Genomic DNA, 57,029 nt, shown 5'->3' on the forward strand with positions numbered 1-57,029 from the left:
GCAGAGCTGGCAGCGCCACCTGGTGGTGTCGGTCGGCAGAGGAACCGTCATCGTGGCTGTTCGCTTTCCTTCGGAATTCCATGGTGCGTGGTGCCCGTAACCCTAAGGCCTGTAAGGGTCTCCATGCGGCGGCCTCCCACCCGGCGGGGCGCTCTGTACGGTTTGCTGCCCTTACGTCATGCTCTGTTCATGATCAAGGCATGGGGTACGACGGCGGGCCGGATGCTCAAGGGGCAGTCCGCCCCGGTGACGTACGGCCTGATCGCCGCCTGTTGTCTGGTCTTCGTGATCTCGCCGGTGTCCGGGCTCAATCCCGCCTACGGCACCGGCGACGAGGTGCTCGCCGCCCAGCAGGCCTACTTCGAGCGCTGGGGCGTGATTCCCTCCGAGCTGTTCAGCGGCGCGGCGCGGCCTCTGCTCGCCCCAGCCACCGCGCTCTTCGTGCACGGGAGCTGGCTGCATCTCCTCGGCAACATGCTCTTCCTCTTCGTCTTCGGGGCGATGGCCGAGGAACGGATGGGGCACGTCCAGTTCGCGCTCTTCTATCTCGGCTGCGGCTATCTCGCCCTGTTCGCCTACGCGGTCGCGCACGCGGGCTCCGACCAGACCCTGGTGGGCGCGTCGGGGGCGATCTCCGCGGTGCTCGGCGCCTTCCTGAGCCTCTTCCCGAAGGCGCGGGTCACCAGTCTCTTCCCGTTCCTCTTCTTCCTGCCGCTGCGGTTTCCGGCGTGGGTGGTGCTGCCGTTCTGGGTGGTGCTGCAGTGGCTCGCGGCCTGGCAGGGCGCGGCGGGGCCGGGGGTGGCGTATCTGGCGCACCTGGTCGGGTTCTCGCTGGGCTTTCTGTACGCGTGGGGGCGCTACAGGTGGACGGCTAGAGTGAAGAAGCAGAAGCCAGCACCGGTTACCGAGGGAGACAGTCAGCCGTGATCACCGCGATCGTGCTCATCAAGACCAGCGTGGACCGGATCCCGGAGATCGCCGAGTCGATCGCCGCCCTCGACTGCGTCAGCGAGGTCTTCTCCGTGACCGGCACGTACGACCTGATCGCCATGGTGCGCGTCTCGCGCCACGACGACCTGGCCGACGTCATCCCCGGCCGGATCAGCAAGATCCCCGGCGTGGAGGGGACGGACACGCACGTCGCGTTCCGCACGTACTCGCAGCACGACCTCGAAGCGGCGTTCGCGATCGGCCTCGACTCCTGAGCTGCCCGTCCCGCGCGCCGGATGAGGGTTTCTTCATCTGCGGCTCATGCTCCTGACGCGATACGCCCCGCACGCTCACCGTCATGGTCTTCTCCCACCGCATGGCCGCTCTGGCCGCCGTCGTGGCGATCCCCCTCGGCATCGCCGCGACCAGCTACGCCCTGACCGACAGCCCCGAACCGCCCAAGGCCCCGCCCAAGGTGGAGCTGGAGAGCGGCTCCCCGTCCGCGTCGCCGTCGTCGTCCTCCTCGTCGTCGCCGTCCGCGAAACCCACCACGCCCCGGCCGACGCCGAGCGACGAGACGGTGTCCCCGCCGCCGGTGAGCGAGAATTCCACGGGCGATGACGACGACGACGGCAACGAAGGCAACGGACAGGGCGACAACGACGACGACGGTCCCGGTGACGACGGCTGAGCGCCCGCACCGCTGGATATCCGCCCGTGTCCGCATCCTGCTCTGGCTGCTCGTGGTGATGGCCGTCGCGCTCACCGCGGTCGCGGCCACCACGCGTTCGGTCCTGCTGCGCGACGTCGACCACCGCATCGACCGGCTGCTCGCCCAGGAGACCGGGGAGTTCACCAACCTCGCCAGGGAGGGCGTCGACCCGCACACGGGCCGGAAGTTCACCGCTCCCGACCCCCTCCTGCGGCTCTTCCTCTCCCGGCAGTACGCCGACCCCGACGAGGAGCTGCTCGGTCTGGTCGGCCGCTCCGGCAGGCCGCCCGCGAAGAAGGAGCAGGCACGCGAGCAGCGGATCGACCACCCGCTGGCCGAGGACCCCACCGCGCTGCGCACGGTGTTCGACTCTCCCGACGCGACCGGCACGCTGCACCGCGACCGGGGCGAGGTCCGCTGGGCCAAGGTGGAGATCGCGGCGAGCGCCGGGCACCCGGCGGCGGCGTTCGTCGTCGCCTTCCACCCGGAGGGCGAACAGGCCAAGGCGGACGACGTGTTCACGATGCTGCTCGCCATCTCCGGGGTCGCCCTCCTGATGACGACCGGCATCGGCTGGGCGGTCGCCGGCCGCATCCTCAAGCCCGTACGCCTGGTGCGTACGACCGCCGCGCAGCTCACCGAACAGGACCTGACCCGGCGTATCCCGGTGCAGGGCAGGGACGACATCGCGGCGCTCGCCGAGACCTTCAACGGCATGCTCGACCGCCTGGAGCGCGCGTTCGCCGCGCAGCGCGAGTTCGTCGACGACGCGGGGCACGAGCTGCGCACGCCCATCACCATCGTGCGCGGCCACCTGGAGCTGATGGGCGACGACCCGGGAGAGCGGGAGGAGACGGTCCGGATCGTCATGGAGGAACTCGACCGGATGAGCCGCATCGTCGAGGACCTCCTCCTGCTCGCCAAGGCCGAGCGGCCCGACTTCGTCACCCCCCGGCCGGTGCAGCTCGCCGAGCTGACCGCGGACGTCTTCGTCAAGGCGCGGGCGCTCGGCGACCGGGACTGGAAGCTGGCCGAAGTGGCCGACGGGGAAACCCATCTCGACCCGCAGCGCATCACCCAGGCGATGGTCCAGCTCGCCCAGAACGCCGTCCAGCACACCGTCCCGGGCCAGCGCATCGGCATCGGCTCACGCAGCACGGCGGGCCGCGTCGAGTTGTACGTCGCCGACAGCGGCCCCGGCGTCCAGGCACAGGACGCCGCGGTGATCTTCGAGCGCTTCCGGCGCGGCACCGCGCGCCGTGGCGCCCGCGCCACCGGCGCCGGACTCGGCCTCGCCATCGTGCGGGCGATCGCCGAAGGGCACGGCGGCCAGGTCGAGCTGCGGCCCACGGAAGGCGGCGGCGCCACCTTCGTACTCGACCTGCGAGAACAGGAAGCGGGACTGCCATGAACCGGATTCTCATCGTCGAGGACGAGGAGCGCATCGCCTCCTTCGTCGAGAAGGGCCTGCGCGCCAACGGCTTCACCACCAGCGTCGTCGGCGACGGCGACGCCGCCTACGACTACGCCCTGACCGGCGGCTTCGACCTGGTCGTCCTGGACATCGGCCTGCCCGGCAAGGACGGCTTCACGGTCCTGCGGCAGCTGCGCGAGGCCCGCGTGACCACCCCGGTCATCGTGCTGACCGCGCGCGACTCGGTCCGCGACACCGTGGCGGGCCTGGAAGGCGGCGCGGACGACTGGATGACCAAGCCGTTCCGCTTCGAGGAACTGCTCGCGCGGGTGCGCCTGAGGCTGCGTACGGCGGCGGGGGCACCGGAGGTGACGGTGCTGCGGGGCGGGGACCTGACGCTGGATCTGCGCACGCGCAGGGCGCGTTCGGGTGAGCGGACGGTGGATCTGACGGCGCGTGAGTTCGTGCTGCTCGAACTCTTCCTGCGCCACCCGGGGCAGGTGCTCTCGCGGGAGCAGATCCTGTCGCACGTGTGGGGGTACGACTTCGACCCCGGGTCCAACATCGTGGACGTGTACGTGCGGGCGCTGCGCAAGAAGCTGGGCGCGCAGCGCGTGGAGACGGTACGCGGGATGGGGTACCGCCTGCCGGGGTGACAAGGCCCCGGCCTCGTGCCCGCCCGGGTGAATTTCCTTTCATCCGCGCCTCATTGAGGGCTCACCGCCGGGCCCGAGGCTCAGTGCGTGACCCTGAATCCCCGCCAAGCCATCACCCTCTGCGCCGCGCTGAGCCTGTGCGCGCTGCTCCTGGTGCCGGGCAACTTCCCCGGCCTGAGCGGCGACGCACGCCTCACCCTCGGTGTGTTCGCCCTGGCGACCTGCGCGTGGATCAGCACCCCGATCGACGACACGTACATCGCGCTGGGCGCCGGGCTCGCGCTCACCGCGACCGGGGTGATCAGCAGCGACACGCTCTTCGGCACCCTCGGTGACGAGACGGTCTGGCTGCTGATCTGCGCCTTCGTGCTGGCGGCCGCGGTCGCCCGCAGCGGTCTCGCGGGCCGGGCCGCGGCCTTCCTCGTCAGCGGGGCGCGCAGCGTACGGCAGCTGACGCATCTGACGACGGCCGCCCTGGTCGTGACGGCCTTCGCGGTGCCCGCCACGTCGGGCCGCGCCGCGCTCGCGCTGCCGGTCTTCCTGGCGCTCGCGAAGGTGCTCGCCGACCGCAGGCGCCTCGTGGTGATGCTCGCGCTGCTGTTCCCGACCGTGATCCTGCTCTCCGCGGTCGCGACCCTGATCGGCGCGGGCGCGCATCTCATCACGGTGTCCGTGCTGTGGGAGGCCACCGGGGAGCGGATCGGCTTCACGCAGTGGATGCTGCTCGGCCTTCCACTCGCCATCGCCTCGTCCCATCTGGCGGCGGAGGCCGTCCTGTTGACGACGACCCGGCGGGAGGACCGCAAGGGCCCGGTGCGCATCACCGTCGAGCAGCTCCAGGAGCACAGCGAGCAGCCGGTCACCGGGGCCTGGGAGCCCGCCGAGACCCGCTGCGCGCTCCTCCTCGCCACGGTCGTCGCCCTGTGGTGCAGCGAACCGCTGCACCAAGTCCCGCCCGCCGTCGTCGCGTTGATCGGCGCGGTCGTCGCCTCGTCCCCCGCCCTGGGCACCGTACGCCTCAAGGACGCGCTGAAGACCGTGCCGTGGGCGCTGCTGCTCTTCATGGCGGCGACCATGGCGATGGGCGTCGCGCTCGCCGAGTCGGGGGCGGCGAAGTGGCTGGTGGGCGGGGTCCCCCTCGATGTGCCGCCCTGGCTCTTCCTGGCCCTCGTGGTGGCGGTCAGCACGGCCGCGCACCTGGTCCTGCAGTCCCGTTCGGCCCGCTCGTCCGTCCTGGTCCCGCTGGTCGTCGCGGCGGCCGTCGGCGCGGGCGTCAACCCGGTCGCCGCCGCGCTCGCCTCCACGGCGGCCGCCGGCTTCTGTCACACCCTGCCCGCCTCCGCGAAGCCCGTCACGCTCTTCGCCGACATCCCCGGCACCCCCACCTACACCCCGCGCGACCTGCTGCGCCTCTCCGCGGTCCTGGCGCCGCTGACCGCCGCCCTGGTCCTGCTCTTCGCCGTGGCGCTCTGGCCGCTGCTCGGCGTACCCGTCCGCTGATCCCGCCCTTGAATCCACTCTGGAGACCCACGTGCTGAACCACTTCGCCATCGCCCCCAGCGGTTTCAAGGAGTCCCTGTCCGCGCAGTCCGCGGCCGAGGCCATCGCCGAAGGAGTACGCCGCGTCGTCCCGCACGCCGTGACCGATCTGATCCCCGTGGTGGACGGCGGCGAGGGCACCGCGCGCGCCCTGGCCACCTCGGGCGGCGGCCGCCTGGTCGCGCTGCCCGCCACCGGTCCCGTGGGCCAGCGGATCGGCACGCACTTCGCGCTGCTGCCGGACGGCACGGCGGTCGTGGAGATGGCGGCCGTGGCCGGGCTCTCGCTCGTCCCCCGCGATCTGCGCGACCCGGGGGCCACGACGACGTACGGCGTCGGGGAACTGATCGGCGCCGCTCTCGACGCGGGCGCCCGCCGCATCCTGGTGGGCTGCGGCGACTCCGGCACGTCGGACGGGGGCGCGGGGGCGCTGCAGGCGCTCGGGGCCCGGCTCCTTGACGCAGACGGGTGGGAACTGCCGCGTGGCGGGCGGGAGTTGATCCGGCTGAGCCGCATCGACCCCGCGGGCCTCGACCCCCGCCTGCGGGACACCGAGATCCGCGTCGCCTGCAACCCCTTCAACGTCCTGACCGGCGAGCGCGGCGTCGCCCGCGTCTTCGGCCCCCAGAAGGGCGCGACGCCCACGCAGGTCGAACAGCTGGCGGCGGGCCTCGAACACTGGGCGCACGTCCTGACCCGCGACCTGCACGCCGCCGGAGACCTCGCCCTCGGCCCCGGAACAGGCGCGTCCGGCGGCCTGGGAGCCGGCCTCGCGGCTCTCGGCGCCCAGCTGCTCCCCCGCTTCGACGTCCTCCTTGACCACCTGGACCTGAACGCGCGCCTGGCCCGCGCCGACCTCGTCGTCACCGCCGAGGGCGCCCTCGACCACCAGACGCCCCGCGGCAAGGTCCCCGCCGAAGTGGCGCGCCGTGCCAAGCGGTTCGGCCGTCCCGTCCTGGTCCTCGCGGGCACGATCGGCCAGGGCGCGCACCACGTACGGGCGGAGGGCGTGGACGCCTACAGCGCGATCCTGCCCGCGCCGGTCTCGCTCACCGAGGCGCTCGGCCGCGGCGGCGAGTTCCTCACCGACGCGACCGAACGCGCCCTGCGGATGATCGTCCTGGGGTCACGCCTGAAGGGACGGGCCAAGGCTCAGGCGACGTTGGTGTCCGGCACGCAACGCCCGTCCTCCGTGCGGTAGTTCCAGCGCGCGCCGTCCGCCACGAGCTCCTTGACGGCGCGCACGAACCGCTCCACGTGCTCGTCCGGGGTGCCCGCGCCGAAGCTGACACGGATCGCGTTCAGCGACTTCTCGCCGGGCGCGGCCTCGGGGGCACCGCACTCCCCCTGGGTCTGCGGGTCGCTGCCGAGGAGGGTGCGCACCAGCGGGTGGGCGCAGAAGAGGCCGTCACGTACGCCGATGCCGTACTCGGCGGAGAGCGCGGCGGCGAAGTGCGAGCTGTTCCAGCCGTCGACGACGAAGGAGATGACGCCGACGCGCGGCGCGTCGTCGCCGAAGAGCGAGAGCACCTTCACCGCGGGCACCTCGGCGAGGCCCTCGCGCACCTTCGCGATCAGGTGGCGCTCACGGGCGACGAGTTCGTCGAAGCCCGCCTCGGTGAGCGCCTTGCAGGCGGCGGCGATGGAGTACACGCCGATGACGTTCGGCGAACCGGCCTCGTGGCGCGCGGCGGTCTCGTGCCACTCGACGTCCACGCCCCCGTCCGTACGCCGCGCGACCTTCCGCGAGGCGCCGCCGCCGGCGAGGTACGGCTCGGCCGCCTTCAGCCAGTCGGAACGGCCGGCGAGGACGCCGGAGCCGAAGGGCGCGTACAGCTTGTGGCCGGAGAAGGCGACCCAGTCGACGTCGAGCTCGCTGATGGAGACCGGGTGGTGCGGCGCGAGCTGCGCGGCGTCCAGGACGATGCGGGCGCCGTGCGCGTGGGCGGCGGCGGCCAGCTCCTTGACCGGCCACAGCTCACCGGTGACGTTCGAGGCGCCGGTCACGCAGACCAGGGCGGGACCGTAGGGGTCGCGGTCGGCGAGGGCGCGCTCCAGGGTGGCGACGGCCTGGTCCGCGGTGCGCGGGGCGTTGAGGTACGTCACGCGGGCGTCGCGCCACGGAAGCAGCGAGGCGTGGTGCTCGGTCTCGAAGACGAAGACCTGGCAGTCGTCCGGAAGGGCGGCGGCGAGCAGGTTCAGCGAGTCGGTGGTCGAACGGGTGAAGACGACCTGGTCGTCCTCGCGGCAGCCGAGGAATTCCGCGACGGTGACCCGGCTGTTCTCGAAGAGGTCGGTGGAGAGCTGCGAGAGGTACCCGGCACCGCGGTGCACGCTGCCGTAGTACGGCGCGTAGGCGGCCACGTCGTCCCACACCCGCTGGAGGGCCGGGGCGCTGGCGGCGTAGTCGAGCGCCGCGTAGGTCACCTCGCCGCCGGTGACGAGCGGCACGGTGACATCGCGGCCGAGCACCGGCAGCGGCGCGGCACAGCAGGGGTCGGCGGACTCGGTGGAGGCGGCTTCGGCGGAGGCGGCTTCGGTGGTGGCGACGATGCGTGCGGACATGGCGAACTCCCGTGGGAAGGCAGGCGAGTTCACTGCGAGAGCGCGCGTACGGCGCCGCAGTGAAGAAGAGAAAAGGGGGTGCGGAAAAGGGGCCGGAAAGCCCTATCGCATTCGCTTGCTCACGAGACTGCTCCCTTGAGGACCAGGACCCCAGGGTTGTTCGCAGGGGTCCGCGCTTGCCATGGACCTTGCTGTCCACGGCCTGGTCTTCACCCGGGGCACCCCGCCACGGACGGAGGGTTGCCGGACAGCGAGCCGGGGCCTAATCGCTGTCACTCATGACCTGCGCAGCATCTTGCCACACGATCTTCTCGGTGCCCACCGCAGTCCGGCATCCGGACCGCGGCGGGCACCGCACTCACCTGTTGCTGGCCGCCACCCACAGCTCAAGAGCCTTCTTCGCCGACCCGGAGTCGATCGACTCCGCCGCCTTCGCGATGCCGTCGCCGATCTGCTCCACCAGGGTCCCCTCGCCCGGCGAGAGAGCCACCAGGGCCGCCGCCGTGTTTAGCAGGACGGCGTCCCGCACAGGGCCCTGCTCGCCGTCCAGGAGGCGCAGCGCCACCTCGGCGTTGTACGAGGCGTCGGCGCCCCGCAGCGCCTCGACGGGGACGAGGTCGATGCCCACGTCCCGCGGGTCGAAGGCCTCCTCGCGCACGGCTCCGTCCCGCACCACCCAGACCCGCGATGTCGACGTGGTCGTCAGCTCGTCGAGGCCGTCGTCGCCGCGGAAGACCAGGGAGGAGTTGCCGCGCTCGGCGAAGACCCCTGCCACGATCGGCGCCATCTTCGGGTCGGCCACGCCGACCGCCTGGGCCCGCACCCTGGCCGGGTTGGTGAGCGGACCGAGGGCGTTGAAGACGGTCCGGATGCCCAGCTGGCTGCGCGCCGCGCCCGCGTGCCGCAGCGCCGGGTGGAACTTCACGGCGAAGCAGAAGGTGATCCCGGCTTCCTCGGCCACCTCGACGACCCGCTTCAGCGGCAGCTCCAGGTTCACCCCGAGCTTCTCCAGGACGTCGGAGGCTCCCGAGGCGCTGGAGGCCGCGCGGTTGCCGTGCTTGACGACCTTGGCGCCCGCGCCGGCGGCCACGATCGCGGACATCGTGGAGATGTTGACGGTCTTGGCGCCGTCACCGCCGGTGCCGACGATGTCGACGGTCCGCCCCGGCACCTCGATCACGTTGGCGTGCTCGTACATCGTGCGGACGAGGCCGGAGATCTCCTCCACGGTCTCGCCCTTGGCCCGCAGGGCGACGACGAAGCCCGCGATCTGCGCGTCGGTCGCCTCGCCGCGCATGATGCGGTCCATGGCCCAGGCCGTGTCCTCGGTGCTCTGGTCACGTCCCTCGAGCAGTCCGTTCAGCACACCCGGCCAGGAACGGGCCGCCGCGGTGTTGCCTCCTGCGGGGGTCACAGCGCTCATCTGCCGCTCCTGGGTTCGTCTAGACACGGGACAGGAACACCTTATCCAGCCCCGGGGACGGCAAAGAGCCCCGTCCATGCAGTGGAACGCATGGACAGGGCTCTCGCCGTGGCGACCTTGTCAGAGTCTCAGGTGATCAGTGGTGGCCGTGGCCGCTGGTGATCTCCTTGTACTCCTCGGTGGTGGGCTTGGGGATCTGGTTGTCCTCCCCGTAGTAGCCCTTGCTGAGCTTGGCCCGGAGCTTCTGCGAACCGGACACCTTGCGCTCGACGCCGTTCTCGTCGACCGAGGGGCCGATCTCGAGCGGCGCGTACTGCTCGTGCGCGGTGAGCGTGTGCAGCTGCTCCTGGTTGAGCGGCTCGTGGACCTCGATGAACTCACCGTGCGGCAGGCGCTTGATGATGCCCGACTCGCGGCCGTGCAGGACCTTCTCCTTGTCACGCCGCTGCAGACCCAGGCAGATCCGCTTGGTGATGATGAAGGCGAGGACCGGTGCCACGAAGAAGGCGATGCGCACGAACCAGGTGATCGCGTTGATCGACAGGTGGAAGTGCGTGGCCCAGAGGTCGTTTCCACCACCGATGAGCAGCACCATGTACCAGGTGATCCACGCGACGCCGAAGCCCGTACGGGTCGGGACGTTGCGCGGGCGGTCCAGGATGTGGTGCTCGCGCTTGTCGCCGGTGACCCAGGACTCGATGAACGGGTAGACCGCGATCGCGACCAGGACCAGCGGGAAGATCACCAGCGGGACGAACACACCCAGGACGAGCGTGTGACCCCAGGCGTTGATCTCCCAGCCCGGCATGACACGGATCAGGCCTTCGGAGAAGCCCATGTACCAGTCGGGCTGCGCTCCGGTGGAGACCTGGTCCGGACGGTAGGGACCGAGCGCCCAGATCGGGTTGATCGTGGCGATCGCCGAGATGGCCGCGATCACACCGAAGACCAGGAAGAAGAAGCCTCCTGCCTTCGCCATGTACACGGGAAGCAGCGGCATGCCGACGACGTTGTTGTTCGTCTTGCCGGGGCCCGCGAACTGGGTGTGCTTGTGGTAGAAGACCAGGATCAGGTGCGCCACCACGAGCCCGAGCATGATGCCCGGCAGCAGCAGGATGTGCACCGAGTAGAACCGGGCCACGAAGTCGCCGCCGGGGAACTCACCGCCGAACAGGAACATCGCCAGGTACGTGCCCACGACCGGCACGGACAGGACGGCGCCCTGCATGAAGCGCACACCGGTACCGGAGAGCAGGTCGTCGGGGAGCGAGTAACCGGTGAAGCCGGTGAACATGCCGAGGACGAACAGCAGGAAGCCGAAGACCCAGTTGACCTCGCGGGGCTTGCGGAAGGCACCCGTGAAGAAGACGCGCATCATGTGCACGAACATCGCCGCGAGGAAGATCAGCGCCGCCCAGTGGTGGATCTGCCGGATCAGCAGACCACCGCGCACATCGAAGCTGATGTGCATGGTCGAGTTGAACGCCTCGGACATCAGCTGGCCCTGCAGCGGGATGTAGCTGCCGTGGTACTCCACCTCGTTCATCGACGGGTGGAAGAACAGGGTCAGGTACACACCCGTGAGGATGATGATGATGAAGCTGTAGAGGCAGATCTCACCGAGCATGAAGGACCAGTGGTCCGGGAAGATCTTGCGCATGTTGGCCTTGGCCAGGGAGTAGATCCCCAGACGTCCGTCGGCCCAGTCGGCCACCCGCTCTCCGGCGGGCGCCTCCTTCTTACGCGTCTCAGTCGTCTTAGTGCTCATCCGCGCTCCCAGAAAGCAGGACCGACGGGCTCAGCGAAGTCGCCGAGCGCCTCGAGGTAGCCCTCTTCGTTCACGCCGATGCGCAGCTGCGGCAGCGCGTGACCGGCCGGGCCGAAGATCACTCGGGCACCGTCGGAGAGGTCGAAGGTGGACTGGTGGCACGGGCAGAGGACGTGGTGCGTCTGCTGCTCGTACAGGGAGATCGGGCAGCCGACGTGGGTGCAGATCTTGGAGTACGCGACGACACCGTCGTGCGACCACTCGAGCTCCTGCTTGTCCTTGATGTTGTCCGGCTGGATCCGGACGATCATCAGGGCCGCCTTGGCGATCTCCTTCTGGAAGTCGTGGTCGTGCTCCTCCAGGCCCTCGGGCTTGGCGAAGGTCAGCGAACCGACCTGGACGTCCGACGGACGCAGCGGCTCGTTCGTGTTCATGTTCACGAGCAGCTTGCCCTTGGCCCACAGGGTGTGCCGCAGCTTGTCCTCCGGCAGCGGACCGAGGTCGCGCAGCAGGACGACGCCGGAGAGCGGCACCATGGCCAGCGCGCCGAACATCGTGTTGCGGATCAGCTTGCGCCGGCCGAACTGCGACTCCGCGGCACCGGCCTTGAAGTCGGCCATGACCTTGGCCTTGACCTCGGGCGCGGCCTCGATCGGGTGCCGCTCGTCGGCGACCTCCACGTCGGACATCAGGGTGCGGGCCCAGTGGACCGCGCCCGCGCCGATGCAGAAGAGCGCGATGCCGAGGGTCATGCCCAGGGAGAAGTTCAGCGCGCTGATGTGGCCGATCGGCCAGATGTAGACGCGCTTGTCGACCGGGAACGCCACGTACGAGGCGATGAAGCCGATCGTGGCGAGCATCGACAACGTGAACAGGAAGGCGACCGCACGCTCGGACCGCTTGGCGGCCCGCTCGTCGATGTCCTGGACACGGTGCTCATGGGGCGGAAGGCCCGGGTCGGCGAACGGGTTGTCGTCCGCGACCGCCACCGAGCCGTGCTCGGTCTCCTGCACGCTGGGCAGGTTCTCTTCTGATTTCTCTTGGCTACTCATGACTTCTTGGCCTTTGCGGTCCGAGCGGCGACCCACACGGCGACCGCGATCAGCGAGCCGAGACCGAAGATCCAGCCGAACAGGCCTTCACTGACCGGACCCAGGCCACCCAGCTTGAGACCGCCAGGGCTCTCGGTCTGTTCGCCGTTGACCGCGTCGAGGTACGCGATGATGTCCTTCTTGTTCTTCTCCGGCATCACGGTGTCGGGGAAGGACGGCATGTTCTGCGGGCCGGTCTGCATGGCCTCGTAGATGTGCTTGGGGGAGACATCCTCCAACGAAGGAGCGAACTTGCCCTTCGTCAACGCGCCGCCCTCACCGGTGAAGTTGTGGCACTGCGCGCAGTTGGTGCGGAACAGCTCGCCACCCTTGGCGATGTCCGCCCCGTCCGGGCTGTACTGCTTCTCGGTGGGAACGGTCGGGCCCGCGCCCAGCGAGGCGATGTACGCCGCGAGCTGGTCGATCTGGGCCTGGTTGTAGATGGCCTTCTTCTTCGGCGCCTGGGCGCCCGGCTGCTGCAGCGGCATACGGCCGGTGCTGACCTGGAAGTCGACGGCGGCTGCGCCGACGCCCACCAGGCTAGGACCGTCGGAGGACCCCTGACCGCCGGTTCCGTGGCAGCTGGAGCAGCCCACGGAGTACAACTTCTTGCCCTCGTCGATGGCGAGGGACTGGGCGGTGTCGTCGGCCTGCGCCTTGTCCGCGGGTGCGAACGCGGCGTACAGCCCCCCGGTGGCCGCCAGCGCGAGGAGTAGGACGACGACCGCCGCCAGCGGGTGGCGTCGTCGTGCGGAGAGCTTTTTCACGGATTACCCCGGTGTCAGGATCTTCTGCGTCGATGCTTCTGGAATGAGTCGGAACGTCGGGCCCGGCTGGGCCCGGCCCCGTTTACTTGATCATGTAGATCGTGGCAAAGAGACCGATCCAGACAACATCGACGAAGTGCCAGTAGTAGGACACGACGATGGCTGCGGTCGCCTGCTCATGGGTGAACCTCTTGGCCGCGTACGTCCTGCCGAGGACCAGCAGGAAGGCGATGAGACCGCCTGTCACATGCAAGCCATGGAAGCCGGTGGTCAGGTAGAACACCGATCCGTACGGGTCGGACGAGAGCGAGAGACCCTCGTGCTTGACCAGCTCGGTGTACTCGAAGACCTGACCGCCGATGAAGACCGCACCCATGATGAAGGTGACGATGAACCACATCCGGAGCTTCTTCACGTCACCACGCTCAGCGGCGAACACGCCTAGCTGACACGTGAGAGAGGAGAGCACCAGGATCGTGGTGTTCGTCGCCGAGAACGGGAAGTTCAGCGCGGACGCCATTTCCTTCCAGTGCTCAGGTCCTGTCACCGATCGCAGGGTGAAGTACATCGCGAAGAGGGCCGCGAAGAACATCAGCTCGGAACTCAGCCAAATGATGGTTCCGACGCTGGTGAGGTTCGGCCGATTGACCGGCGGGTGCGCGTGCCCGGTATCTACTGTCGTTGCTGTCGCCACGACCGACATTATGTCGGTCGCTTATCCCGCCCTCACCCCGGGGGGTGCCGTTCGGAGTGTCTGCGGGGTGTGTCCTGCCCGTATGGCCCATCGAAGGGCTGTCCGAACCGCTGTTGACGGGGTGTCCGGAGGAGTAGCATCCGCGCATCGGCCCCTGGCCGAGAGCCCCTCAACGAAGCGGAGGAACAATGCAGCCGACCGCCACGGTGCTGGTCTACAGCGACAACGCGAGCACCCGCGAGCAGGTCCGGTTGGCCACCGGACGCAGGCCGGCGGCGGACGTTCCCGCGGTCGAGTTCATCGAGTGCGCGACGCTGCCCGCCGTACTGAAGGAACTCGACCGGGGCGGCATCGACGTCTGCGTCCTGGACGGCGAGGCCACCCCTGTCGGCGGCATGGGGGTCTGCCGTCAGCTCAAGGACGAGATCTTCCGGTGCCCGCCCGTGCTCCTGCTCATGGGGCGCCCGCAGGACGCCTGGCTGGCCACCTGGAGCCGCGCGGAGGCCGCGGTGACCCTTCCGGTCGATCCGGTCGAGTTCGCGAACTCCCTGGCCTCCCTCCTGCGCGAGAAGCTGGCCGTCGAGGCCTGACGCCACGCCAGCAGGCCCCGCGCCTCGGCACGGGGCCTTCTGTGCTGTTCTGCGGAGCCGTCAGACCTGCGGCCGCAGTCGGGCCGCGTCGACCGCCGTGGGGCCGTCCTTGGCGCCGCCGAGCAGCGCGCTGCCGTCCCGCCAGTTCTTCCAGTCGACGTTCCAGTCGCCGAAGCCGTTGCCGAACGGGTCCATGTCCGCACCCAGACTGTTGACGACCCGCACGAGGTCGCCCTGCCGGACGGTCTCGTAGAACCAGGCGGCGTCGCCGGTGCTCATGCCCGTGCAGCCGTGGCTGGTGTTCGCGTTCCCCTGCGAGCCGACCGACCAGGGGGCGGCGTGCACGTACTCACCGGAATCGGTGACCCGCGTCGCGTAATAGACCATCTTGTCGTAGAAGTCCGATGCGCCGATGCTGGCACTGGTCATACGTACGGAGTACTCCTTGCCCAGCACCACCTTGACGCCGTTGCGCGTGGAGTAGCCGGGTTTGCCCGTCGTCACCGGCATGGAGTTGATCTCCTCGCCGTTGCGGTAGACCGTCATCCAGTGCGAACCCGCGTCCGTGACGGCCTCGATGCGGTCGCCGATGGTCATCCGCAGCGGCTTGGCCTCGCCGCCCCAGAGCTTGTCGCGGACCTTGATGCCCGCGAGGTTGCTGCGGACGTTGATGGTGGCGCCCACGGGCCAGTACTCCTTGGGGCGGTAGTGCAGCGTCTTGCTGTCCACCCAGTGCCACACGCCCTTCGTGGCGGGCTGCGTCTCGACCTTCAGCGAGCGCTCCACGATGGCCCTGGCCTTCTTGTCCTTCACCTTGGCGCTGAGCTTGGCCGTGACCGGCTGCCCCACCCCGTACTTGCCTGATCCGGGGCCGAAGGTGACGTCGAGGCGCTTCTTCTTGGCCGCCTCGTTCGTCTCGAACGTCAGGACCTTGCGGCCCGGTGAGCCCTCCTCGTCCTCCGTGCTGACCCGCACCGTGTAGTGCGCGCCCGCCGCGAGAGGCTCCGTGCTGTGCCAGCGGGCTCCGTCGGCGGCGAGTTCACCCGCCACGTACCGCCCCTGGGCGTCGGTGGCCGTCACATCGGTGATGCGCCCGTCCTCGCCCTGGGCGGTGACCTCCAAGGGCTTGTCCGGATCCGCCTTCCGGCTGCCCACCGGGCCGTTGAAGGCGATCTGGCCCGCCGCGTCGTACGGCTTCGCCGAGAGCGGATGGCCGTCGGAGCCGCCGCATGCCGTGGTCCCCACCCCGAGGGCGGCCACCAGCATGGTGCAGCTCAGTACCGTGCGGATTCGCGGTGAGTGGCTCATGGACACACGGTATGGACGTTCCCCGGCTCCGGCGCGCCGAGTGACCCGTACGAGTGTCAAGCGCGACACGCCGAAGGGCCCGGACGCTCCTGACGGAGTGTCCGGGCCCTTCGGTGGAGCGGGAGGTCACAGACTCACTGGGTCTGGTTCTCGCCCCGGTAGTACTCGAAGACCCAGCCGAAGAGGCCGATCATCAGGATGGGGGCCGAGAAGTACAGCAGCCACCAGCCGAAGACGACGCCCATGAAGGCGAGCGCGCCACCGATGGCCAGCGAGAGCGGCTGCCAGCTGTGCGGGCTGAAGAAGCCCACCTCGCCGGCCTCGTCCGCTACGTCGGCCTCCTTGTTGTCCTGTGCGGCCGCGTCGACACGCCGGGCCGTGAAGGCCAGGTAGTAGCCGATCATGATGCACAGGCCGAACGCCAGGAACAGCGCGGTCGTACCCGCCGGCTCCTTGGACCACCAGCCGTAGACGATCGCCATGACGAGCACGAAGACGCTCAGCCAGATGAACATCTTGCCTTGGACCTTCACTTGCCGGCCTCCTTGCCGCCCGCGAGCGCCTTGTCACCGTGGCCGCTGTTCTCGAGCTGGTCGAGAGCCGCGATCTCAGGGTGATGCAGGTCGAACGCCGGGGATTCGGAACGGATCCTCGGCAGGGTGAGGAAGTTGTGCCGCGGCGGCGGGCAGGACGTCGCCCACTCGAGCGAACGGCCGTAGCCCCACGGGTCGTCGACCTCGATCTTCTTGCCGTACTTGGCCGTCTTCCAGATGTTGTAGAAGAACGGCAGGATCGACAGGCCGAGCAGGAACGAGGAGATCGTCGAGATCGTGTTCAGCGCGGTGAACCCGTCGGCCGCGAGGTAGTCCGCGTAACGACGCGGCATGCCCTCGGCGCCCAGCCAGTGCTGCACCAGGAACGTCCCGTGGAAGCCGATGAACAGCGTCCAGAAGGTGATCTTGCCAAGCCGCTCGTCCAGCATCTTGCCGGTGAACTTCGGCCACCAGAAGTGGAAGCCGGAGAACATCGCGAAGACCACGGTGCCGAAGACGACGTAGTGGAAGTGCGCGACCACGAAGTACGAGTCGGAGACGTGGAAGTCCATCGGCGGCGAGGCCAGGATGACGCCGGTCAGACCACCGAAGGTGAAGGTGATCAGGAAGCCGACGGCCCAGAGCATCGGTGTCTCGAAACTCAGTGAGCCCTTCCACATCGTTCCGATCCAGTTGAAGAACTTCACGCCCGTTGGCACGGCGATCAAGAACGTCATGAAGGAGAAGAACGGTAGGAGTACGCCACCGGTGACGTACATGTGGTGCGCCCACACGGTCACGGAGAGACCCGCGATGGCGATCGTCGCGCCGATCAGACCCATGTAGCCGAACATCGGCTTCCGGGAGAAGACCGGGATGACCTCGGAAATGATTCCGAAGAATGGCAACGCGATGATGTACACCTCTGGATGGCCGAAGAACCAGAAGAGGTGTTGCCATAGCAGCGCGCCGCCGTTGGACGCGTCGAAGATATGGGCGCCGAATTTACGGTCCGCCTCCAGGGCGAACAGCGCGGCGGCCAGCACCGGGAAGGCCAGCAGGACCAGAACCGCGGTCAGCAGGACGTTCCACACGAAGATCGGCATCCGGAACATCGTCATGCCGGGTGCGCGCATGCAGATGATCGTGGTGATGAAGTTGACCGAACCGAGGATCGTGCCGAAGCCGGAGAAGGCCAGACCCATGATCCACATGTCGGCGCCGATGCCCGGCGAACGGACGGCGTCCGACAGCGGGGAGTAGGCGAACCAGCCGAAGTCGGCCGCACCCTGCGGGGTGAGGAAGCCGGCCACCGCGATGAGCGAGCCGAAGAGGTACAGCCAGTACGCGAACATGTTCAGCCGCGGGAACGCCACGTCGGGCGCGCCGATCTGCAGCGGCATGATCCAGTTCGCGAATCCGGCGAACAGCGGCGTCGCGAACATCAGCAGCATGATCGTGCCGTGCATCGTGAACGCCTGGTTGAACTGCTCGTTCGACATGAGCTGCGAGCCGGGACGAGCGAGTTCGGCGCGCATGAAGAGCGCCATGACGCCGCCGATGCAGAAGAACGCGAACGACGTGACCAGGTAGAGCGTGCCGATGGTCTTGTGGTCGGTGGTCGTCAGCCACTTGATCACCACATTGCCCGGCTGCTTGCGCCGTACCGGCAGCTCGTCCTCGTACGAGTCTTCTGCTGCCGCGGCACCCTGAGGTTCGTTGAGGATGCTCACAGGTTGTTCGTCTCCCGGTTCTTCTCGTGCTTCGTCTGCTCGATGCCGGCCGGGATGTAACCGGTCTGGTTCTTCTTCGCCAGGTCCTCGAGGTGCTTCTGGTAGCGCTCGGGGGAAACGACCTTGACGTTGAAGAGCATCCGGGAGTGGTCGACACCGCAGAGCTCGGCGCACTTGCCCATGAAGGTGCCCTCCTTGTTCGGAGTCACCTCGAAGGCGTTCGTGTGGCCCGGGATGACGTCCTGCTTCATGAGGAACGGCACCACCCAGAAGGAGTGGATGACGTCACGCGAAGTCAGCACGAACCGGACCTTCTCGCCCTTGGGGAGCCAGAGGGTCGGACCGGGGTTGCCGTTCTGCGGGTTCCGCTGGCCGGGCGTACCGACGTCGTAGACGCCACCGGCGTTGGACGGGAACGCATCACGGAACTTGTCCGGGATGGCTTCCAGCTCCTTGGCGGACTTGGCGTCCCCCTTGTCGGAACCCGGCACGTCCTCGATGTAGTTGAAGCCCCAGCTCCACTGGTAGCCGACCACGTTGACCGTGTGGGCGGGCTTGTCCTCCAGAGCGAGGAGCTTCGTCTCATCACGTGCCGTGAAGTAGAAGAGCACCGAGACGATGATGAGAGGCACCACCGTGTAGAGCGCCTCGATGGGCATGTTGTAACGCGTCTGCGGAGGTACCTCGACCTTGGTGCGGCTGCGCCGGTGGAAGATGACACTCCACAGGATCAGACCCCAGACCAGCACGCCCGTGGCGAGCGCTGCCGCCCACGAGCCCTGCCAGAGGGAGAGGATCCGGGGAGCCTCCTCCGTTACGGGGGTGGGCATACCAAGGCGGGGAAAGTCCTTGTATGTGCAACCGGTCGCGGTTGCCAAGATCAGGCCCGCAGTCAGCACCTGCGGCAGCTTCCGCCGCATCGGGCGCCGCGACGAGCGGTCGGAGCCGTTGGGACTCACGTAGCGCCTTCCCGAGAGTCTCGGCCCGCGCGGTCGGGTGCGGCCTTCTCGGTCGTCGGTCGCCGCCCTGCGGCGGGCAGGGGTTTGGATGTTTATGCGGGCCAAACCTTACTGGACGCTATTTGGGGTCGCGCGGGGAGGGTGCCTAACGCGCCGCGGGTCACTCGGGAGGGTGTTACGCCCGCCCCGCAGCAGCTTTCTGACGGAAGGTCCGGCCCGCCCAATGGCTCGGGGGCCTCCTGGTTCGCGACTGCGGGTTCGCCGTGGCTGATCACGCAGTTCCCCGCGCCCCCATGGGGCGCTCCCCCAGGCCTTAGCGTTACCCCGTGTCCTACTTCGACGTGGCTTCCTCCGCTCCCCTTCATCCCGTGGCCCGCCAAGCCCTGCAGGCCTCGCTCGATGAAGGGTGGGCCGATCCCGCGCGGCTCTATCGCGAGGGGCGGCGGGCCAGGCTGTTGCTCGATGCCGCGCGGGAGGCGGCCGCGGAGGCGGTCGGGTGCCGCCCCGACGAGCTTTCCTTCACCTCCTCGGGCACCCGGGCGGTGCACTCCGGGATCGCGGGGGCCCTCGCGGGGCGACGGCGTGTCGGGCGCCATCTGGTGGTGTCGGCGGTCGAACACTCTTCGGTGCTCCATGCGGCGGCGGCCCTCGAAGGCGACGGCGGGACAGTGACGGAGATCCCCGTCGACCGGTCGGGGGCGGTGTCCACGGCCGCGTACACCGCCGGTCTGCGCCCCGACACGGCGCTCGCCTGCCTCCAGTCCGCCAACCACGAGGTGGGCACCGAGCAGCCGGTGGCCGATGTCGCTTCGGCGTGTCGGGCCGCCGGGGTGCCGCTCCTGGTGGACGCCGCGCAGTCGCTGCCGTGGGGTCCGGTGGGCGGGGAGTGGTCGCTGCTCGCCGCCAGTGCCCACAAGTGGGGCGGGCCCGCGGGCGTGGGGCTGCTCGTGGTGCGCAAGGGGGTGCGGTTCGCCCCGCAAGGCCCGGCCGACGAGCGCGAGTCGGGGCGCGCCCCGGGCTTCGAGAACATCCCGGCGGTGGTCGCCGCCGCGGCCTCGCTGCGTGCCGTGCAGGCCGAGGCGGCCGAGGAGGGCGCCCGGCTGCGGGAGTTGACCGAGCGGATCAGGGCACGGGTGCCGGGTCTGGTGCCGGACGTGGAGGTGGTGGGCGAACCGGAGCGGCGCCTCCCCCACCTGGTGACCTTCTCGTGTCTCTATGTCGACGGGGAGAGCGTGCTGCACGAGCTGGACCGGGCGGGATTCTCGGTCTCGTCCGGCTCGTCCTGCACCAGCTCGACGCTGACCCCGAGCCATGTCCTGAAGGCGATGGGCGTACTGAGCGAGGGCAACGTCCGGGTGTCACTCCCACGGGGGACCCAGGAAGCTGACGTCGAGCGTTTCCTGGGGGTTCTGCCGGGCGTGGTGGCCGCCGTACGGGAGCAACTGGGCGCACCGGCGGCCCCGGCCGGCCCGCGTGCGGAGTCCGGCTCGCTCGTCGTCGACGCGCTCGGCAAGCGCTGCCCGCTCCCCGTCATCGAGCTCGCGAAGGTCATCGGGGACGTGCCGGTGGGCGGCACGGTCACGGTCCTCGCCGACGACGAGGCGGCGCGGCTCGACATCCCGGCGTGGTGCGAGATGCGGGGCCAGGAGTACGTGGGCGAGGAGCCGGCGGACCACGGCGTCGCCTATGTGGTCCGCCGGAGCTCCTGACTAGACCAGGTGGGCCTGGACCTCGGACGCCGCCTCATGGCCGTACGCCTTGGTGAAGCGGTCCATGAAGTTGCTGCGCTGCAGCTCGTACTCCTGGGTGCCGACGGTCTCGATGACCAGGGTGGCGAGCATGCAGCCGACCTGCGCCGCGCGCTCGTGGGAGACGCCCCAGGCGAGACCCGAGAGGAAGCCCGCGCGGAAGGCGTCGCCGACGCCGGTCGGCTCGACCTTCGCCTCCTCCTCGGGGACGCCGACCTCGATCGGGTCCTGGCCCGTCGCCTCGATGCGCACGCCGCGCGAGCCGAGGGTCGTCACGCGGTGGCCGACCTTGGAGAGGATCTCGGCGTCGGTCCAGCCGGTCTTGGACTCGATGAGCCCCTTCTCGTACTCGTTCGAGAAGAGGTACGTGGCGCCGTCGAGGAGCGTCCGGATCTCCTCGCCCTCCATGCGCGCGATCTGCTGGGAGAAGTCGGCCGCGAAGGGGATCTTCCGCGTCCGGCACTCCTCGGTGTGGCGCATCATCGCCTCGGGGTCGTCCGCACCGATGAGAACCAGGTCGAGGCCGCCCACGCGGTCGGCCACGGTCTTCAGTTCGATGAGGCGGGCCTCGCTCATCGCGCCCGTGTAGAACGAGCCGATCTGGTTGTGGTCGGCGTCCGTGGTGCACACGAAGCGGGCGGTGTGCAGCGTCTCGGAGATGCGGACCGACGCCGTGTCGACGCCGTGCCGGTCGAGCCAGGCGCGGTACTCGCCGAAGTCGGAGCCCGCGGCGCCGGCCAGGATCGGGCTCGTGCCGAGCTGGCCCATGCCGAAGCAGATGTTGGCGGCCACTCCTCCCCTGCGTACGTCGAGGGCGTCGACCAGGAAAGAGAGAGAAACCGTGTGCAACTGATCCGCGACCAGTTGGTCGGCGAAGCGGCCGGGGAAGGTCATCAGGTGGTCGGTGGCGATGGAGCCGGTGACTGCGATACGCACGACGGCATGCTCCTGTGGAGGAGAGGCAGGGGTTGACACTTCACGCTACCGGGTCGGCGCACCCCTGCTGAAGAGGCCAAACTACCCGTTAGTAGGTCTTTTTTCGCGAGGTGTGCGATGCGTACGGTGCGGTTATGGCCGTTATCTCGAAGCATGTCGTGAACGCCCGTCCCGTCGAGCTGCCCACCGAGTCCCTGGAGACCTTGCGCGGCGACTGCGCCCGCATGGCCCCGCACTGGGTGACTCCCGCGGCCGCCGCGACCGCCCCGGTGTCGCCCGCGCTGATCCATGGCGTCAGCGTTCCGTCCGCCTCCGCGCGGCTGATCGACGGCATGTCCGAGTACGGCGACTGAGCCAGGGCGCCAGCGCGCGCCGAGGGAACCGCGCGCTCCCCCGCTGCGTCCCACCGCTGTCCCCCGTAAAGGGGACGCGGAATACGAACGGGGCCCACCCACGGGCCTCCAGGGACAGCAGTGCAGTCGAAGGAGCGATGCGGTGAGCACCGAGCGACCCGACCATGACGCGGCCGAGCAGCACCGGCGGCGTTCCCGCCTTGCCGTCGCGTCGGTGGCGGCCACGGTGCTGCTCGTCGGTGGCGGCGGCGCGTACTTCGCCGCCACCGCCTCAGGCGGCAGCGACGGCAACGGCAGTTCTCCCGCCGCCGACGGCGGCACGCCCCCGCCCCTCGCCCTGGACGGCCACACGGACGGCGACCGGCGGGAAGGCGGCAGTGGCGGCTCGGGCGACACCAACGGCATCGCCCCCGGCGAGCCCGACCCGAACGGCGCCACCTACCGCGCCGAGGGCAAGCTGCCCGGCGGCCCCGACGAGGCGCCGGTGTACCACGCGCGGGGCACCGTCAGCCAGGACCAGGTCACCGAGCTGGCCAAGGCACTCGGCGTCACCGGCAAGCCCACGTCGCAGGACGGCGCCTGGAAGATCGGTCCCACGAAGGACGGTTCCGGGCCCTCGCTCCAGGTGAGCAAGCAGGCTCCCGGCACCTGGACGTTCACGAAGTACACCGCCGGGGGCGGCGACAACTGCCAGAAGGGCAAGCCCTGTTCGGGGGACTCGGGAACGTCCACCGCGCCGAACGGCGAGGGGGACGCGGTCGGCGAGAGCGCGGCGAAGAAGGCGGCGGCGCCGGTCCTGAAGGCCGTGGGCCAGGACGACGCGAAGCTGGACGCGGGCCAACTCATGGGCGGCGTACGGGTGGTGAACGCCGACCCGAAGGTGGGCGGCCTGCCGACGTACGGCTGGTCGACCGGCATCCAGGTCGGCTCGGACGGTCAAGTGGTCGGAGGCAGCGGCCAGTTGAAGGCGCCGGAGAAGGGCGCCACCTACCCGGTGATCAGCGCCGAGGAGACCCTGGAGCAGCTCAACGCGTCGGGCGGCGGTGGCGGCCGGGTCGGCATCGGCGGCTGCGCGTCGGCGGTGCCGAACCCCGCGGGCGACACGGCGGACAGCTCTGAGGGTGAGGGCCCCGCCGTCGAGGAGGGGACGAAGGCGCCGTGCGAGGAGCCTTCCTCCGCGCCTCCGAAGCCGCAGCCGGTCACGGTGAAGGGGGCCACCTTCGGGCTCGCGGTGCAGTTCGTGGACGGGCGCCAGGCGCTCGTGCCCTCCTGGCTGTTCGACGTGCAGCCGCAGGGCGCGCAGGACACCTTCACGGTGACGCACACGGCCGTGGAGCCGAAGTTCCTCACCTCGCCGAGCACGCCGCCCGCGGCCCCGACGCCCACCGAGAAGCCGGGCTCGGGCCGGCAGGATTCGGTCACGCGCGTCGAGTCCTACCGCGCGGACGGCAAGTCCCTGACGCTGTCCTTCTGGGGCGGCGTGTGCAGCGACTACTCGGCTTCGGCCGACGAGAGCAAGGGCAGCGTGCGCGTGAAGGTGACCGAGTCCCACAAGAAGGGCGAGGTCTGCGTGTCGATGGCCAAGAAGTTCACCGAGACCGTGACCCTCGACCAGCCGCTCGGCGACCGCGAGGTCGTGGACGCGAAGGGCGGCGAGACGGTGCCGCGCAAGTAGCGGCACCGCGGACACACACGAAGGCGGCCCCCGAAGTGCTTCGGGGGCCGCCTTCGCGCGGACGGACCCGGCCGGGTCCGTGCCGGTCTAGCTGAACGAGTCGCCGCAGGCGCAGGAGCCCGTGGCGTTCGGGTTGTCGATCGTGAAGCCCTGCTTCTCGATGGTGTCGACGAAGTCGATGGAGGCGCCGCCCAGGTACGGGGCGCTCATCCGGTCGGTGACGACCTTCACGCCGTCGAAGTCCTTGACCACGTCGCCGTCGAGCGAACGCTCGTCGAAGAACAGCTGGTAGCGAAGACCGGAGCAGCCGCCGGGCTGAACGGCGACGCGCAGCGCCAGGTCGTCCCGGCCCTCCTGCTCCAGAAGGCCCTTGACCTTGGCCGCGGCGGCGTCGGACAGGAGGATGCCGTCGCTCACGGTGGTGGTCTCGTCCGATACGGACATCTGCTTCTCTCCCGGGTTGTACGGAGACTGCTTGCCGACGGTTGCAACCGTCGGGGCCGCGGATTCATTCCGGGCCGAGTGCTGTGTCTCCCGGCTGTCTGTCGACTGTCTCTCGGCTGTCTGTCCCTTCATGCTCGCACATGCCGCCCGGCGGGGCATCGACCCGTCGGAGGCGAACGCGTCACATCGACACTATGGCCATCGTCAAACTGACGTGAAGCGGTTATGATAGATAACGTCAATTAGACGAAAAGGCTCCCCGGTGCAAGCACCGGCTCCACCGGAGCGGCTGCAGCCGCGCTCATCACATTCAGAAAGGGTGCGTGTCGTGACCACCGCCCAGTCCCCCGTGGACCTTGTGGAACTCGATGTTCAGCCCACACCGCTCGCTCTGCTGCTGCTCGGCCGCGAGGCCGACCCCAAGAGCGAGCGCGGCGTGGAGTGCCCCGGCGATCTGCCGTCGCCCTCCGACCCCGACCTGGTGGAGCGCGCCCGTGCCGCCAAGGAGAAGCTCGGCGACAAGGTCTTCGTTCTCGGCCACCACTACCAGCGAGACGAGGTCATCCAGTTCGCGGATGTCACCGGCGACTCCTTCAAGCTGGCCAAGGACGCGGCCGCCAGGCCGGAGGCGGAGTACATCGTCTTCTGCGGCGTGCACTTCATGGCCGAGTCCGCGGACATCCTGACCACCGACGACCAGAAGGTCGTCCTGCCCGACCTGGCCGCCGGCTGCTCGATGGCCGACATGGCCACCGCCGAGCAGGTCGCGGAGTGCTGGGACGTGCTGGCCGAGGCCGGGATATCCGAGCAGGTCGTGCCCGTCTCGTACATGAACTCCTCGGCCGACATCAAGGCCTTCACCGGCAAGCACGGCGGGACGATCTGCACCTCGTCCAACGCCAAGCGGGCCCTGGAGTGGGCCTTCGAGCAGGGCGAGAAGATCCTCTTCCTGCCCGACCAGCACCTCGGCCGGAACACCGCGGTCCGCGACATGGGCCTCTCGCTCGACGACTGCGTGGTCTACAACCCGCACAAGCCGAACGGCGGCCTGACGGCCGAGCAGCTGCGTGACGCGAAGATGATCCTGTGGCGCGGGCACTGCTCGGTGCACGGGCGCTTCTCGCTGGAGTCCGTGGAGGACGTGCGCGCGCGGATTCCCGGCGTGAACGTCCTGGTGCACCCGGAGTGCAAGCACGAGGTCGTGGCGGCGGCGGACTACGTGGGCTCCACGGAGCACATCATCCAGACCCTGGAGGCGGCCCCGGCCGGTTCCAAGTGGGCGATCGGGACCGAGCTGAATCTCGTACGCCGTCTGGCGAACCGTTTCGCCGCCGAGGACAAGGAGATCGTCTTCCTCGACAAGACGGTCTGCTTCTGCTCGACCATGAACCGGATCGACCTGCCGCACCTGGTCTGGGCCCTGGAGTCGCTGGCCGAGGGCAAGCTGGTCAACCAGATCGAGGTCGACCGCGAGACCGAGCAGTTCGCGAAGCTGGCCCTCGAACGGATGCTGGCCCTGCCGTAGGCCTGCCGTGCATGTGCGTAAGGGGCACCCGGCCTTGCCGGGTGCCCCTTACCTCGTTCTGCGCTCCTCGCGGTGGTGCTAGACCGTCGCGGGCTCCTGGTCCCCGGAGTCCGCACCCTGCGGCGGAACACCCGTCTTCTTGGCCCGCTTCGCCTCACGCTTCCCGCGCCTCTTCTCCTTGCGGAGCTCCACCATCGCGTACAGCGTCGGGACGAGGAGGAGGGTGAGGAGCGTCGAGGTGATCAGGCCGCCGATGACGACCACCGCGAGCGGCTGGGCGATGAAGCCGCCCTCGCCCGTGATGCCGAGGGCCATCGGGAGCAGGGCGAAGATCGTCGCGAGGGCCGTCATCAGGATCGGGCGGAGGCGGTGCCTGCCACCCTCGATGACCGCGTCGACCACGCCGTGACCCTGCCCGCGGTACTGGTTGATCAGGTCGATCAGGACGATCGCGTTCGTCACCACGATGCCGATCAGCATCAGCATGCCGATCATCGCCGGGACACCCATCGGGGTGTCGGTGGCGATCAGCAGGCCGATGGCGCCCGTGGCCGCGAACGGGATCGAGACCAGCAGGATCAGCGGTTGCACGAGCGACCGGAACGTCGCCACGAGCAGCATGAAGACGATCGCGATCGCCGCGAGCATCGCGAGGCCGAGCGAGGCGAACGCCTCGTCCTGGTCCTCGGAGACACCGCCGATGGACGCCGTGGCGCCGTCCGGCAGCTTCAGCGCGTCGAGCTTCTTGGTGAGGTCGGCGCTGACCGCGCCGGTGTTCTCGCCGGTCGGCTTCGCGGTGATCGTCGCGGCGCGGGCGCCGTCGATGCGGGTCATGGAGACCGGTCCGTCGACCAGCTTGACGTCGGCGATGTCACCGAGCTTCGCGGAGCCGAGGTTCAGCTTCCGCAGCTCCGCGAGGGTCTTCGCCGGCTGCTTCGACTTCACCACGACGTCGCGCTCGGTGTCGTCCAGGATCGCCTTGCCGCTCTCGGTTCCGCGGACCGCCTGGGCGACGGCCTGGCCGAGGGTGGTGTCGTTGAACCCGGCCGCGGCGGCCTTGGCGTTCGCCTTGACCGAGATCCGCGGGATGCTCTGCGACAGGTCGCTCTGCACGTCCGTGACGTCGTCGAGCTTGGCGACCTCGTCCCGCACCTCGTCGGACGCCTTGCGCAGCACGTCGCCGTCGGCGGCCTTGACGACCACGCTCAGGTCCTGGCTGCCGAAGCCGTCACCGGCCGCGATGGACGTCTGGCCGATGCCGGAGAGCTTGCCGAGCTCCTCCTCGACCTTGTCCTGCGTCTTGTCGTACGAGGACTTGTCCTTGAGCGTCAGGGTGTACGAGGCCTGGTTGGTGTCCGTGGAGCCGCCGAAGGCCGCCATGAAACCGGAGGAGCCGACCGTGACCTGGTAGTCCTTGATCTCGTCGAGACCGTCCAGCATCTTCTCGACCTTCTTGGCCGAGGCGTCGGACGCCGCCAGGCTGGTGCCCGGCTTCAGCTCCTGCTTAATGGTCAGGACTTCCTGCTCGCCCTGGTCGAAGAAGTTGGTCTTCAGGAGGGGCGCCATGCCGAACGTGCCCACGAGGACCACGATCGCGATGACGAGGCTGGTGAAGCGGCGCCGGGTCGCGAAGCGGAGCACGGGGACGTAGAAGCGCTGGAGCCTGCTCTTCGCCTCCTTCTCCTCGGCCTTGCGGCGGGCCTCCTCCGGGTCGGCGCCGCGGACGTCCTTGGGGGGACGCAGGAACCAGTACGAGAGGACCGGCACGACCGTAAGCGAGACGAGCAGGGAGGCCAGAAGCGCCGCCGTGACCGTCAGCGAGAAGGAGCCGAAGAGCTCGCCCACCATGCCGCCGACCAGACCGATCGGCAGGAACACCGCGACGGTCGTCAGGGTCGAGGACGTCACGGCGCCCGCGACCTCCTTGACCGCGGTGATGATGGCGGCCTCGCGCTCCTCGCCGTATCCGAGGTGGCGCTTGATGTTCTCCAGGACCACGATCGAGTCGTCGACGACACGGCCGATGGCGATGGTCAGCGCGCCGAGCGTGAGCATGTTGAGGGAGAGGTCCCGCGTCCACAGCACGATCAGGGCGAGCACGACCGAGAGCGGGATGGAGACCGCGGTGACCAGCGTCGAACGGATCGACGCCAGGAAGACCAGGATGACCAGGACCGCGAAGACCAGGCCGAGCGCGCCCTCGGTGGTGAGGCCGTCGATGGACTTGGAGACCGCCGGGCCTTGGTCGCTGGCGACCGTCAGGTCGGAGCCCTTGCCCAGGTCCTTGCGCAGGTCGGGAAGCTTGTCCTTGACCGCGTCGGAGATGGCGACGGCGCTGCCGTCCTGGTCCATCGTGATCGCGAGGGCGAGGCTCGGCTTGCCGTTGGTGCGCGTGATGGACGTGGCCTCGGAGGGCGCCTGCTTCACCGTGGCGACGTCACCGAGGCGCACCGGCTTGGCGGGGCGCTCCCCCGGCTTGGCCTCAGGGGCGACCATCAGGTCCTGGATCTGCTTCAGGGAGGTGTAGCCGCCGCCGACCTGGACGGTGCGGTTCTTGCCGTCCTCGTCGAAGGAGCCCGCGGGGAGCGTGGCGCCGCCGGCCTGGAGGGCCTGGCCGAGCGCGGCCGGGGTCAGGCCCGCCCTGGCCAGCTTCTTGTCGTCCGGGGTGACGTCGACCTGGAGGTCGCGCACGCCGTCGACGGTGACCTGGGCGACGCCGTCGATGTCCTTGAGGGAGGGCACGACGGTGCGGTCGAGCTGGTCGGAGAGCGCCTGCTGGTCCTTGTCGGAGGTGACGGAGAGGACCACGGTCGGGATGTCGTCCGTGGAGCCCGCGATGACCTGCGGGTCCACGTCGTCGGGGAGCTGGGCCCCGGCGCGGTTCACGGCCTGCTGGACGTCGGCGACGAGCTGCTTGGAGCCGCTGCCGTAGTCGAACTGGGCCATGATCACGGCGTTGCCCTCGCTCGCCGTGGAGGTGATGCCGGTGATGCCGTCGACCGCGTCGATCGAGGACTCGAGGGGTTCGACGACCTGCTTTTCCACCACATCGGGGGACGCGCCCTGATACGGGGCCAGGACGGACACCATCGGCAGTTCGATGGAGGGCAGCAATTGCTGCTTGAGCTGAGGGATCGCGATGGCGCCGAAGACGAGCGCGATGATCGATATCAGCCCGACAAGGGCCCGTTGGGCGAGGCTGAACCGGGACAGCCAGGACATGGTGGTCTCTCTCTGTGGCGTACTGCGCAGGAACGGCACCGACAGGGCCGGTGCCCCCTACACGATCTGCCATGTCCAGAGCAGGAATCGTCACTCCGAGGACCCGTTCTGACGCGACGCATACTGCGAGTGCAGTACGTCGCGCCCGCAATCACTCCACCCTTGGACGTACCAGGCCCGATTCGTAGGCGATCACGACGAGTTGTGCCCGGTCGCGGGCGCCCAGCTTCGCCATCGCACGGTTCACGTGCGTCTTGACGGTGAGCGGGCTGACCTCAAGACGCTCGGCGATCTCGTCATTCGAGTGACCGCCCGCGACCTGTACGAGCACCTCGCGCTCGCGCCCGGTGAGCGCGTCCAGCCGCTCGCCGCGCACCCCGCCCTCCTCGTCCGAACTGTCGCCCTGCGCGAGAAACTTGGCGATCAGGCCCTTCGTCGCCACCGGGGAGAGCAGGGCGTCACCGGCGGCCGCGATCCGGATCGCGCCGAGCAGCTCATCCGGTTCCGCGCCCTTCCCGAGGAAGCCGGAGGCCCCGGCGCGCAGCGACTGCACCACGTACTCGTCGACCTCGAAGGTCGTCAGCATGACCACGCGTACGTGGGCCAGCTCGGGGTCGGCGCTGATCAGCCGGGTGGCGGCGAGGCCGTCCGTGCCGGGCATGCGGATGTCCATCAGGACGACGTCGGCGGCCTCGGACCTGGCGAGCTCGACGGCCTCCGCGCCGTCCGACGCCTCGGCGACGACCTCCATGTCGGGCTCGGAGTCGACGAGCACCTTGAACGCGCTGCGCAGCAAGGCCTGGTCGTCGGCGAGCAGCACCCGGATCGTCACGCGGTCCCTCCCTCTGCCGGGGTGACCGGCGTTGCCGTGACCGGCAGGATCGCATGGACACGGAAGCCGCCGCCGTAGCGGGGTCCGGCGGTGCAGCGGCCGTTCAGGGCGCTGACGCGCTCGCGCATGCCGAGGAGGCCGTGTCCGCCGCCGTCGCCCTCGGCGGCCGGTTCCTTCTTCTCGCCCCCGCCGTCGTCCAGGATCGTGACCTCGGCGTTCGGCCCCACGCGGATGACGCTGACCTCGGCCTTGGCGCCTGTCCCCGCGTGCTTCTGCACGTTCGTGAGGGCTTCCTGGATGATCCGGTAGGCGGCCAGGTCGACTCCGGCGGGCAGGTCGGCCACGGTGTCGTCGCAGGTCACCTCGACGGGCAGGCCGGCGTGCCGGAAGGTCTCCACGAGGTCGTCGAGGCGGGCCAGGCCCGGAGCCGGCTCGGTGGGCGCCTCGGGGTCACCGGTCTGCCGCAACAGGCCGACGGTGGCGCGCAGTTCGTTGAGCGCGGAGCGGCTGGCGTCGCGTACGTGGGAGAGGGCTTCCTTGGCCTGGTCGGGCCGCTTGTCCATGACGTGGGCCGCGACTCCCGCCTGGACGTTGACGAGGGCGATGTGGTGGGCGACCACGTCGTGCAGGTCGCGGGCGATGCGCAGCCGTTCCTCGGCGACGCGGCGCCTGGCCTCCTCCTCGCGGGTGCGTTCCGCGCGTTCGGCGCGCTCGCGTATGGCGTCCACGAAGGCGCGGCGGCTACGGACGGCGTCCCCGGCGGCCGCGGCCATGCCGGTCCAGGCGAAGATGCCGAGGTTCTCCTGCGCGTACCAGGGCAGGGGGCCGGCCAGCATCGCGACCGCGGTGAGCCCGGTCATGGTGATCACGCCGACGCGCCAGGTGGTGGGGCGGTTGGTGGTGGCGGCGACGGTGTAGAGGGCGATGACCGCACTCATGACGACGCTGCCGCGGAATTCGCCGGTGACCAGGTCGACGACGGTGAAGGTGCAGGTCGCCGCGAGCACGATCCAGGGAGCCCGGCGGCGGAAGATCAGCGCGGAGGCGCCGAGCAGCATCAGGACGAGGCTGAGGGTGCCCGGAGTGCGCGTGCCCCAGGAGGGACCGCCGTCATGCCCGTAGGGCTCGACGAAGGAGCCGATGACCATGCAGACGAGGACGGCTGCCGCGAGGGTTCCGTCCACGGCCAGGGGGTGTGCCTTGGCCCAGCAGCGGCCTCGCCCGAGAGTGGTCACGCCTTGCCTTGCCCTTTGTCATGGCTGAGCTCCGACTCCCTGGGCGTCCCGACCCGTCGCCTCGCGCCGGATCTGTCCCGCCCACACACCCGATTGCCCCGCATCCAGTGTCTAACCAGGGATCAAGCCGTCGTCGCTCAGCATCTCCCGGACCTCGTCCAGCGTCGCGTCCGGTCCGGGGAGGATCAGTTCCGAGGGCTCGAGAGCGTCGTCCGGGAGGGGGTCGCCCAGCTCCCGGACCTTGTCCAGCAACGCGTTCAGCGTCCGGCGGAAGCCGGACTCGTCGCCGCTCTCCATCTCGGCGAGCAGCTCGTCGTCCAGCTTGTTCAGTTCGGTGAAGTGGCCGTCGGCCAGCTTCACCTGCCCCTCCCCCATGATCCGTACGATCATGTCGCCCTCCTCGGACGTGAGCGGTGAACTACTGCTTGTCGAAGCGCGGGGTGTCCTGCGGCTGCTGGGCCTGGGGCTGTCCCTGACCCGGCTCGATGGCCTGCTTCGAGGTCGAGCCTCCGGCCAGTTCCGCCTTCATCCGCTGCAGTTCCAGCTCTACATCAGTACCACCGGAGAGGCGATCCAGCTCGGACTGGATGTCGTCCTTGGCGAGCCCGGAGGAGTCGTCGAGAGCACCGGAGGCGAGCAGTTCGTCGATCGCGCCCGCCCGCGCCTGGAGCTGCGCGGTCTTGTCCTCGGCGCGCTGGATCGCCATGCCGACGTCGCCCATCTCCTCGGAGATGCCGGAGAAGGCCTCGCCGATCCGGGTCTGCGCCTGGGCGGCGGTGTACGTGGCCTTGATCGTCTCCTTCTTCGTACGGAAGGCGTCGACCTTGGCCTGGAGGCGCTGCGCCGCGAGGGTGAGCTTCTCCTCCTCGCCCTGGAGCGTCTGGTGCTGCGTCTCCAGGTCGGTCACCTGCTGCTGAAGCGCCGCACGGCGCGAGAGCGCCTCGCGGGCCAGGTCCTCACGGCCGAGGGCGAGGGCCTTGCGGCCCTGGTCCTCAAGGGTGGAGGACTGCTTCTGGAGCTGGGTCAGCTGCAGCTCCAGGCGCTTGCGCGAAGTCGCCACGTCGGCGACACCACGGCGCACCTTCTGCAACAGCTCGAGCTGCTTCTGGTACGAGTAATCGAGGGTTTCGCGCGGGTCCTCGGCCCGGTCAAGGGCCTTGTTCGCCTTCGCGCGGAAGATCATCCCCATACGCTTCATGACACCGCTCATGGGCTTCGCGCGCCCCCTTCTGACGGACTTCCAGCTCCAGGTACTGCTCAGAACCCACAGTACGGGCCCTGCATCCATTACCGCACTGTTCGCGTGCGGATGCGCTCATCCCCAAGGACGACTGTGTCCGGCCGGGCTCAGGCGTAGGGAGTAGGTGCACCCCCGGGAACCGCCCGAAAACCGCTTGTAAACCACACGGAACGTCCCCTTAGCCACACAATCAAGACGCCCGGTGTTGCCGGATCGTTCCCCGTGGGGCTGGGGTCCACACGTCCGCACCCCGTACCCTTGGGTTTTGTGTTCCGTAGCCGATCCAAGGACGAGAAGGCCCCGGTAGCCAAGGCCCCGGTGACCGACTCCCAGCAGCCCCGTGACCCGCAGGCCCCCAAGGGCCGCCCCACGCCCAAGCGCAGTGAGGCCCAGACCCAGCGCCGCAGCGTGGCCAACACGCCTGTGACGCGCAAGGAGGCGGCCAAGCGGCAGCGCAATGAACGCCGCGCCCAGATGGAGAAGCAGCGTCAGGCGCTCGCCAGCGGTGACGAGCGCTATCTGCCCGCCCGCGACAAGGGCCCCGTGCGCAAGTTCGCGCGTGACTTCGTCGACTCGCGCTTCTGCATCGCGGAGTTCTTCCTGCCGCTCGCGGTGATCATCCTCGTGCTGAGCATGGTCCGCGTTCCGCAGCTGCAGAACATCGCGCTGCTTCTCTGGCTCTTCGTGATCGTCCTGATCATCGTGGACTCGGTGACGACGGCGGTGCGCCTGAAGAAGCGTCTGAACGAGCGCTTCCCGAGCGAGAGCAAGAAGGGCGCGGTCGCCTACGCCCTGATGCGTACGCTCCAGATGCGCCGTCTGCGTCTGCCGAAGCCGCAGGTCAAGCGCGGAGAACGGCCCTGAGCGGATTCGCCGGCGGGGCCGCCGCGTGGCTGGAGAAGCTGGGCGGCCTTCGTAACGCCGTACGCCAGGAGCTGGTGACCCGCCAGCTCGACGAGCAGATAGCCGGGCGCTTCCCCGTCGGGCAGCGGCTGCGGGTGCTCGACGTGGGCATGGGCCAGGGCACGCAGGCCCTGCGGCTGGCCCGCGCCGGACACAAGGTGACCGGCGTCGAACAGGACCCGGCCATGGTGGCCGCGGCGCGTGCGGCGCTCGGCTCCGAGCCCGAGGGAATCCAGGGCCGGGTGCGCATCGTCGAGGGCGACGGGCGCGAGACCGGGGTGCATTTCCTGCCGGGCAGCTTCGACGTCGTGCTGTGCCACGGCGTCCTGATGTACGTCGAGGAGCCGGACGCGCTGCTGGCGGGCCTGGCCCGGATGCTGGCACCCGGCGGACTGCTCTCCCTCCTTGTGCGGAACGCGGACGCGCTGGCCATGCGGCCGGGGATGGCCGGGGACTGGGCGGGGGCGATGAGCGCCTTCGACTCCACCGTGTACCGCAACCGTCTCGGCATCGAGGCGCGGGCCGACCGGCTCGACGCCGTCTCGGCCTCGCTCGCGGGGATCGCGGCGCCGCTGCATGCCTGGTACGGGGTGCGGGTCTTCACCGATGGCGCGGCGGATGAGGTGGTTCCGCCGGCGGAGGACGCGGAGTTGGCGGCGTTGCTCGCCGCCGAGGAGCGGGCCGGGCGTACTGACCCGTATCGCCGGGTCGCGGCTCTGTTGCATGTCTGCGGTGTGCGGGACTGATGCGGGGCTGATGCGGGGCTGACTGGACCGCCGCTTCGCGGCGGATGCTTCCCGCCCACCCACCCGATTGCCCCGCATCCAGGGCGACATACGAGGACGAACGGGACACTCGGGACATGACTGTCTCGCGCATCCGTACCGTCACCGCCGCCGTCGTCGTCGCCTCAGGGCTTCTCGTGAGCGGCTGCTCCGGAACCGGTTCCGGAGACTCCGGTGAGTCCACCACTCAGGCCGCGCCCATGGCCGAGAGCGATCTGCAGGACGCCTACCAGCAGGTGATCGAGGACGTCCTGCCGTCGGTCGTCCAGATCGACGCCTCCGACAGCCTCGGCTCCGGTGTCGTCTACGACGACAAGGGCCACGTCGTGACCAACGCCCATGTCGTGGGCAAGGAGGAGACCTTCAAGGTCACGACGGCCACCGGGAAGCAGGCCCTCACCGCGAAGCTCGTCGCCACCTATCCCGAGCAGGACCTCGCCGTCATCAAGCTCGACAACCCGCCGGGCAAGCTGAAGCCCGCCAAGTTCGCGGACTCGACGAAGGCCGAGGTCGGGCAGATCGTGCTCGCCATGGGCTCACCGCTCGGCCTGTCGTCCAGCGTCACGCAGGGCATCATCTCCGCCACCGGACGGACCGTCAGCGAGCCCCGTACGGAGGGCGCGCCCGGGGCCACCATCGCGAACATGGTGCAGACGTCCGCCGCGATCAACCCCGGCAACAGCGGCGGCGCCCTGGTCACCCTCGACAGCGAGGTCATCGGCATCCCGACGCTCGCCGCGACCGACCCGCAGATGGGCGACAGCGCGGCGCCGGGGATCGGGTTCGCGATCCCGTCCTCGATGGTGAAGACCATCGCCGACCAGATCATCAAGGACGGCAAGGTCACCGACTCGGGCCGGGCCGCGCTCGGCATCACCGGGCGCACGGTCCTCGGCGACGACTACAAGCCCGCAGGCGTGGCCGTCGTCGACGCGCAGAAGGACGGTGGCGCGGCCAAGGCCGGTCTGCGGAGCGGCGACATCATCACCAGGCTCGGCGGCTCCGAGATCACCACGATCACCTCGCTCTCCGAGGCGCTCGCCGGGGAGAAGCCCGGCGAAAAGGCGCAGGTGACGTACGTACGGGACGGCTCCGAGAAGACCGCCGACGTCACGCTGGGCGAGATGTAGGGACACACGACGCGCGCAGCATGAAGGGGCGCCCGCTCGAAGCGGGCGCCCCTTCACGGTCAGGCGTCACTCATCCCTGCGCCGCATCCTCCGCGTGCAGGCTCATCGGCCCATAGATCTTGTTCGCGTCCTCGAAGAGGGACACCTGGTCGGCGCCGCCTTCCGCGAGCTCCTTCCAGAACTCGCCGAGCCACGACTCCGCGTCCCCCTGAGTCGTGAACTCCTCGGGTGTCAGAGCGGGCTGGACCTCCGTCCCGTCCGCCTTCTCGAACCGCCACGTCCATGCCGCCATGCCAGCCTCCCGATGGTCCGACAGCTGTGTGAAGCCCTTCGCAGCCTAGCCGGGCGAGCGGCGCTCGCGGTGACGCGGGAGGATCTTCCTGTGGAACTGACTCTGCTCGGCACCGGCGCCCCCGAAGGCCTGCCCCGTCCCGGCTGCCCCTGCGCGGCCTGCGCGACCGCGCTCGGCGGCGCGGCGCGCGCCGCCACCGCGCTCCTGGTGGACGGCGTCCTGCTGCTCGACCTCACTCCTGGCGCCGCCTTCGCGGCCGCCCGCTCCGGGCACTCGCTCGGCGGTGTACGCCAGGTGCTCCTCTCCCATCCGCACGACGGCCCCTCGGTGGAGGTGCCCGCGGGCCTGCCGCAGCCGGGCCGGGTGCCCGACGGGCGGGAGCTCGCGCTGCTCACCGGGCACCGGGTGCGCGCGGTGGCGATGGACCACCCCGGCACGGGGTACGAGGTCGTGGGTCCCGACGGGGAGCGGCTGCTGTATCTGCCGCCGGGCAGTGCGCCGGCCGGGCTGCCGGAGGAGCAGCCCGCGTACGAGATGGTCCTCGCCGATGTGGTCGGGCGTCCCGACGCTCTCGCGCGGCTGCGGGCCACCGGGGCGATCGGGCCGACCACGGACGTCGTCGCCGTCCACCTGGGCCATGAGGTGCCGCCGGGTGCGGAACTGTCCCGCAGGCTGGCCGCCGCCGGCGCGCGGGCCGTGCCGGACGGGGCGACGCTGGTGGTGGGTGCCTACGAGGACGTACCGGACGTGCCGCGCCGCACCCTCGTGCTCGGCGGAGCCCGGTCGGGGAAGTCGGTGGAGGCCGAGCGGCGCCTGGAGGCCTTCCCCGAGGTGTTGTACGTGGCCACGGGCGGCACCAGGAACGGCGACTCCGAGTGGGCGGACCGGGTGAGCGCCCACCGCGAGCGGCGGCCCGGGTCGTGGAGCACGGCCGAGACGTGCGACCTCGTGCCGCTGCTCACGGAGAACGGCCCTCCCCTGCTCATCGACTGCCTGTCGCTGTGGCTGACGTACGCCATGGACGAGGTGAACGCGTGGGACGACGACGAATGGGCGGGCGGTGGCGAGCGGGCGCTGCGCAAGCGGGTCGCCGAGCTCACGGACGCGGTGCGGGCGACCCGGCGCACGGTCGTCGCGGTGTCGAACGAGGTCGGCTCCGGCATCGTCCCGGCGACCGCTTCGGGCCGCCGCTACCGCGATGAACTGGGCCGCCTGAACGCGGCGTTCGCCTCGGAGTGCGAGCACGTGCTGATGGTCGTGGCGGGGCAGGCGCTCACGCTGCGCGGCTGAACGGGCCGCTCAGGCGGTGGGGTTGCGGCGGGCGATGATCCGGTAGGCGTTGGAGAAGCGGGTGCGGCTGACCACGGGGGCAAGTAGCCGGTCGGCCAGGGCCGCCGCGGCCAGGAGGGGCACCGCGATGCGGGCCGCGGCACGGATGCGGCCGAGGGCGACGGCGAGCCGTGCGGTCAGGTCGAAGGGGATGTGCGGCTCGCGCCGGTCGGTGGCCACGACGGTGTAGCCGAGGCTCTCCAGCTCGGCGTGCAGGGCGGCGGGCGGGATGCGGTGGTAGGGCTGGGGCCTGATCCATCCCGTGTCGAGAATCCGGGCGTACCGGCTGCGCGGCACGGGGACCTCGATCATCAGATGGCCGCCGGGCCGCAACACCGTGCGGGCGGCGATGAGTTCGATGCGCGGGTCGGCGCTGCGCTCCAGGTAGTGGAACATGCTCAGCGCGTCGTAGCGCCCCGCGAGCTTGGGCGCCAGGTCGGCGAGCAGCCCGCGGTGGGCCTCCTCCACGCGGCCCGCCCTGCGGCCCTCCTCCACGCGCCCGGTGAGGTCGAGGCCGTCGAAGGAGGTGTACGGATGCACTTCCTGCGCGACGGCGGGGAAGTGACCGAGCCCCGTCTCGACGTCCAGCCAGCTCTCGGGCTCGATGAACCGGCCCATCGCGCGGGCGCGTGCACGGTGGCGGCGGGTGGAGCACGGCACGGCGAAGATCTTCTCGGCCTGGGCGGCGGCGGCCTGGGCGGCGTCCATGGGCGTGGCGGGCTCCTCTGTCGGGCGGTACGGGCGGTACGGGCGGTGTCGCGTACGGTGCGCGTGCTTTCAACGCGACAACTACCCCCAAACGGTATGTAAAGGAACATCGGTGCCGGTGCAACGACACCGTGGAGACGGCCCGTCCCGACGGCCCCGCACGCGGGGGACGCCTGCTGCCGGGCCGTTCGAACCGGGCCCAGGGCCTGCCGGTACTGTTCGACGAATGAGCTCGCTGAATCTCGACGACTTCACCGACCTGATCGAGCGGCCCGACGGCGGGATCCGCCGCGACGCCGAGGAGCGCAGGGAACGGCAGAGCGTGCCGCCCGGGGCGCTCGGCCGTCTGGACGAGCTGGCCGAGTGGCTCGCCGCGGCGCAGTCGTCGGTGCCGGTCAAGCCGATCGAGCGGCCGCGCGTGATCCTCTTCGCCGGTGACCACGGGGTCGCGGGCCTCGACGTGTCCGCGAGGCCCGCGGGCAGCGCGGCCGAACTCGTACGCGCGGTGCTCTCCGGCGCCAGCCCCGTGTCCGTCCTCGCGCGCCGTCTCGATGTGCCCGTCCGGGTCGTCGACATGGCCCTGGACTGCGACCCGGCCGAGCTTCCGGCGGAGGTCGCGGGGCACCGGGTGCGCCGTGGCTCGGGCCGTGTCGACATCGAGGACGCGCTGACGACGGAGGAGGCCGAGGCCGCGGTGCGGGCCGGAATGGCCGTCGCCGACGAGGAGGCGGACTCCGGGACCGATTTGGTCGTGCTCGGCGATGTGAGCGTCGGCGGCACGACGCCCGCGGCGACGCTGGTCGCCGCGCTCTGCGGCACCGACGCTTCCGTGGTCACCGGGCGGGGCGGCTCGCCGATCGACGACCTCGCGTGGATGCGCAAGTGCGCGGCGGTACGGGATTCGCTGCGGCGGGCGCGGCCCGTGCTCGGGGATCAGCTGGAGCTGCTCGCGACGGTGGGCGGTGCGGACATCGCCGCCATGACCGGGTTCCTGCTGCAGTGCGCGGTACGGCGCACGCCGGTCGTCCTGGACGGCGTGGTGGCGTCGGCCGCGGCGCTCGTGGCCCAGCGGGTCGCCTTCCGGGCGCCCGACTGGTGGCTCGCGGGGCACAACAGCGGGGAGCCCGCGCAGGCCAAGGCCCTGGACCGGATGGCGCTCGACCCGGTCCTCGAGCAGGGCGTGCAGGTCGGCGAGGGCGTGGGCGCGCTGCTCGCGCTGCCGCTGGTGCGGGCCGCGGCGGCGCTCTCCGCCGAGCTGCCGGAGCAGGAGCCGGAGCCGGAGGCCGACACCGAGCTGGAGGCCGATACCGAGCCGGGGGCCGAGCCTCGCACAGGGGCTGCCTCCGAGGTGCCACCCAGGGCCGGGGACCCCGCAGCGGAGTAGGCGGCGCGTACGAAGCCGGATGAGCCGGGTGAGCGGCGCGTCCGCGCGCAGCCGGTGACGGCCCGGCATGCCCCATATGATCCCTTTTCATGGGAGATGAGCAATCTGCTGCCGGGCGCCGTCAGCGCCTCGCCGCGGCCTTCAGCGTCTGGTACCTCCGCGCCGTCACCTTCATCAACTTCCTGAGCGCGGTCTGGGTCTCCCTCGGGCAGGATCTGCGGCGGCACAACACCGAGAACTACTTCACGCCCTATCTGCTCACCGCGGGCTTCGCCTCGGGCGCGTTCACGATGTTCCTGGCGATCACGATGCGCCGCCGCAAACGCGCCGCCTGGATTCTCAACCTCGTGCTCAGCGGGCTCTTTCTGCTCCTCTTCGCGTTCGCGATGGTCTTCCCGGAGATCCGCCGGCACGCGCAGAACTGGATCTCCCTCGTCCTGACCGCCGCCTTCGTCGCCTCGCTGATCGTCGGGCGGCGCGAGTTCTACGCCAAGGGCGACCGCTCCAATCCGAAGCTCGCCGCGGCCGTCGCCGTCGGTGGACTGCTCGTGACCTCGCTGATCGCCGCGCTCCTGGTCGGCGTCACCAACCGGGCGCACGACGACTACCGCTCGACGTTCCTCGACCGCTGGCGCTACGGCACCATGCGCCTGGTCTCGCTGGCCGCCGACGACGAGCGCTTCGAGGGCATCACCACACCCGGCTGGGTCAACGTCACCATCAACGTGCTCAGCACGCTTCTCCTCCTGGCCGTCCTGTACGCCGCGTTCCGCTCGCGCAAGGCGGTCGACCCGCTCACCGAGGACGACGAGCGGGGGCTGCACGCCCTGCTCGACAAGTACGGCGAACGCGACTCGCTCGGCTACTTCGCGCTGCGCCGCGAGAAGAGCGTCGTGTGGTCGCCGAGCGGCAAGGCCGCGGTCGCCTACCGGGTCGTCGGCGGCGTGTCGCTGGCCTCCGGAGATCCCATCGGGGACCCGGAGGCCTGGCCGGGCGCCATCGAACCCTGGCTCGCAGACGCCCGCGAGCACGGCTGGATCCCGGCCGTGATGGGCGCGAGCGAGGAGGCCGGCACGATCTACGCCCGGCACGGCCTTGACGCGCTCGAACTGGGCGACGAAGCCATCGTCGAGACCGAAGAGTTCACGCTGGAGGGGCGGGCCATGCGCACGGTCCGCCAGGCCTACAACCGGGTCAAGAGGGCCGGTTACGAGGTGCGGATCCGGCGCCACGAGGACATTCCGGCCGACGAGATGACGTACCTGCTCGAGCGGGCCGACGACTGGCGTGACGGGGCCACCGAGCGGGGCTTCTCGATGGCGCTCGGACGGCTCGGCGATCCCGCGGACGGGCGCTGCGTGATGCTCGAATGCACCGACGGGGACGGCGAGTTGCGGGCCATCCTCTCCTTCGTGCCATGGGGGCCGAACGGGCTCTCGCTCGACCTGATGCGGCGTGACCGCGACTCCGAGAACGGCCTGATGGAGTTCATGGTCATCGAACTCCTCCAGCGCGCGGCCGAGATCAAGATCACTCAGGTCTCCCTCAACTTCGCGATGTTCAGGTCGGTCTTCGAACGTGGCTCGCGGCTCGGCGCGGGCCCGGTCCTGCGGCTGTGGCGCTCCCTGCTCACCTTCTTCTCGCGGTGGTGGCAGATCGAGTCGCTGTACCGCGCCAACGCGAAGTACCGCCCGATCTGGGAGCCCCGCTTCCTTCTCTTCGAGAAGAGCGGGGACCTGCCGCGCATCGGCCTCGCGTCGGCCCGCGCGGAGGGCTTTCTCGAAGCGCCGGGCCTGCCCAAGTGGCTGCACCGCAAGCACCTGGAGTCCCGACGATGAGTACCCCGGCCGCCGGACGCCCGACCGGGCCGGCGCGTACCGAATGGGGTCCGCTGTACGCCGCCGTGCGCGACGGCGTCGCCGGGCGGGGGTGGCGGGCGGCGCCCATGACGCTCGCCGCGGTCTGCCTCACCGCCCTGCTCCAGTTCACGCAGAACCAGTCCTGGGGCTATCAGTTCGTACAGAACATCGGCTCCGTACGGGCCGACGACCCGCTCTGGCTCGCCCTCCTGCGTACGCCGCTCTCGCTCTTCGTGCCCGCGCTCGACCTGCCCGTGTGGGGTGCGCTCGCGCAGATCCTGCTGGTGTTCGGCATCGCGGAGATCTGCGTCGGCTGGTGGCGCACGCTCGTCATCGGCTACGCGGCCACCCTCGCGGGCACGCTCTACGCGCGCGTGGGCATCGCGTGGGGGCCGGGCCACCCGCTGGGGCTCCCCGCGTCCGACGCGCAGGTCGTCGACACCGGGCCGTCCGCCGCCGTGGTCGGGCTCGCGGTGTACGTGTGCTGGCGGTACCGGGCCTGGTGCACGGCCGGGCTCGTCGTCGCCGCGATGGTCGTGGAGGTGATCGTCAAGAACAACCTCGCGGGCAGGGAGCATCTGGCGGCGATCGCGGCCGTGCTGGTGCTGTGCGCCTGCTCCGAGGTGTTTCAGCGGCGTGGCGGGCGGGGCGGTTCCGGGTCGGGCCTGCCGCCGATCCAGTCCTGAACCCTGCGGCGCGGGCCCGCCCAGCGGCGGTCGTGGTGGAAGGCGCGCAGGCCCGAGCGGGCACGGGCGCGGTGCCGGTTGCGGTAGAAGCGCCTGGCCCATGCCGATCCGGGGCGGGCGAGGCGGATGGCTCCCACCAGCGCGACCAGGGGGATCACCATGCCGATGAGGGCCGTACGCAGCTTTCCCTTGGCCAGGGCGACCAGGGCGAAGCAGCAGTTGACGGCGATGTTCAGGGCGAAGCCCGTACGGTTGCCGCGTTCCTCGGGCGTCAGGTCGTTCACGCCGAACGGCGTGAAGCCGGTGAGGACGAGGACCACCAGGGCCGCGGTGAGCATCACGACCTCGACGCTCTTGCGGCCCTGCTCGCTCCAGTAGACGTCGTCCAGGTAGAGGATCAGGGCGAACTCGTCGAGCACGAGGCCGGCGCCGACGCCGAAGATGACCGCCGCGAACATCGAGGCGAGGCTGTGCCGGCCCGCGGCGACGGCCCAGAACCCGCCGACGAGCATGAGGAAGATGCCCGGTACGACGTGATGGATGTGGACGTCTCCCGTGCTGATGTTCCGGAAGGGGCCTTTGCCTGCGCGGATGAGGCGGGTGATGGTCCGCGTGACGAGAAAACAGCCCACGAAGGAGAGCAGCGCGAGAAGCAGCGGCAGCTTTCCGGGCTCCGTGATGTTCCGATACCACCAGTCGGCCATGGGCCCATCCTCAGCCGGAGCCCTGGCCACCGCATTTCGCTGCGGGCGCGGGACTTCCTTGGACCGGCCGCGCTTTCCTGTGCCGCCGCGTGCCGCTGCGCGTCGCTGCTTGCCTGCGTCGCCGCTTCGCAGCGAATCTTTCCCGCCCACCCACCCGATTGCCCCGGGGTGATGGGCGGGAGGGATCGTCCGTCGAGAGTCGGATGCGGGGAGCCAGGTCAAGGCCGGGCGCAGCCCCCGGTACCCTTCCGCGGTGCCCCGAACCTCCCCCGCCGATGCCCTCCGCTTCGCCTTCGGCACCCTTACCGCGCTTCCGGTGAACGTCGCCAAGTGGGACCGTGACGCCGCCCGCGGCGGCATGCTCTGTGCCCCGCTGGCCGGGCTGGTCGTCGGGGGGTGCGCGGCCGCGCTCGGCGCCGCGCTCATGGCCCTCGGGGCGGGGCCGCTGCTGGCAGCCGTGGCCACCGCCGCCGTACCAGCGACTCTCACCCGCGGCCTCCACCTCGACGGCCTCGCCGACACCGCCGACGGGCTCGGCAGCGCCAAGCCGGCCGACCAGGCGCTCCGCATCATGAAGCAGTCCGACGTCGGCCCCTTCGGCGTCATCACACTGCTCTTCGTCCTGCTCGCCCAAGTGGCCGTCCTCTTCCAGCTCTACGAGGCCTCCTGGACCCGGGGCGCGCTCGCCGCGGTCGTCTCGGCGGCCACCGCCCGCCTGGCCCTCACCCTGGCCGCGCGCCGCGGAGTCCCCCCGGCCCGCCCGGAAGGGCTTGGAGCCGCCGTGGCAGGAACGGTTCCGCGAAGCGCGGCCCTGCTCACGGCGGCGCTCGTCACCGCCGTGGCCGCCCTCGCGGCCGTGCCCTTCGGGGCGCAGGACGCGGTGCAGTACGCGGCGGCCGTCGTCCTCGCCGTCTGCGCCGCAGAACTTCTCCTGCGCCACTGCGTCCGCCGCTTCGGTGGCATCACCGGAGATGTCTTCGGCGCACTCGCCGAGACCGCGGCCACGACGGCCCTGATCATCCTCGCCCTCGGCTGATTCACGGATGGCGCCGCTGAAACATAAAAGCGCCGACACGAACGGATGAATCTGCGCCGACACGATCGAATGGGCGCGACGCGCGTAGGCTCATGTCCGGCGCCTTTCCGGCCCGTTCTAGGCTGGCGCCGGGCGGGTCGACCCACCCCATCGGCCAAGGAACTCAACGGAAGCGAGAATTCACCACCGTGACTGCTCTGACTCTCAGCACTGCCGCCGCGTCCGGCCTGCGCGCCGACGCGATCGTCGTCGGCGTCGCGAAGGGCGCCAAGGGTCCGGTCGTCGCACCGGGCGCCGAGGCCGTGGACAAGGCCTACGACGGCAAGCTCGCCTCCGTCCTGGAGACCCTCGGCGCCTCGGGCGTCGAGGGCGAGGTGACCAAGCTGCCCGCGCCGTCCGGCTTCAAGGCCCCGGTCGTCGTCGCGGTCGGCCTCGGCACGGTGCCGGAGAAGGATGAGACGTACGGCACCGATGCCCTGCGCCGCGCCGCCGGTACCGCCGCGCGCGCCCTCTCCGGCTCGAAGAAGGCCGCGTTCGCGCTGCCCACCGAGGACGCCGAGGACACCGGCGCGATCGCCGAGGGCGCGCTGCTTGGCGCGTACACCTTCGACGCGTACAAGGAAAACGGTTCCGCAAAGGGGAAGAACGGCAAGGACGCCAAGGGTCCGCTCGCCGAGATCGCCCTGCTGGGCGGCAAGCCCCGCGACAAGGCGTACAAGGCCGCGGTCGAGCGCGCCACCGCCCTGGCCGAGGAGCTCAACCGCGCCCGCGACCTCGTCAACACCCCGCCGAACGACCTGAACCCCGAGGCCTTCGCCGCGGTCGCCACCGCGGCCGCCAAGGAGCACGGCATCAAGATCCAGGTCCTGGACGAGAAGGCGCTCACCAAGGGCGGCTTCGGCGGCATCCTCGGCGTCGGCGTCGGCTCGGACGCCCCGCCGCGCCTCGTGAAGCTCTCGTACACGTCGTCCAAGGCGAAGAAGCACCTCGCCTTCGTCGGCAAGGGCATCACGTACGACTCGGGCGGCATCTCGCTGAAGCCCGCCGGTCACAACGAGACCATGAAGTGCGACATGGCCGGTGCCGCCGCCGTCTTCGCGGCCGTCGTCACCGCCGCGCGCCTGGGCCTCGAGGTGAACGTCACCGGCTGGCTGGCGCTCGCCGAGAACATGCCGTCCGGCTCCGCGACCCGCCCCGGCGACGTCCTGCGGATGTACAGCGGCAAGACCGTCGAGGTCCTGAACACCGACGCCGAGGGCCGTCTGGTCCTGGCCGACGCGCTCGCCAAGGCATCCGAGGACAAGCCCGACGCGATCGTCGACGTGGCCACGCTGACCGGCGCGATGATGATGGCGCTCGGCAGCCGCACCTTCGGCATCATGGCCAACGACGACGCGTTCCGCGCCGCGATCCACGACGCCTCCGAGGAGGCGGGCGAGCCCTCCTGGCCGATGCCGCTCCCCGACCACCTGCGCAAGGGCATGGACTCCCCCACCGCCGACATCGCCAACATGGGCGAGCGCATGGGCGGCGGTCTGGTGGCCGGTCTCTTCCTCCAGGAGTTCATCGGCGAGGGCATCACCTGGGCGCACCTGGACATCGCGGGCCCGGCCTTCAACGAGGGCGGCCCGTTCGGCTACACGCCCAAGGGCGGCACCGGCACCGCGGTCCGCACCCTGGTCCGTCTCGCGGAGCGCACGGCCGCGGGCGACCTGGGCTGACCAGCTGATCTGTCGTACGCGCGGCAGGGCCCGGACATCCAGATGTCCGGGCCCTGCCCGATTTCGCCCTCGACGAAATCCGTACGTTCATACGCCTGGGTAACGCTTGAACGTGGCGAATCAGACGTCTCACAGCCCGGCCCGCCGTCCCACCTCCCGCCGACAAGTGCGAAGATGGGTTCTCGGCAGGACAGGGCCCCCACCACAGGGCCGAAACAAGAGCGGCCGATACCAGCCGACCGACCGGTCGTCCCCCGCGATAAGGGGTCCGGCGTACGGCGCACATGCATGGAGGACGTGACGTGGCGAACGACGCCAGCACCGTTTTCGACCTAGTGATCCTCGGCGGCGGTAGCGGCGGTTACGCCGCGGCACTGCGCGCGTCGCAGCTGGGCCTGGACGTCGCCCTGATCGAGAAGGGCAAGGTCGGCGGCACCTGCCTGCACAACGGCTGCATCCCGACGAAGGCGCTGCTGCACGCCGGTGAGATCGCCGACCAGGCTCGCGAAGCCGAGCAGTTCGGTGTGAAGGCCACCTTCGAGGGCATCGACATGGCGGCCGTCCACAAGTACAAGGACGACGTGATCTCGGGCCTCTACAAGGGCCTGCAGGGACTCATCGCCTCGCGCAAGGTGACGTACATCGAGGGCGAGGGCAAGCTTTCGTCGCCCACCTCCGTGGACGTGAACGGACAGCGTGTCCAGGGCCGCCACGTGCTGCTCGCGACCGGCTCCGTGCCGAAGTCGCTGCCGGGCCTGGAGATCGACGGCAACCGCATCATCTCCTCGGACCACGCCCTGACCCTGGACCGCGTGCCGAAGTCCGCGATCATCCTGGGCGGCGGCGTCATCGGCGTCGAGTTCGCCTCGGCGTGGAAGTCCTTCGGTTCCGAGGTGACCGTCGTCGAGGGCCTCAAGCACCTCGTGCCGGTCGAGGACGAGAACTCCTCGAAGCTTCTTGAGCGCGCGTTCCGCAAGCGCGGCATCAAGTTCAACCTCGGCACCTTCTTCGAGAAGGCCGAGTACACGCAGGACGGCGTCCGCGTGACCCTCGCCGACGGCAAGACCTTCGACGCCGAGGTGCTGCTCGTCGCCATCGGCCGCGGCCCCGTCTCGCAGGGCCTCGGCTACGAGGAGCAGGGCGTCGCGATGGACCGCGGCTATGTCCTGGTCGACGAGTACATGCAGACCAACGTCCCGACCATCTCGGCCGTGGGCGACCTGGTCCCGACGCTCCAGCTCGCGCACGTCGGCTTCGCCGAGGGCATCCTGGTGGCGGAGCGCCTGGCCGGTCTCAAGACCGTCCCGATCGACTACGACGGCGTGCCGAAGGTGACGTACTGCCACCCCGAGGTCGCCTCCGTGGGCATCACCGAGGCCAAGGCCAAGGAGATCTACGGCGCGGACAAGGTCGTCGCCCTCAAGTACAGCCTGGCGGGCAACGGCAAGAGCAAGATCCTCAAGACCGCGGGCGAGATCAAGCTCGTCCAGGTCAAGGACGGTGCCGTGGTCGGCGTCCACATGGTCGGCGACCGCATGGGCGAGCAGGTCGGCGAAGCCCAGCTGATCTACAACTGGGAAGCGCTGCCGGCCGAGGTCGCCCAGCTCATCCACGCCCACCCGACGCAGAACGAGGCCATGGGCGAGGCTCACCTGGCCCTCGCGGGCAAGCCTCTCCACTCCCACGACTGACCCATCAGTCATACGGGCGCGACGACCACAGACTTCCGCAATTCGTAAGGAGCAACCGAAACCATGGCGGTTTCCGTATCCCTTCCGGCGCTCGGCGAGAGCGTCACCGAGGGCACTGTCACCCGTTGGCTGAAGGCCGAGGGTGAGCGCGTCGAGGCCGACGAGCCGTTGCTCGAGGTCTCGACCGACAAGGTCGACACCGAGATCCCCTCCCCTGCCGCGGGCATCCTGGCCTCCATCAAGGTCGCCGAGGACGAGACCGTCGAGGTCGGCGCCGAGCTCGCCGTCATCGACGACGGCTCCGGCGACGCGGGCGGCTCGGCCGCCCCGGCGCAGGAGGCCCCGGCCGCCCCCGCCCAGGAGGAGGCCCCCCAGCAGCAGGAGGCCCCGGCCCAGGCCGAGGCGCCCGCCGCCCCCGCCCCGTCCGGCGGTTCCGCCGAGGGCACCGACGTCACGCTGCCCGCACTGGGCGAGTCGGTCACCGAGGGCACCGTCACCCGTTGGCTGAAGGAGGTCGGCGAGGAGGTCGCGGAGGACGAGCCCCTGCTCGAGGTCTCCACGGACAAGGTCGACACCGAGATCCCCTCCCCTGCCGCGGGCGTGCTGCTCGAGATCGTCGTGGGCGAGGACGAGACCGCTGAGGTCGGCGCCAAGCTCGCCGTCATCGGCGCTCCCGGTGCCGCTCCCGCTCCGGCCAAGGAGGAGGCCCCCAAGCAGGAGGCGCCGAAGCAGGCAGCTGCCCCGGCTCCCGCCCCGGCCCCCGCGCAGCCCGCCGCCCCGGCACAGCCCGCGGCTCCGGCGCAGCCCGCCGCCCCGGCACAGCCCGCGGCTCCGGCGCAGCCCGCCGCGGCCGCTCCGGCTGCCCCCGCCGCTCCGGCCTCCCCCGCCGACGAGGGCGCGTACGTCACGCCGCTGGTCCGCAAGCTCGCGGGCGAGCACGGCGTGAGCCTGTCGGACGTCAAGGGCACCGGCGTCGGTGGCCGCATCCGCAAGCAGGACGTCATCGCGGCCGCCGAGGCCAAGAAGTCAGCTCCGGCTCCGGCCGCCGCTGCCCCGGTCGCCTCGAAGGCTCCGGCCCTGGAGGCCTCTCCCCTCCGCGGCCAGACCGTCAAGATGACCCGCATGCGCAAGGTCATCGGCGACAACATGATGAAGGCGCTGCACTCGCAGGCCCAGCTGACCTCGGTCGTCGAGGTCGACATCACGAAGCTGATGAAGCTGCGCGCCAAGGCGAAGGACGCGTTCGCGGCCCGTGAGGGCGTCAAGCTCTCCCCGATGCCGTTCTTCGTCAAGGCCGCCGCCCAGGCGCTGAAGGCCCACCCGGTCGTCAACGCCCGGATCAACGACGACGAAGGCACCATCACGTACTTCGACTCGGAGAACATCGGCATCGCCGTTGACGCCGAGAAGGGTCTGATGACGCCGGTCATCAAGGGTGCGGGCGACCTGAACATCGCCGGTATCTCCAAGAAGACCGCCGAGCTGGCCGGCAAGGCCCGTGGCGGTGGCCTCACCCCGGACGACATGTCCGGCGCCACCTTCACGGTCTCCAACACCGGTTCGCGCGGTGCCCTGTTCGACACGGTCATCGTGCCGCCGAACCAGGCCGCGATCCTCGGCATCGGTGCCACGGTCAAGCGTCCGGTCGTCATCAACCACCCGGACCTCGGCGAGACCATCGCCGTGCGGGACATGACGTACCTCTCGCTCTCCTACGACCACCGTCTGGTGGACGGCGCGGACGCCGCCCGCTACCTGACCACGGTCAAGGCGATCCTCGAGGCCGGCGAGTTCGAGGTCGAGCTCGGCCTGTAGTCCCGCGGCCCCGGGCTGTAAGACTCGTCTCATCAGCACGTACGCCCCCGTTCGGAGGTTTCCGGGCGGGGGCGTCGCCGTATTGTCTAGGGGTCACCACGCCCTGGGGCGCTGCCCCCGCCGGAGGAGCCCACATGACCGCGCCCGTCGTTCACTCGCTGCGCGAACAGATCCGCGAGCACATCGTGGAGGGGATCGTCAGCGGGCGCTGGCAGCCGGGCGAGCGGATCGTGGAGCGGCGGATCGCCGTCGAGCTGGAGGTCTCGCAGACCCCCGTACGCGAGGCGCTGCGCGAGCTGGAGACGCTGCGGCTCATCGAGTCGGCCCCCAACAAGGGCGTACGCGTACGGAACTTGACCGCGGCGGACCTGGAGGAGAGCTACCCCGTCCGCGCGGGCCTGGAGGCCATCGCCGCCGAACTGGCGGCGGAGAGCCTGGCCGAGGACTGCTCGGCCCTCGAACCCCATGTCGCCGCGCTGTACGAGGCGGACCGGGCCGCCGACGGGACCTCGCAGGTGCGGCACACGGTCGGTTTCCACCGGGAGTTGGTGCGGGCGGCGGACAACTCCGTTCTGCTGCACACCTGGGAGGGCCTGGGCATCGAGGTCTTCACCGCGCTGTCGATCCGGTGGCTCGGCACGGTCCAGCAGTCGTACGCCGAGGAGCACGAGGCCCTGGTCACGGCCTTCCGGCAGCGTGACCCCGCGATCGCCGAGCTGGTGAAGGCCCACGTACTGGGCTGCGCGCCGCGTCCCTGACGCTCCCTGGGGGACTCGCGCTCATCCGTGACAGGCCCGCTCATACGTGCTCTCACCTGCGAAGATCCTTCAAATCGAAGGCACCGCGTGCCCGCATTAATGGCACCGGATGCCTACTTTCTCAATATGAAGGAGTTTTCGCCTTCAACCCTTTGATCGATCATCGATCACGGAGTTACAGTCTTCGACGGGCTCTCACCAGGGCCTCACGCCCTGTCCTGCCAAAGACTTCGGGCACCCCCACCCCTTACCGAACAGGGGACCCCCTCCGACTCAGGAAGGCGGCGACATGACCGACCCCTCCGCAATCCAGCCGAGCGAGCTCGACCAGCTCCCGGACCGCGACCCCGAGGAGACCGCCGAATGGCAGGCCTCCCTGGACGCCGTTACCCAGGCGGCCGGGCCGCACCGTGCTGCATACCTGATGCGCCGCACGCTGGAGCGCGCCGAGGGCGCGGGCCTGGCGCTGCCCAAGCTCCTTGAGACCGACTACGTCAACACCATCCCCACCTCCGCCGAGCCGGCGATCGAGGGCGACGAGGCGATGGAGCAGCGGATCGCCGCGTGGAACCGCTGGAACGCGGCCGCGATGGTGACCCGGGGCAGCAAACACGGCGTCGGCGGCCACATCGCGACCTTCGCCTCCGCCGCCTGGCTGTACGAGACGGGCTTCAACCACTTCTTCCGCGGCAAGGAGGGTGACGGGTCGGGCGACCAGCTCTACATCCAGGGCCACGCCTCCCCCGGCATCTACGCCCGCGCCTTCCTCGACGGCCGTCTGAACGAGGCGCACCTCGACAACTTCCGTCAGGAAGCGGGCGGCAACGGCCTGCCGTCCTACCCGCACCCGCGCCGCCTTCCCTGGCTGTGGGAGTTCCCGACCGTCTCCATGGGCCTCGGCCCGCTGTCGGCGATCTACCAGGCGCGCTTCAACCGCTACCTGACCAACCGCAACATCAAGGACGTCTCCCCCTCACACGTGTGGGCGTTCCTCGGTGACGGCGAGATGGACGAGCCCGAGTCGACGGCTGCCCTCGCGCTCGCCGCACGTGAGGGTCTCGACAACCTCACGTACGTCATCAACTGCAACCTGCAGCGCCTCGACGGCCCGGTCCGCGCCAACTTCCGCGTGGTCCAGGAGCTGGAGGCCCAGTTCCGCGGCGCCGGCTGGAACGTCATCAAGGTCCTGTGGGGCAACGCCTGGGACGAGCTGTTCCAGCTCGACACCAACGGCGCCCTGGTCCGCCGCCTGCGCGAGGTGCCGGACGCCCAGTTCCAGACGTATGCGACGCGTGACGCCGCCTACATCCGCGAGCACTTCTTCGGCTCCGAGCCCGCGCTCGTCGAGCTCGGCAAGCTGCTCAGCGACGACAAGATCAGCGAGTGCTTCCACCTCTCGCGCGGCGGCCACGAGGCCCGCAAGGTCTACGCGGCCTACCGTGCGGCGCTCACCCACAAGGGCGCGCCGACCGTGATCCTCGCGCAGACGGTCAAGGGCTTCACGCTGGGCAAGGGCTTCGAGTCCAAGAACGCCAACCACCAGATGAAGAAGCTCACGGTGGACGAGTTCAAGGACATGCGCGACCTCCTGGAGCTGCCGATCTCGGACAGCCAGTTCGTCGACGGCGTGGTGCCCTATGGCCACCCGGGCGCCGACTCCCCCGAGGTCCGCTACCTCCAGGAGCGCCGTGCCGCCCTCGGCGGTCCGGCCCCGGCCCGCCGCACGCAGCCCCTCTCCCCGCTGCCCGCCCCGGCCGACAAGGCGTTCGCCTCGTTCGACAAGGGCTCGGGCTCGCAGTCGATCGCGACGACCATGGCCTTCGTACGCCTGGTCAAGGACCTGATCCGCGACAAGGAGACCGGCAAGCGCTGGGTGCCGATCGTCCCCGACGAGGCGCGCACCTTCGGCATGGAGTCGCTCTTCCCGTCGCTCGGCATCTACTCGCCCAAGGGCCAGACGTACGAGCCGGTCGACCGCGACCAGCTCATGTACTACCGCGAGGCGAAGGACGGCCAGATCCTCAACGAGGGGATCACCGAGGCCGGTTCGATGGCGGACTTCATCGCCGCGTCGACGTCGTACGCGACGCACGGCGAAGCCATGATCCCGTTCTACATCTTCTACTCGATGTTCGGCTGGCAGCGCACCGCCGACCAGATGTGGCAGCTCGGCGACCAGCTCGGCCGCGGCTTCCTCGTCGGCGCCACCGCCGGTCGTACGACGCTGACGGGTGAGGGTCTGCAGCACGCGGACGGCCACTCGCCGGTGATCGCCGCGACGAACCCCGCCGCCATGTCGTACGACCCGGCGTTCGCCTACGAGGTCGCGGCGATCGTCAAGGACGGTCTGCGCCGGATGTACGGCGAGGCGGCCCCCGGTGAGGACCAGAACGTCTTCTACTACCTCACCGTCTACAACGAGCCGATGCCGCAGCCCGCGAAGCCCGCGGGTGTGGACGAGGGCATCGTGAAGGGCCTGTACCGCTTCAACACCGCCGAGACGGCGGGGCACTCCCCCGCGGCCAACGCCTCGCGCATCCAGCTGATCGGTTCGGGCACGGCCATCCACTGGACCCTCGCGGCCCAGAAGATGCTCGCCGAGGAGTGGGGCGTGGCCGCCGACGTGTGGTCCGCGACCTCCTGGACCGAGCTGCGCCGCGACGCCCTGGAGGCGGACGAGGCGATCCTGCGCGGCGAGGAGCGCATTCCGTACGTGCGTACGGCGCTCGAGGGTGCGCAGGGTCCCGTGCTCGCGGTGTCCGACTACATGCGGCAGGTCCCCGACCAGATCGCGCAGTGGGTCGAGCAGGACTACTCGTCCCTGGGTGCGGACGGCTTCGGCCTCTCCGACACGCGGGACGCGGCTCGCCGCCACTTCGGCATCGACGCGGAGTCGATCGTCGTGGCGTCGCTGGCGCAGCTTGCCCGTCGGGGCGAGGTGCCGGCTTCGGCGGTGAAGGAAGCGCGGGCGAAGTACGGTCTGTAGCCTTCGGCTTGGTGCGGGTGCGGGTCTCTGTCTCTTTGGCAGGGGCCCGTTCCCGTGTGCGGGTCTGTTCTGAGCCGCCGCTTCGCGGCGGATTTTTCCCGCCCACCCACCCGATTGCCGTTACGAGTAGCGGCGGGCCATCTGCGTTGCCGCCGCTGCGAAACGCTCCCTCAGCGTCGGCGGTTCCAAGATTTCTGCCTCCGGGCCCAGGGACATGAGCTGTGTGTATGCCACCGTCTCGTTCTCCACGGCGAGGGTCAGCGTCACCCAGCCCTCCTCGTCCGGGGCGCTCGCGCTCTCCAGTGCTTCCTGGGTGGATGCGGAGTCGGTGGCGTACGGGAGCTGGCGCAGGCCCGCCTCGGAGAGCCGCAGCACGACCTCGGAGTGCAGGATCGCCCGCGCGAACTGCGCGGCCCGTTCCTCCCAGAAGCCCGGCAGGTCGAATTCCTCGTCGCGTACGAAGCGGTCCTCGTCGGCGGTGATCGCGGTGAACCGGTCGATGCGGTAGACGCGGAAGGAGCCCGTGTCGGGCACCCGCGCGCACAGATACCAGACCCCGGCCTTGAGCACGAGGCCGTAGGGCTCCAACTCCCTTTCCACCTCGGTGTCCTGGCGCCGGTAGCGGGCGGTGACGCGCCGGTCGTCCCACACCGCGTCCGCCAGCGCGGGCAGCAGTTCGGGCGCGGGCGTCTCCTTGAACCAGCCCGGCGCGTCCAGGTGGAACCGCTGCGACGCGTTCTGCGAGGCGTCCCGCAGCGAGGGCATCAGTGCCGCCGACACCTTCAGGCGGGCCGCCGACGCCGCGTCCTCCAGGCCCATCTCGCGCAGCGCGCCCGGCACCCCGGAGAGGAAGAGGGCCTCCGCCTCGCTGCGTCCGAGGCCGGTGAGCCGGGTGCGGTAGCCGCCGATGAGCCGGTAGCCGCCGGCCCGCCCCCGGTCCGCGTAGACCGGGACGCCCGCCTCGGAGAGGGCCTGGGCGTCCCGCGTGATGGTCCGCTCGGACACTTCGAGCTCACCCGCGAGCTCGGCGGCGGTCATGGAGGGGCGGGCCTGGAGCAGAAGCACCATCTTGATGAGGCGTGCAGCGCGCATGCCCCCATGATGCCGTCAGCCGCCTGGCCGGAGGTGACTAGCGGTAGCCCGTGACGTCGGCGGGCTTGCCCTTCTGCTCGACCTCCGCGATGTAGCGCCAGGCATCCGGCGCCGAACCGTCGATGTCGGTGAAGCCGTACTCCTTGGCGAGGCCGCCGCTGGAGAGCGACGCGCCGTTGTGCCGTGCCACGTCGGGGTCGGCGGCGAGCGCGACCAGGGCCCGGCCCACGAACGTCGGGGTCTCGGAGATCGCGAAGTGCGGGTTCTGCTTGCGGCCGTCGAGCCAGTTCTCCTCGGTGACCTTGAAGTGCGTGTCGAGCATCGCCTCGGAGCGCAGCCAGCCGGGGGTCAGGCAGAGCGCCGTGCAGCCGTACTCCTCGAGTTCCTCGGCCAGGCCCTTCGTCATCCGCAGGGGGGCCGACTTGGCGAGGTCGTAGTAGAAGGGCTTGCGGTAGTTGGGGCCGTTGTACTCCTCGGTGCCGTCGGTGACCTCGACGACCAGGCCGCCGGGGTTCTTGATGAGCAGCGGCAGCGCGTACCGGCTGGTGACGATGTGGGTCTCGATGCCGAGGCGCATCAGGCGCAGCCCCTTGCCGAGGTCGTGCTCCCACATCTTCTTGTCCCACTCGACGTGGACGTCGCCGCCCCAGATGTCGTTGACCAGGATGTCCAGGCGGCCCTGCTCGCGGTCGATCCGGTCGACGAGGGCCTCGACCTGCTCGGGCTCCAGGTGATCGGTGGGTACGGCGATGCCGGTGCCCGGTCCGCCTGCCTCCCGGCCCGCGGCGGTGATCAGCTCCGCGGTCCCCTCGATGGTCTCCTTGGTGCGCCCGACCTCGCTGGTGTGCTCCCGGGTCGTACGGCCCGTCGCGTACACGGTGGCCCCGGCGCGGCCGAGCTCCACGGCCATGGCCCGGCCCGCGCCCCGGGTGGCGCCGGCGACGAGGGCGACCTTTCCGGTCAGGGGGTGCGCGGGTGCGTGCGTGGTGTCCATCTCTTCGCTCTCCATGACTTCGAGGCTGCCACCCAATGCCGACACCTGCTGTCGGGTTTTCCATGGGCATGTGCACGCATAACGAGACAGTCGCATCCGCCGCACTCCGCGTGCGTACCCACCCCTCAGGACCGATGCTTGTCCCGTGATGGACGAGACGGAGTTCTGGGAGATCGTGGACCGCACCCGCGTGGCCGCCGAGGGCGACCCCGAGGACCACGCCGACCTGCTCACCGAGAAGCTCCTCGAACTCGAGCCGGACATGGTGCTCGACTTCGCCCGTCACTTCGAGGCGCGCTACAACCGTGCCTACCGCTGGGATCTGTGGGGCGCTTCCTGGGTCCTCCTCGGTGGCGCCAGCGACGACGCCTTCGACTACTTCCGCTGCTGGCTGATCGGCCAGGGACGCGAGGTCTTCGAGGGAGCCCTGCACGACCCGGACTCGCTCGCGGATCTCCTCGACGACTTCGACGAGGACATCGACGGCGACGGCGAGGAACTCGGCTACGCGGCGGACGAGGCCTACGAGCAGCTCACCGGCGTGGTCACCCCCGATCTCGGCATCGCCCCCGCCCCGACGGAGCCGCAGGGAACACCCCTCGACTTCGAGAACGAGGCGGCGATGGCCCAGCGCTATCCGAAACTGTGGGAACGTTTCGCCGAGATCGACTGATCGACTGGCCCCGGCCCAGTGCCGGAACCAAGCGCCGGGGCCAGTGCCGGGACCGGTGCCGGGACCAAGCACCGGGACCAGTGCCGGGCCCTGAACGCCCTGGCCCCTGAGTGCCCTGTCCCCCGTCGCCCCTTACCGGCCCTGCAGCCGTGCGGCCTTCACCCGGATCGCGGGGAGCGCGGCCGTCAGCGCCGCACCCGGGCAGGAGGTGGTGTAGCCGTCGCGGTGCCCGGACACCGCGCTGAATGCCTCGACCGCCCCCGCCGGATACCTGCTGAGGCTGTTCGTGGAGACCAGCCGCACCGTGGAGCGCGGGTCCACGCCCGCGAGGCCGAGTTTCCACGCGATCAGCCCGGCCATGGCGTCGGTCATGGCCTTGGGGACGGGTGTCCCCTCCGTGAACGTCCCGATCGCAGCGATCCCCACCGACCCCTTGTTGTAGCCCTGCGTGTGCGCCCCTACGACGGCCCGCTCGATGCCGCCCGCACGCCCTTCGTAGACGGTCCCGCACCGGTCGACGAGGAAGTTGTAGCCGATGTCGTCCCACTGTCTCCCCTCGGTCTGACCGGTGTGCAGATAGCGGATGGTGCGCGCGGCATCCGCGCAGTCGTAGCCGTTCGGGGTGTCCGTGTGGTGGATGAACACCGCCTGGATCCGGCCGGCGTACCGGGCGGGCGGTGCCTCATCCGTCGCGTCGGCCAGCCACTCGGCGCGCGGCACCACGCGTGGCCGCGCCGCGGGATGGCCCGCCTCCCGCCGCACCGGAGCCGCGGCCGCCGGCATCCTCGAGTGCCGCCCGGTCACCCCGGCCCGCTCCCCGAGCCCGGCGAACGCCACCGCGCCGTCGCCCTCCCGCACCGATGCCCCGGACACCCCTGGCCCCACGAACCACGCGCACAACAGCAGAAGCGCCACGGCGGCGACTCCGGGCACGCAACCGAGCACCGCACGCACCACCACCGGCACGCGCGCCGCGGACGGCCCACGGAAGACACGCATGCTCCGACTGTCCGGCCCACCCCCTCCCCCCGCGATCCGCGCTCGGCCAATCGGGTGAACCGGAGAGGAGGCTCAGAAGTGGGTGCCGCCGTCCACCCGGATCTCGGTGCCGGTGATGAACTTGCCGTCCCGCGAGCCGAGCAGCGCGACGACCGATGCCACCGACTCCGGCCCCGCGAAGCCCTGGCCGATGGCCGGGGCGAGCTTCACGAACAGGCTCATGTCGGCGTCCTCGGGAAGGCCGGGACCCACGCTCTGCCGGCTGGCACCGCTGCCGTCGGTCATGCCGCTGGATATGGACCCGGGCTGGACGGAGTTGAAGCGGATTCCCTGCTTGCCGTACTCACTGGCCAGCGCGTGGGTCATGGACTGGATGCCGCCCTTGCTCGCCGCGTACGCCGCCATGTACGGGTGGGCGAACGCCGCCGATGTGGAGCTGAAATTGATGACGGCGGCGTCCTCGCCGGCCAGCAGCGCCGGGATCGCCTCGCGGATCACCAGGAACGTGCCCACCAGGTTGATCCGGATGACGTGCTCGAAGGAATCCAGGCTGGTCTCGTGCGTGTGCGAGGAGCGGAGCACGCCCGCCGCGTTCACCAGGACGTCCAGGCCGCCGAGCGCGCTGACCGCGGCGGCGACGCCTTCGCGCACCGAGGTCTCGTCCGAGATGTCGACCACGAGCGTGGTGAGGCGGTCGGCCGCCGCGCCCGCCTTCTCGGCGGTGTCCTTCAGGCCGGCCTCGCTGACGTCGGCGGCCACGACCCTGCCGCCCTCCTCCAGGACGCGGAGGACGGAGGCCTGCCCGATCCCCGAGCCACCGCCGGTGATGAGTGCGCGACGGCCTGCGTACCGGTTCATGAGATGCCTCCGTTCGACTCCGGGCTCCCGGGTCCTTCCATGGATCCGGCCTTCCCGATCTGATTTCAATGTACGCCTTCGTGGCATGTTTTGCCATGTCGACAATTCATGTATCAGGGTGAGGATCGCGCGTAGGCTGCGAGGGTGAGCACCCACACGTCGCAGTCATCGCAGCCCCCGCCGCCGGCCCAGCCGTCGCTGACCGAGCGCCGCAAGGCGGCCACGCAGCTCGACATCGCCCGCGCCGCGGCCGAGCTCTTCGCCGAGCGCGGCCCGGACGGCACCACGGCCGAGGAGATCGCGGGCCGGGCGGGGGTGGCGCTGCGCACCTTCTACCGGTACTTCCGCAACAAGCAGGACGCGGTCGCCCCGCTCCTCGCGGGCGGCGCCGCCGAGTGGCGGGCCCACCTGGCGGCCCTCGACCCGGCCGCCGGGATGCCGACGGCCCTGGAGCGGTCGATCGCGGACGCGCTGACCGCGGCGGACGACCACGCGGCCGAGGCCCTGGAGTGGACCCGCGGCCTGCTGCGCGCGGCGCAGGACGACCCGGCGCTGCGCGCCGTCTGGTACCGCGTGAACCAGGAGTCCGAGGAGCAGCTCGTGCCCGTGCTCGCCCGGCTGGCCGGGGACGACGCCGACGAACTGGACGTACGCCTGGCCGCCGCGGCCGCCACCGACGCCATCCGCCTGGCCCTGGAGACCTGGGCCGCGGGGGACGCACCGGCCGAGGGGCC

General features: G+C 70.2%; 52 protein-coding genes and 1 riboswitch (2 of these 53 cut by a window edge). Of the genes, 27 read left to right on the plus strand and 25 right to left on the minus strand.

Annotated features, from left to right (window positions below; all coding sequences use genetic code 11):
- Window positions 1-51, minus strand: the 5' end (the start) of a protein-coding gene (locus ACWFRU_RS01215) for a hypothetical protein (protein ID WP_363208279.1). Its footprint begins 189 nt before the window's first position; 51 of the gene's 240 nt are visible here — the first part of the coding sequence; it begins with the start codon at window positions 49-51; its stop codon lies beyond the left edge, outside the window.
- A 138-nt stretch (window positions 52-189) separates the two neighbouring features.
- Between ACWFRU_RS01215 and ACWFRU_RS01220 the strand changes: the two genes are divergently transcribed.
- From ACWFRU_RS01220 to ACWFRU_RS01250, 7 genes are all read left to right on the plus strand, one after another.
- Window positions 190-927 carry a rhomboid family intramembrane serine protease gene (locus ACWFRU_RS01220; protein WP_453683672.1) on the plus strand — a complete coding sequence of 246 codons (738 nt, stop codon included), beginning with the start codon at window positions 190-192 and terminating at the stop codon, window positions 925-927.
- Complete coding sequence (locus ACWFRU_RS01225) at window positions 924-1,205, plus strand: Lrp/AsnC family transcriptional regulator (RefSeq protein ID WP_030679502.1); 282 nt, start codon at window positions 924-926, stop codon at window positions 1,203-1,205. Before ACWFRU_RS01220 ends, ACWFRU_RS01225 begins: the two co-directional genes overlap by 4 nt.
- An 83-nt stretch (window positions 1,206-1,288) precedes the next feature.
- Entirely contained in the window at window positions 1,289-1,621 is a 333-nt protein-coding gene (locus tag ACWFRU_RS01230) for a small secreted hydrophilic protein (RefSeq protein WP_453683673.1), read from the plus strand.
- Entirely contained in the window at window positions 1,548-3,053 is a 1,506-nt protein-coding gene (locus ACWFRU_RS01235) for an ATP-binding protein (RefSeq protein ID WP_453683674.1), read from the plus strand. The genes ACWFRU_RS01230 and ACWFRU_RS01235 overlap by 74 nt, the downstream gene beginning before the upstream one ends.
- Window positions 3,050-3,712 carry a response regulator transcription factor gene (locus ACWFRU_RS01240; RefSeq protein WP_344520200.1) on the plus strand — a complete coding sequence of 221 codons (663 nt, stop codon included), beginning with the start codon at window positions 3,050-3,052 and terminating at the stop codon, window positions 3,710-3,712. The genes ACWFRU_RS01235 and ACWFRU_RS01240 overlap by 4 nt, the downstream gene beginning before the upstream one ends.
- Window positions 3,713-3,799: 87 nt before the next feature.
- Window positions 3,800-5,212, plus strand: a complete 1,413-nt coding sequence (locus ACWFRU_RS01245) for an SLC13 family permease (RefSeq protein ID WP_453683675.1) — start codon at window positions 3,800-3,802, stop codon at window positions 5,210-5,212.
- Window positions 5,213-5,243: 31 nt separating this feature from the next.
- Complete coding sequence (locus ACWFRU_RS01250) at window positions 5,244-6,452, plus strand: glycerate kinase family protein (protein ID WP_453683676.1); 1,209 nt, start codon at window positions 5,244-5,246, stop codon at window positions 6,450-6,452.
- Here the strand turns inward: ACWFRU_RS01250 and ACWFRU_RS01255 are convergent.
- The 6 genes from ACWFRU_RS01255 to ctaE form a co-directional block, all read right to left on the minus strand.
- Window positions 6,404-7,816, minus strand: a complete 1,413-nt coding sequence (locus ACWFRU_RS01255; RefSeq protein ID WP_453683677.1) for an aminotransferase class V-fold PLP-dependent enzyme — start codon at window positions 7,814-7,816, stop codon at window positions 6,404-6,406. The genes ACWFRU_RS01250 and ACWFRU_RS01255 overlap by 49 nt on opposite strands.
- A 167-nt stretch (window positions 7,817-7,983) precedes the next feature.
- Window positions 7,984-8,100, minus strand: a riboswitch (SAM riboswitch).
- Window positions 8,101-8,174: 74 nt separating this feature from the next.
- Window positions 8,175-9,239: an anthranilate phosphoribosyltransferase gene (gene trpD, locus ACWFRU_RS01260; RefSeq protein ID WP_453683678.1), complete on the minus strand. Its 1,065-nt coding sequence runs from the start codon at window positions 9,237-9,239 to the stop codon at window positions 8,175-8,177.
- Window positions 9,240-9,375: 136 nt separating this feature from the next.
- Window positions 9,376-11,007, minus strand: a complete 1,632-nt coding sequence (gene qcrB, locus ACWFRU_RS01265; RefSeq protein ID WP_453683679.1) for a cytochrome bc1 complex cytochrome b subunit — start codon at window positions 11,005-11,007, stop codon at window positions 9,376-9,378.
- The gene (gene qcrA / locus ACWFRU_RS01270; RefSeq protein WP_453683680.1) at window positions 11,004-12,059 is read right to left on the minus strand and encodes a cytochrome bc1 complex Rieske iron-sulfur subunit; all 1,056 of its coding nucleotides are present in this window, start codon (window positions 12,057-12,059) and stop codon (window positions 11,004-11,006) included. The genes qcrB and qcrA overlap by 4 nt, the downstream gene beginning before the upstream one ends.
- A complete protein-coding gene (qcrC, locus tag ACWFRU_RS01275; protein ID WP_453683681.1) occupies window positions 12,056-12,865 on the minus strand; it encodes a cytochrome bc1 complex diheme cytochrome c subunit in 810 nt (269 codons plus the stop codon). Before qcrC ends, qcrA begins: the two co-directional genes overlap by 4 nt.
- Before the next feature lie 82 nt (window positions 12,866-12,947).
- Window positions 12,948-13,568, minus strand: a complete 621-nt coding sequence (gene ctaE / locus ACWFRU_RS01280; RefSeq protein WP_453683682.1) for an aa3-type cytochrome oxidase subunit III — start codon at window positions 13,566-13,568, stop codon at window positions 12,948-12,950.
- Between the two features lie 179 nt (window positions 13,569-13,747).
- Between ctaE and ACWFRU_RS01285 the strand changes: the two genes are divergently transcribed.
- Window positions 13,748-14,149, plus strand: a complete 402-nt coding sequence (locus tag ACWFRU_RS01285) for a hypothetical protein (protein WP_453683683.1) — start codon at window positions 13,748-13,750, stop codon at window positions 14,147-14,149.
- Between the two features lie 60 nt (window positions 14,150-14,209).
- On the opposite strand, the gene ACWFRU_RS01290 is transcribed toward ACWFRU_RS01285, so the two are convergent.
- The 4 genes from ACWFRU_RS01290 to ctaC form a co-directional block, all read right to left on the minus strand.
- A complete protein-coding gene (locus ACWFRU_RS01290; protein ID WP_453683684.1) occupies window positions 14,210-15,457 on the minus strand; it encodes an Ig-like domain-containing protein in 1,248 nt (415 codons plus the stop codon).
- 134 nt (window positions 15,458-15,591) lie between these two features.
- Complete coding sequence (locus ACWFRU_RS01295) at window positions 15,592-15,990, minus strand: cytochrome c oxidase subunit 4 (RefSeq protein WP_363208294.1); 399 nt, start codon at window positions 15,988-15,990, stop codon at window positions 15,592-15,594.
- On the minus strand, window positions 15,987-17,723 hold the full coding sequence (ctaD, locus tag ACWFRU_RS01300; RefSeq protein WP_365822839.1) for an aa3-type cytochrome oxidase subunit I: 1,737 nt from the start codon (window positions 17,721-17,723) through the stop codon (window positions 15,987-15,989). Before ctaD ends, ACWFRU_RS01295 begins: the two co-directional genes overlap by 4 nt.
- Window positions 17,720-18,682 carry an aa3-type cytochrome oxidase subunit II gene (gene ctaC, locus ACWFRU_RS01305; RefSeq protein ID WP_451202813.1) on the minus strand — a complete coding sequence of 321 codons (963 nt, stop codon included), beginning with the start codon at window positions 18,680-18,682 and terminating at the stop codon, window positions 17,720-17,722. The genes ctaD and ctaC overlap by 4 nt, the downstream gene beginning before the upstream one ends.
- A 326-nt stretch (window positions 18,683-19,008) precedes the next feature.
- On the opposite strand from ctaC, the gene ACWFRU_RS01310 reads away from it, so the two are divergent.
- Complete coding sequence (locus tag ACWFRU_RS01310; RefSeq protein WP_453683685.1) at window positions 19,009-20,391, plus strand: aminotransferase class V-fold PLP-dependent enzyme; 1,383 nt, start codon at window positions 19,009-19,011, stop codon at window positions 20,389-20,391.
- Here the strand turns inward: ACWFRU_RS01310 and ACWFRU_RS01315 are convergent, their stop codons facing one another.
- Entirely contained in the window at window positions 20,392-21,366 is a 975-nt protein-coding gene (locus tag ACWFRU_RS01315; protein WP_451202818.1) for a carbohydrate kinase family protein, read from the minus strand. It abuts the gene before it with no gap.
- 134 nt (window positions 21,367-21,500) lie between these two features.
- On the opposite strand from ACWFRU_RS01315, the gene ACWFRU_RS01320 reads away from it, so the two are divergent.
- Entirely contained in the window at window positions 21,501-21,719 is a 219-nt protein-coding gene (locus ACWFRU_RS01320; RefSeq protein ID WP_453683686.1) for a hypothetical protein, read from the plus strand.
- Window positions 21,720-21,861: 142 nt separating this feature from the next.
- Window positions 21,862-23,394 (plus strand): hypothetical protein, encoded by a 1,533-nt coding sequence (locus ACWFRU_RS01325; RefSeq protein ID WP_453683687.1) that lies wholly within the window; start codon window positions 21,862-21,864, stop codon window positions 23,392-23,394.
- An 87-nt stretch (window positions 23,395-23,481) separates the two neighbouring features.
- Here the strand turns inward: ACWFRU_RS01325 and ACWFRU_RS01330 are convergent, their stop codons facing one another.
- Entirely contained in the window at window positions 23,482-23,838 is a 357-nt protein-coding gene (locus ACWFRU_RS01330) for a HesB/IscA family protein (protein WP_030933606.1), read from the minus strand.
- Window positions 23,839-24,157: 319 nt separating this feature from the next.
- Between ACWFRU_RS01330 and nadA the strand changes: the two genes are divergently transcribed.
- Window positions 24,158-25,363, plus strand: coding sequence for a quinolinate synthase NadA (gene nadA / locus ACWFRU_RS01335; RefSeq protein WP_453683688.1), 1,206 nt, complete (start codon window positions 24,158-24,160; stop codon window positions 25,361-25,363).
- Window positions 25,364-25,441: 78 nt separating this feature from the next.
- On the opposite strand, the gene ACWFRU_RS01340 is transcribed toward nadA, so the two are convergent.
- The 5 genes from ACWFRU_RS01340 to ACWFRU_RS01360 form a co-directional block, all read right to left on the minus strand.
- Window positions 25,442-28,585, minus strand: a complete 3,144-nt coding sequence (locus tag ACWFRU_RS01340; RefSeq protein WP_453683689.1) for an efflux RND transporter permease subunit — start codon at window positions 28,583-28,585, stop codon at window positions 25,442-25,444.
- 151 nt (window positions 28,586-28,736) lie between these two features.
- The gene (locus ACWFRU_RS01345; protein WP_453683690.1) at window positions 28,737-29,417 is read right to left on the minus strand and encodes a response regulator; all 681 of its coding nucleotides are present in this window, start codon (window positions 29,415-29,417) and stop codon (window positions 28,737-28,739) included.
- Window positions 29,414-30,652, minus strand: a complete 1,239-nt coding sequence (locus tag ACWFRU_RS01350) for a sensor histidine kinase (protein WP_453683691.1) — start codon at window positions 30,650-30,652, stop codon at window positions 29,414-29,416. Before ACWFRU_RS01350 ends, ACWFRU_RS01345 begins: the two co-directional genes overlap by 4 nt.
- Before the next feature lie 111 nt (window positions 30,653-30,763).
- Window positions 30,764-31,042 carry a PspA-associated protein PspAA gene (pspAA, locus tag ACWFRU_RS01355; RefSeq protein WP_453683692.1) on the minus strand — a complete coding sequence of 93 codons (279 nt, stop codon included), beginning with the start codon at window positions 31,040-31,042 and terminating at the stop codon, window positions 30,764-30,766.
- Between the two features lie 28 nt (window positions 31,043-31,070).
- On the minus strand, window positions 31,071-31,862 hold the full coding sequence (locus ACWFRU_RS01360) for a PspA/IM30 family protein (RefSeq protein WP_397710843.1): 792 nt from the start codon (window positions 31,860-31,862) through the stop codon (window positions 31,071-31,073).
- A 219-nt stretch (window positions 31,863-32,081) separates the two neighbouring features.
- On the opposite strand from ACWFRU_RS01360, the gene ACWFRU_RS01365 reads away from it, so the two are divergent.
- From ACWFRU_RS01365 to ACWFRU_RS01375, 3 genes are all read left to right on the plus strand, one after another.
- A complete protein-coding gene (locus tag ACWFRU_RS01365; RefSeq protein WP_453684475.1) occupies window positions 32,082-32,756 on the plus strand; it encodes a DUF3043 domain-containing protein in 675 nt (224 codons plus the stop codon).
- Window positions 32,757-32,830: 74 nt separating this feature from the next.
- Complete coding sequence (locus ACWFRU_RS01370) at window positions 32,831-33,541, plus strand: class I SAM-dependent methyltransferase (RefSeq protein ID WP_453683693.1); 711 nt, start codon at window positions 32,831-32,833, stop codon at window positions 33,539-33,541.
- A 116-nt stretch (window positions 33,542-33,657) separates the two neighbouring features.
- Complete coding sequence (locus ACWFRU_RS01375) at window positions 33,658-34,710, plus strand: S1C family serine protease (protein ID WP_453683694.1); 1,053 nt, start codon at window positions 33,658-33,660, stop codon at window positions 34,708-34,710.
- Between the two features lie 70 nt (window positions 34,711-34,780).
- Here ACWFRU_RS01375 and ACWFRU_RS01380 read toward each other — a convergent pair whose 3' ends face one another.
- Window positions 34,781-35,002, minus strand: a complete 222-nt coding sequence (locus ACWFRU_RS01380; protein WP_363208308.1) for a hypothetical protein — start codon at window positions 35,000-35,002, stop codon at window positions 34,781-34,783.
- Window positions 35,003-35,092: 90 nt separating this feature from the next.
- Here ACWFRU_RS01380 and ACWFRU_RS01385 point away from each other — a divergent pair, with 90 nt between their 5' ends.
- Window positions 35,093-36,292 carry a bifunctional adenosylcobinamide kinase/adenosylcobinamide-phosphate guanylyltransferase gene (locus ACWFRU_RS01385; RefSeq protein WP_453683695.1) on the plus strand — a complete coding sequence of 400 codons (1,200 nt, stop codon included), beginning with the start codon at window positions 35,093-35,095 and terminating at the stop codon, window positions 36,290-36,292.
- Window positions 36,293-36,301: 9 nt separating this feature from the next.
- Here the strand turns inward: ACWFRU_RS01385 and ACWFRU_RS01390 are convergent, their stop codons facing one another.
- Window positions 36,302-37,039, minus strand: a complete 738-nt coding sequence (locus tag ACWFRU_RS01390; RefSeq protein WP_453683696.1) for a class I SAM-dependent methyltransferase — start codon at window positions 37,037-37,039, stop codon at window positions 36,302-36,304.
- Between the two features lie 226 nt (window positions 37,040-37,265).
- Here ACWFRU_RS01390 and cobT point away from each other — a divergent pair, with 226 nt between their 5' ends.
- From cobT to ACWFRU_RS01405, 3 genes are all read left to right on the plus strand, one after another.
- Window positions 37,266-38,423, plus strand: coding sequence for a nicotinate-nucleotide--dimethylbenzimidazole phosphoribosyltransferase (cobT, locus tag ACWFRU_RS01395; protein ID WP_453683697.1), 1,158 nt, complete (start codon window positions 37,266-37,268; stop codon window positions 38,421-38,423).
- Window positions 38,424-38,512: 89 nt separating this feature from the next.
- Window positions 38,513-40,261, plus strand: a complete 1,749-nt coding sequence (locus ACWFRU_RS01400; RefSeq protein WP_453683698.1) for a phosphatidylglycerol lysyltransferase domain-containing protein — start codon at window positions 38,513-38,515, stop codon at window positions 40,259-40,261.
- A complete protein-coding gene (locus tag ACWFRU_RS01405; protein WP_453683699.1) occupies window positions 40,258-40,968 on the plus strand; it encodes a hypothetical protein in 711 nt (236 codons plus the stop codon). Before ACWFRU_RS01400 ends, ACWFRU_RS01405 begins: the two co-directional genes overlap by 4 nt.
- Here the strand turns inward: ACWFRU_RS01405 and ACWFRU_RS01410 are convergent.
- Entirely contained in the window at window positions 40,911-41,672 is a 762-nt protein-coding gene (locus ACWFRU_RS01410; protein ID WP_453683700.1) for a hypothetical protein, read from the minus strand. The two genes, ACWFRU_RS01405 and ACWFRU_RS01410, sit on opposite strands and share 58 nt — an antisense overlap.
- A 253-nt stretch (window positions 41,673-41,925) precedes the next feature.
- Between ACWFRU_RS01410 and ACWFRU_RS01415 the strand changes: the two genes are divergently transcribed.
- From ACWFRU_RS01415 to aceE, 6 genes are all read left to right on the plus strand, one after another.
- Window positions 41,926-42,708, plus strand: a complete 783-nt coding sequence (locus ACWFRU_RS01415; protein ID WP_453683701.1) for an adenosylcobinamide-GDP ribazoletransferase — start codon at window positions 41,926-41,928, stop codon at window positions 42,706-42,708.
- 188 nt (window positions 42,709-42,896) lie between these two features.
- Window positions 42,897-44,429 (plus strand): leucyl aminopeptidase, encoded by a 1,533-nt coding sequence (locus tag ACWFRU_RS01420; protein WP_453683702.1) that lies wholly within the window; start codon window positions 42,897-42,899, stop codon window positions 44,427-44,429.
- A gap of 302 nt (window positions 44,430-44,731) precedes the next feature.
- A complete protein-coding gene (lpdA, locus tag ACWFRU_RS01425) occupies window positions 44,732-46,120 on the plus strand; it encodes a dihydrolipoyl dehydrogenase (RefSeq protein ID WP_365822883.1) in 1,389 nt (462 codons plus the stop codon).
- Window positions 46,121-46,183: 63 nt separating this feature from the next.
- The gene (sucB, locus tag ACWFRU_RS01430; RefSeq protein WP_453683703.1) at window positions 46,184-47,935 is read left to right on the plus strand and encodes a 2-oxoglutarate dehydrogenase, E2 component, dihydrolipoamide succinyltransferase; all 1,752 of its coding nucleotides are present in this window, start codon (window positions 46,184-46,186) and stop codon (window positions 47,933-47,935) included.
- 134 nt (window positions 47,936-48,069) lie between these two features.
- Window positions 48,070-48,693: a GntR family transcriptional regulator gene (locus tag ACWFRU_RS01435; RefSeq protein WP_453683704.1), complete on the plus strand. Its 624-nt coding sequence runs from the start codon at window positions 48,070-48,072 to the stop codon at window positions 48,691-48,693.
- Between the two features lie 289 nt (window positions 48,694-48,982).
- Window positions 48,983-51,679, plus strand: a complete 2,697-nt coding sequence (gene aceE / locus ACWFRU_RS01440; protein ID WP_453683705.1) for a pyruvate dehydrogenase (acetyl-transferring), homodimeric type — start codon at window positions 48,983-48,985, stop codon at window positions 51,677-51,679.
- A 120-nt stretch (window positions 51,680-51,799) separates the two neighbouring features.
- Here the strand turns inward: aceE and ACWFRU_RS01445 are convergent, their stop codons facing one another.
- Window positions 51,800-52,771: a helix-turn-helix transcriptional regulator gene (locus tag ACWFRU_RS01445; protein WP_453683706.1), complete on the minus strand. Its 972-nt coding sequence runs from the start codon at window positions 52,769-52,771 to the stop codon at window positions 51,800-51,802.
- A 37-nt stretch (window positions 52,772-52,808) separates the two neighbouring features.
- The gene (locus tag ACWFRU_RS01450; RefSeq protein ID WP_453683707.1) at window positions 52,809-53,780 is read right to left on the minus strand and encodes an SDR family oxidoreductase; all 972 of its coding nucleotides are present in this window, start codon (window positions 53,778-53,780) and stop codon (window positions 52,809-52,811) included.
- Between the two features lie 133 nt (window positions 53,781-53,913).
- Between ACWFRU_RS01450 and ACWFRU_RS01455 the strand changes: the two genes are divergently transcribed.
- Window positions 53,914-54,438: a DUF4240 domain-containing protein gene (locus ACWFRU_RS01455; RefSeq protein ID WP_453684477.1), complete on the plus strand. Its 525-nt coding sequence runs from the start codon at window positions 53,914-53,916 to the stop codon at window positions 54,436-54,438.
- Window positions 54,439-54,570: 132 nt separating this feature from the next.
- On the opposite strand, the gene ACWFRU_RS01460 is transcribed toward ACWFRU_RS01455, so the two are convergent.
- The gene (locus ACWFRU_RS01460) at window positions 54,571-55,437 is read right to left on the minus strand and encodes a peptidoglycan recognition protein family protein (RefSeq protein WP_453683708.1); all 867 of its coding nucleotides are present in this window, start codon (window positions 55,435-55,437) and stop codon (window positions 54,571-54,573) included.
- A 72-nt stretch (window positions 55,438-55,509) separates the two neighbouring features.
- Complete coding sequence (locus ACWFRU_RS01465) at window positions 55,510-56,295, minus strand: SDR family NAD(P)-dependent oxidoreductase (protein ID WP_453683709.1); 786 nt, start codon at window positions 56,293-56,295, stop codon at window positions 55,510-55,512.
- A gap of 144 nt (window positions 56,296-56,439) precedes the next feature.
- Here ACWFRU_RS01465 and ACWFRU_RS01470 point away from each other — a divergent pair, with 144 nt between their 5' ends.
- A protein-coding gene (locus tag ACWFRU_RS01470) for a TetR family transcriptional regulator (protein WP_453683710.1) crosses the window boundary here: on the plus strand, window positions 56,440-57,029 show its 5' portion. The gene runs 88 nt beyond the window's last position; the window shows 590 of its 678 coding nt (coding positions 1-590); the start codon lies at window positions 56,440-56,442; its stop codon lies off the right edge, out of view.

The organism is Streptomyces sp. NPDC055099 (assembly GCF_053607685.1).

Bases quoted from the DNA above. Each gene is read 5' to 3' on its own strand.
- ACWFRU_RS01450 (WP_453683707.1), bottom strand. From the start codon at position 53,780: ATGGAGAGCGAAGAGATGGACACCACGCACGCACCCGCGCACCCCCTG.
- ACWFRU_RS01460 (WP_453683708.1), bottom strand. From the start codon at position 55,437: ATGCGTGTCTTCCGTGGGCCGTCCGCGGCGCGCGTGCCGGTGGTGGTG.
- ctaE (WP_453683682.1), bottom strand. From the start codon at position 13,568: ATGTCGGTCGTGGCGACAGCAACGACAGTAGATACCGGGCACGCGCAC.
- ACWFRU_RS01465 (WP_453683709.1), bottom strand. From the start codon at position 56,295: ATGAACCGGTACGCAGGCCGTCGCGCACTCATCACCGGCGGTGGCTCG.
- ACWFRU_RS01220 (WP_453683672.1), top strand. From the start codon at position 190: ATGATCAAGGCATGGGGTACGACGGCGGGCCGGATGCTCAAGGGGCAG.
- ACWFRU_RS01360 (WP_397710843.1), bottom strand. From the start codon at position 31,862: ATGAGCGGTGTCATGAAGCGTATGGGGATGATCTTCCGCGCGAAGGCG.
- ACWFRU_RS01330 (WP_030933606.1), bottom strand. From the start codon at position 23,838: ATGTCCGTATCGGACGAGACCACCACCGTGAGCGACGGCATCCTCCTG.
- qcrB (WP_453683679.1), bottom strand. From the start codon at position 11,007: ATGAGCACTAAGACGACTGAGACGCGTAAGAAGGAGGCGCCCGCCGGA.
- cobT (WP_453683697.1), top strand. From the start codon at position 37,266: ATGAGCTCGCTGAATCTCGACGACTTCACCGACCTGATCGAGCGGCCC.
- ACWFRU_RS01445 (WP_453683706.1), bottom strand. From the start codon at position 52,771: ATGCGCGCTGCACGCCTCATCAAGATGGTGCTTCTGCTCCAGGCCCGC.
- ACWFRU_RS01455 (WP_453684477.1), top strand. From the start codon at position 53,914: ATGGACGAGACGGAGTTCTGGGAGATCGTGGACCGCACCCGCGTGGCC.
- ACWFRU_RS01235 (WP_453683674.1), top strand. From the start codon at position 1,548: ATGACGACGACGACGGCAACGAAGGCAACGGACAGGGCGACAACGACG.
- ACWFRU_RS01340 (WP_453683689.1), bottom strand. From the start codon at position 28,585: ATGTCCTGGCTGTCCCGGTTCAGCCTCGCCCAACGGGCCCTTGTCGGG.
- ACWFRU_RS01240 (WP_344520200.1), top strand. From the start codon at position 3,050: ATGAACCGGATTCTCATCGTCGAGGACGAGGAGCGCATCGCCTCCTTC.
- ACWFRU_RS01380 (WP_363208308.1), bottom strand. From the start codon at position 35,002: ATGGCGGCATGGACGTGGCGGTTCGAGAAGGCGGACGGGACGGAGGTC.
- ACWFRU_RS01320 (WP_453683686.1), top strand. From the start codon at position 21,501: ATGGCCGTTATCTCGAAGCATGTCGTGAACGCCCGTCCCGTCGAGCTG.
- ACWFRU_RS01255 (WP_453683677.1), bottom strand. From the start codon at position 7,816: ATGTCCGCACGCATCGTCGCCACCACCGAAGCCGCCTCCGCCGAAGCC.
- ACWFRU_RS01400 (WP_453683698.1), top strand. From the start codon at position 38,513: ATGGGAGATGAGCAATCTGCTGCCGGGCGCCGTCAGCGCCTCGCCGCG.
- ACWFRU_RS01435 (WP_453683704.1), top strand. From the start codon at position 48,070: ATGACCGCGCCCGTCGTTCACTCGCTGCGCGAACAGATCCGCGAGCAC.
- pspAA (WP_453683692.1), bottom strand. From the start codon at position 31,042: ATGATCGTACGGATCATGGGGGAGGGGCAGGTGAAGCTGGCCGACGGC.
- sucB (WP_453683703.1), top strand. From the start codon at position 46,184: ATGGCGGTTTCCGTATCCCTTCCGGCGCTCGGCGAGAGCGTCACCGAG.
- ACWFRU_RS01375 (WP_453683694.1), top strand. From the start codon at position 33,658: ATGACTGTCTCGCGCATCCGTACCGTCACCGCCGCCGTCGTCGTCGCC.
- ACWFRU_RS01285 (WP_453683683.1), top strand. From the start codon at position 13,748: ATGCAGCCGACCGCCACGGTGCTGGTCTACAGCGACAACGCGAGCACC.
- ACWFRU_RS01405 (WP_453683699.1), top strand. From the start codon at position 40,258: ATGAGTACCCCGGCCGCCGGACGCCCGACCGGGCCGGCGCGTACCGAA.
- ACWFRU_RS01290 (WP_453683684.1), bottom strand. From the start codon at position 15,457: ATGAGCCACTCACCGCGAATCCGCACGGTACTGAGCTGCACCATGCTG.
- aceE (WP_453683705.1), top strand. From the start codon at position 48,983: ATGACCGACCCCTCCGCAATCCAGCCGAGCGAGCTCGACCAGCTCCCG.
- qcrA (WP_453683680.1), bottom strand. From the start codon at position 12,059: ATGAGTAGCCAAGAGAAATCAGAAGAGAACCTGCCCAGCGTGCAGGAG.
- ACWFRU_RS01410 (WP_453683700.1), bottom strand. From the start codon at position 41,672: ATGGCCGACTGGTGGTATCGGAACATCACGGAGCCCGGAAAGCTGCCG.
- ACWFRU_RS01390 (WP_453683696.1), bottom strand. From the start codon at position 37,039: ATGGACGCCGCCCAGGCCGCCGCCGCCCAGGCCGAGAAGATCTTCGCC.
- ACWFRU_RS01230 (WP_453683673.1), top strand. From the start codon at position 1,289: ATGGTCTTCTCCCACCGCATGGCCGCTCTGGCCGCCGTCGTGGCGATC.
- trpD (WP_453683678.1), bottom strand. From the start codon at position 9,239: ATGAGCGCTGTGACCCCCGCAGGAGGCAACACCGCGGCGGCCCGTTCC.